The organism is Sedimentitalea sp. (assembly GCF_039973035.1).
Classification (GTDB): Bacteria; Pseudomonadota; Alphaproteobacteria; order Rhodobacterales; family Rhodobacteraceae; genus Sedimentitalea.
In genome coordinates this window covers 54,046-110,388 of sequence record NZ_JBDWLR010000095.1, presented here as the reverse complement: position 1 = coordinate 110,388, position 56,343 = coordinate 54,046, and the positions used below count along the sequence as shown (strand labels likewise).

Here is a 56,343-nt window from a genome sequence, read left to right as displayed (position 1 = left end):
CGCTGGCTGGCAAGCTGTCCGGCGTAGATAATGCCACGGTTGCAGTCAAGGAATGGCAGGGCGAAGTGATCTTTCTGCACGAGGTTCGCAAGGGTGCAGCGGATCGGTCTTATGGCGTGCAGGTCGCACAGCTGGCCGGTCTGCCGCAATCGGTCCTTGATCGGGCTCGCGTGGTGCTCAAGGCGTTGGAAGAAGGCGAGCGCGAAGGTGGCGCGACCCAAAAGGCGCTGATCGACGATTTGCCTCTGTTTTCCGCAGCGCCGCCGCCGTTGCCAGAACCCGTACCATCGCCGGCGCTGGACTTGCTCGAGACCATTCATCCGGACGAACTGTCACCCAAGGCAGCACTTGATCTGATCTATAAATTGAAAGAGGCGGCCAAAACCTGACCGCCTCTGATAGATGGTGATTGTCCTGAGATCAGGAGGCGGGCGTCGATGACACCCCAACCTGAGCCGGGCGCAACAGCCGATCGTGCAACATGAAACCTTCGGCAGATACCTGAATGATGTCGCCAGCTTTGGTTCCGGGCAGTGGTGCTTCGAACATGGCTTCGTGGATCTTTGGGTCGAACCGATCGCCAACTTCGGGCGAAATCACTTCGATGCCATGCTTGCCGAACACATTGATCAATTCGCGCATCGTCAATTCGATGCCTTCGATCATGGCTGCGGACGCAGCGCGTTGTTCGTCGGTAATGGTATCCAGCGCACGTTTCATGTTGTCATAGACCGGCAGAACATCTCTTGCCAAACGCGACCCGCCGTAACGCTCGGCCTCTACGCGTGCCCGCTCTGAGCGCTTGCGGGAGTTTTCCGCCTCGGCCAAAGTCCGCATATAGCGGTCTTTGTATTCATCACGTTCCGCGCGGATCGAATCCAGTTCAATCGCCTCGTCGTCAAGCTCTGCCATTTCTTCGGCGTCTGCCTCGGCTTCCATCGCCGCCAGATCATCCAGAAAATCGTCGTTCTTTGGCTCTGCCATCTTTCACCTCTAACTGCGGTCAGAAATCAACCGACCTACCAGCTGTGCCGTGTAATCCACAATCGGCACGATCCGCCCGTAATTGAGGCGCGTTGGGCCAATCACGCCCACCGCGCCAATGATCTTTCGATCAGAGTTCATATAGGGAGACACCACCAAAGAGGAACCCGAAAGTGAGAAAAGTTTGTTCTCTGACCCGATAAAAATGCGCACGCCTTCGCCTTCTTCGGTGAGTTGGAGAAATTCTTCGATGTCACGCTTGCGTTCGAGGTCATCAAACAGGTTTCGGATGCGCTCCAGTTCTTCGCCATTATCCTCGCCGCCCAACAGATTCGCGCGCCCGCGGACAATCAAACGGTCAGCTTCCTCGCCTTCGCCTTCCCAGACTGCCAGACCGCTTTCGACCATGTCCTGCGCCAGTTTGTCGATTTCCTGGCGTCTGGCGCTGATCTCTGTCTGAATCCGTTTTCGCACATCACTGAGCGTTCGACCTTCGATCAGGGCATTCAGGAAATTCGCGGCCTCGCGCATCGAACTCGGCGTTTGACCGGGCGGCGGGGTGAACAGGCGGTTTTCCACATGGCCATCGGAGAACACAATAACGACAAGGGCGCGATCATGGGCGAGCGACACAAATTCGATATGCCTGATTTCGGCCTCGTGTTTGGGGGTCAGAACCAGTGATGCGCCTTGCGTCACGCCCGACAGTGCCGAACCCAAACGATCCAGCACATTAACGACGTCGTTCGAATTCCGCTTTACCGTGTCATCAAGCATTTGCCGGTCGGTGTCGTGCAGATCACCAACTTCGAGCAAACCGTCGACAAACATCCGCAGTCCGACCTGTGTCGGTATTCGACCGGCGCTGATATGCGGGCTGTCCAGCAGACCAAGATATTCAAGATCCTGCATCACATTGCGTATCGTTGCCGCGCTGACCTTTTCACTTAGGGTGCGTGTCAGGGTGCGGCTGCCAATCGGGTCGCCGGTTTCCAGATACCCCTCGACAACGCGCCGAAACACTTCGCGCGAGCGGTCGTTCAACTCGTCCAGCAGTTTCGTACCATCATTCATGCAATCATCCTTGGCTGGTTGCCATTAAAGTCCCCCAGTTGGAAAGGTCAATCGGGGTTGCACAACCAACAGGTCGGGCTGTATTGCGACGCCAACAAACAAAGGACATATCATGCGCCCTTCTGGTCGAGAACTAAGCGAAATGCGCCCTGTATCCATCGAAACAGGCTTTACCAAACACGCCGAGGGGTCTTGCCTGATCAAGGTCGGCGATACCCACGTGCTGTGCACCGCCACGATCGAGGATCGTGTCCCACCGTTTATCAAGGGTTCGGGGCTTGGCTGGGTCACCGCGGAATATGGCATGTTGCCCCGCGCAACCAACACCCGGATGCGGCGCGAGGCAGCGTCCGGCAAACAAGGTGGGCGTACTGTCGAAATTCAGCGTCTGATTGGCCGCTCCCTGCGCGCCGGTGTGGATCGTGTGGCCCTTGGCGAACGGCAGATCACGATCGACTGCGATGTTCTTCAGGCCGATGGCGGCACGCGTTGTGCCGCAATAACGGGTGGCTGGACGGCGTTGCGACTCGCCGTGAACAAATTGATGAAAGCAGGCGATGTCATCAGCGATCCGCTTGTTGATCCGGTCGCGGCCGTATCCTGCGGCATCTACGCGGGTCAGCCCGTTCTGGACCTTGATTATCCAGAGGACAGCGAAGCGGGCGTTGACGGCAACTTTATCATGACCGGATCGGGCAAGCTGATCGAAGTCCAAATGTCCGCCGAGGGCTCTGTTTTCTCTCGCGATCAAATGAACGACTTGATGGACCTCGCCGAAAAAGGCGTTGGTGAACTCGTCGCCGCGCAAAAGGCCGCCACATGACACGCAAATTTGTCGGTGATCGGCTGTTGGTGGCCACGCATAACGCCGGCAAGCTTGAAGAGATGGGGCATCTGCTGGAGTCCTTTGGGGTATCTGTCGTGGGTGCTGCCGAAATGAACCTGCCAGAACCGGAAGAGACCGAAACAACCTTTGTGGGCAACGCCCGGATCAAGGCCCATGCTGCCGCGCAGGCGACGGGCCTGCCCGCGCTCTCGGACGACTCCGGCATTCAGATTGACGCGCTGAACGGCGCGCCGGGTGTCTACACCGCTGATTGGGCAGAAACGCCGAATGGGCGTGATTTCGTGATGGCGATGGAACGGACTCATCGCGAGCTTGAGGCAGTCGATGCACCCTCTCCGCGCACGGCCCAATTCTGCTGTACACTCGTGCTTGCCTGGCCTGACGGTCATGACGAGGTGTTCGAGGGCGTGATGCCTGGTCAAGTCATCTGGCCCATGCGCGGCGATCAGGGTCACGGTTATGACCCGATCTTTGTGCCAGACGGCTATGACATCACGTTCGGCGAGATGGATCGCTGGGAAAAGAACAAGATCAGCCATCGTGCTAAGGCGACGGCGCAATTTGTTGCCGACTGTTTTGACTGAAGACTGGCGCCACGGCGGTTTCGGCCTTTATGTCCATTGGCCGTTTTGCCAGGCCAAATGCCCCTATTGCGACTTTAACAGCCATGTCTCGCGTCAGATTGATCAGTCTGCGTGGCGCGACGCCTATCTATCCGAACTCGCGAGAACCGCTGCCGAAACACCGGATCGGGTACTGAATTCCATCTTCTTTGGCGGCGGCACACCCAGCCTGATGGACCCCGATACGGTTGCAGAGATCGTCGAAGCGGCCTGTAAGTATTGGACCCCCGCCAACGACATTGAAATCACGCTTGAGGCAAATCCCGGCTCGGTCGAAGCGGGTCGCTTTGCCGGATATCGCGATGGCGGCGTCAATCGTGTGTCGATGGGTGTTCAGGCTCTGAATGACGCTGACCTCAAACGCCTCGGCCGTATTCACACCGCCTCAGAAGCGCGAGCGGCCTTTGACATTGCGCGCAACTGCTTTGACCGGGTGAGTTTTGACCTGATCTATGCCCGCCAGGATCAAACCATCGATCAATGGCAGCGCGAACTGGATACCGCGTTGTCGATGGCCATCGACCATCTGTCGCTCTACCAACTTACAATCGAGACTGGCACCGCGTTTGGCGATCGGTTTTCTGCTGGAAAGCTGCGCGGATTGCCGGATGATGATCGCGCCGCCGATATGTACGAGGTCACGCAAAGCACCTGTGACAAACATGGGCTGCCGATGTACGAAGTTTCAAACCACGCCCGTCCCGGCTCTGAGTCACGGCACAACCTGATCTATTGGACCGGCGGCGATTATGTTGGGATCGGACCGGGCGCGCATGGCCGCGTCACCCTGAACAATATGCGCTATGCAACTGAATCGGCGGTCATGCCGACCGAATGGTTGCAGTCTGTTGATCGGGGAACCGGAGAAACTCTGCGGCGGCCTCTTTCGTCGCTGGAGCAAGCCGAAGAATACCTGATGATGGGGTTGCGCACTAAAACTGGCATAGATGTTGTGCGCTATGAGAGCCTTGCCGGACAACAACTGGACCCAAAAGCCCGAAAATCTCTTTCGGATCTTGGGCTGATTCAGGATCGTGACAGCAATATCATTGTAGAAAAACAAGGATTTATGGTTCTCAACGCCATAATCTCCGAGTTTCTCGTCGGTTAGGTACGACTCAGCAACTGGCAGAGCGTATCCAATTCATCCAGATTACCATACTTGATCGATACCACGCCCGCATCTTGGCCAGGCTTATGGGTGATCTCTATCTTCATCCCCAGATTCGCTGACAAGTCCGCTTCCAGCGCACGCGTATCTGCGTCCTTCTCGACAGGCGCCGCCTGCAATTTTCTTTTAGCCGGTTGGCATCCGGCCCCCTGCTTTTTGACCAGTGCCTCGGTCGCGCGCACCGACAACCCGCCTTTGACGATTGCCCGCGCCAATGTCGATGGTTCTTCTGCGGTAATCAATGCCCGCGCATGTCCGGCGGACAGAGCGCCCTCCTGCAACATGCTCTGAACGTCTGTGGGCAAGGTCAGCAAACGCATCAGGTTTGCGATATGGCTTCGGCTCTTGCCAAGCGCCTCTGCGAGACGCTCCTGCGTGTGGCCGAAGCTTTCCATCAACTGCTTGTATCCGGCTGCTTCTTCGACCGCATTCAAATCGGCGCGCTGAATGTTTTCGATGATCGCAACTTCAAGAACTTCTACATCATCAAAATCTCGGACGAGAACGGGAACTTCGTGCAACTGCGCCTGCTGCGATGCCCGCCAGCGGCGTTCTCCAGCAACAATCTCATAGGTCCCACCCTCTCTGGGTCGCACGATCAGCGGCTGCAGAACCCCCTTTTCCTTGATCGAAGCCGTCAGATCATCCAGATCGTCCTGCGCAAAGCGCCGCCGCGGCTGATTTGGGTTCGCGAACAGCTTTTCGATTGGAACGTGGATATCGGGCCCGGCAGGTCGATCCGGATTCTGACTCTCGGCAGACACATCCGCCATCAGCGCTGAAAGTCCGCGACCCAACCCGCGAGGCTTCACCTTTTTATCCATCTGCTACGCTCCTCGATTCCCTCAGGCGGCCAACAGCCGGTGCTTGTTAATGATCTCTCGCGCCAGCGCGCGATAGGCCACGGCGCCTTGCGAATTACTGTCATAACTCAGCACCGGCATCGCATAAGACGGCGCTTCGCTGACCCTCACGTTTCGCGGGATCAGTGTATCAAAGACCAGATCCCCCAGATTGTCACGCGCGTCTTGCTCTACCTGACGGGACAAGTTGTTGCGTTTGTCATACATGGTCAACACAATACCTGCGATTCTCAGTCTTGGATTTGCTGACTGACGAACTTCGCGGACGGACAACATCAGCTGCGACAAGCCCTCCAGCGCGAAGAATTCACTTTGCAGTGGGACCAGCACAGAATGTGCAGCGACCATGGCGTTCACGGTAAGCAAGTTTAGCGACGGCGGGCAGTCGATAAGAATGTAATCAAAGCCAAAATCCCCCATAGCACTTTGCCGAAGGGCGTCATGCAAAAGGAAGATTCGACGATCATTCGCCATCAAGTCTATATCTGCCGAACTCAAATCGACAGTTGCCGGAATAATACAAAGACCATCAAGCGCCGTCGATTGAATAATCTGGCGCAATGGCTCATCACCGACCAGCAAGTCATAGGTCGTCATTTCGCGCTCTTCCGCGTCGATGCCCAACCCCGTTGACGCATTGCCCTGCGGGTCAAGGTCGACCACAAGAACGCGCTGCCCTGTTTCAGCCAAAGCCGCAGCGAGATTAATGGATGTTGTTGTTTTGCCAACCCCGCCCTTCTGATTGGCGACGGCTACGATTTGCGGACCTGGAGATTGGGAAAAATCAGACACGCGACATTCCTTTGACTTTCAAGATAACGGCTCCGGCCTCGGTACTGCTTTCGATTGGTTCAAACTCGAACCGCCATCTCTGCTGTGCTTCGGCAACTTCCTTTTGCCACGTCACACCCTTGGGGAACAATGCTATTCCACCGGTTGACAGATGCCTTTCGGCGAATTCCAGCAGGCCCGAAAGATTCGTGAGCGCCCGTGCCGACAAAATGTCCGCTTCTTGCGTCTCAACCGCTTCGATCCGCTTTGAGAACACCCGACATTGCACACCAGTTTCGCGAACAGCAGTACGCAGAAAGGCGCATTTCCTTTGATCGCTTTCGATCAATGTGACCTGCATGTCTGGACACTCACCGGCAGCGAGTATTGCTACGACCACTCCGGGGAATCCGCCCCCGCTGCCCAGATCGACCCAATGGCCTGATTTGTTGGATGCTTCGAAAACCTGTATGGAATCAACGATATGACGCGACCAGAGATTGTCTAAGCTACTACGAGAGACAAGATTGATACGCGGATTCCATTTTTGAACAAGATCGGCGAAAGTCTTTAGTCTGTCCAATGTTTCACGTGAAACATTCAAATTCTGCCCGTTGTCGGTCTGTGAGGGCGTCATCCGTTCGCGACTTTTCGCCCGCGGCGTAGTTTGGATAAGACCAACGCCAATCCCGACGGCGTCATGCCATCTATCCGCGCTGCCTGCGCTATGGTTTCAGGTCGTGCAGCACTCAGTTTCTGTTTTAGCTCGTTCGATAACCCACCGACTTCAGAAAAGTCAAAATCAACTGGAATAACATGCGCTTCATCACGCTTCAGCGCATTCACATCACTCTCTTGCCGACTGACGTAGTTCATGTAGAGCGCATCTCGCTCCACCTGCAAACGTGTATCACCATCGATGTCCACGAGATCGGGCATCAAAGAAACAAGATCCTCAACATGAACATTCGGAAACGCAAGAACATCAAAACCTGAACGACGTTTTCCGTCCTGACTGATTTGAATGCCGGCCCCAGAAAGCTCTTTTGGGGTATATGTTGTGTTTGTCAAAAGAGTGCGCGCATAATCCAGCTTTTCCATCTTGTGAAGAAAAGACGACTCTCTCTCCGATCCAACGCACCCAACCTCAATTCCAATGGGCGTCAATCTCTGGTCCGCGTTGTCTGCGCGAAGGGAAAGACGGAACTCTGCACGCGATGTAAACATGCGATACGGCTCGGTAATGCCGCGCGTGGTCAAATCATCAATCATCACGCCGATGTAGCTGTTCGATCGGCTGAACACAATTGGAGGTCTCTCTTGAACAGCCAGCGCTGCATTCAAGCCAGCAACAAGTCCTTGAGCAGCCGCCTCTTCATAACCAGTCGTCCCGTTGATTTGGCCGGCGAGGTATAGGCCGTTGATATCGCGCAACTCCAGCGTACCAGTTAGCGCTCGCGGGTCAACGTAGTCGTATTCGATGGCATACCCCGGCTGTAAGATAACCGCTTGCTCCAACCCCTTGATCGAATGAACATACGCCTCTTGAACATCCTCTGGCAGAGAGGTTGAAATTCCGTTTGGATAGACGGTATGGTCGTCCACCCCTTCTGGTTCAAGGAAGATTTGATGAGAGTCCTTGTCGGCGAACCGAACAATTTTATCCTCGATTGACGGACAGTAGCGTGGACCGACTCCATCGATGTGCCCTCCATACATGGCGGACCGTTCAAGATTCTTTGCAATAATCTCGTGAGTTAGCGGGTTCGTATGCGTAATTCCACAAGAAATCTGACGAGCAGTCGGTCTATCGGACAAAAATGAGAATAGCGTTGGATCATCATCGCCAGGTTGCATTTGAAGATTGGACCAATCGATTGTGCGCCCATCCAGCCGTGGCGGGGTACCTGTCTTTAGTCGGCCAAGTGGCAAACCGCACGATTTCATACGATCCGCAAGGCGAATAGACGGATCATCTCCCATTCTCCCGCCAGGTTTGGCAACATCCCCTACATGGATGACGCCCCTCAAAAATGTGCCAGTTGTCAAAACAACAGCGCCGGTTGAGATTTCAGTGCCATCCGCGAGTAGAATGCCTACTATGCGGCCATCTTCCATCAAGAAATCAACGACTTCGCCTTCAACCACGCAGAGGTATTCTCGCGTCTCTACTTCTTCCAGAATGGATGTACGATAAATCTTTCTGTCCGACTGCGCCCTCGGTCCTTGTACCGCCGGACCTTTTCGGCGGTTCAGCAAACGAAACTGAATACCTGCTTTGTCAGCCACGCGCCCCATAACACCGTCCATGGCATCTATTTCACGCACCAAGTGGCCCTTGCCAAGCCCACCAATAGCTGGATTGCAGGACATTACACCGATGCCGCTGCGCTTTAGCGTAACAAGCGCAGTTTCTGCACCCATTCGTGCCGAAACATGTGCAGCTTCGACGCCCGCGTGTCCGCCACCGATAACGACAACGTCAAAATGTTTCACGTGAAACACTCCTCACTTCCCTAGACAAAAGCTGGCAAAAATCTCGTCCAGTAGGTTTTCGACATCTACCCGGCCAACAAGCGATTCAAGCGAACGAATCGCAGTACGCAGCTCTTCCGCTACCATTTCATACTGGTCAAATTGGTCGGACAAAAGTGCTTGCGCCGCATCAAGCGCGGTTTCTGCGCGTTCCATCGCAATCCGATGCCGTTCTCGCGTCGCTACACCCGCATTCGCCGATCGCGTTTTGAGTATCGACGCAATTTCGGAAATCAGGTTCGATACTCCTTCGCCAGTTAAGCCGGATACGGCTTTAAAGCTGTTCTCGCGCAAGTCCGCCTTGGGCCGCACCAAGATATCGTCATCACGAACCGCAATGTCCAAATCCAAGACGCTCTCCGCAAGAAACACCCTTAGGTCAGCTCGCTCTGCCCGGTTTCTAGCAAGCGAAATCCCCATCTTTTCAACGGCATCGGTCGTTTCTCGTAATCCCGCTGTGTCGAGAAAAGTTACCGCAAGTCCGGACAGATCCATCCGAACTTCGATCACGTCACGCGTGGTCCCAGCAAATTCAGAAGTAATGGCCGCATCTCGCCCAGCCAAAGCGTTAAGAAGCGTCGATTTACCAACATTTGGTGCGCCGACGATTGCAACCTCGAACCCACTTCGGATCCGTTCGGCGATCTGGACCCCATCCGTTTCGTCCCTCAGCTCGCCAATGACCTTTTTGATCAGTGCTGAAACTTCCGGTGTCACATCCGTCGGAATATCTTCGTCAGCAAAATCAATCACCGCCTCAATCAGCGAGGCCGCACGAATGAGATCGACGCGCCAACGCTCCGCAACGTCTCCCAATCGGCCGGAAAGAACTTCCTGTGCTTGACGACGCTGACTCTCTGTTTCTGCGTCGATCAGGTCAGCGAGGCCTTCGACCTGTGAGAGATCGAGCTTTCCATTCTCCATCGCCCGACGCGTGAACTCACCCGGATCCGCCAAGCGCAACCCATCGATTCTTCCTAAGGTTCGCAATACAGCGGTAACAACAGCGACACTGCCATGAAGTTGCAGTTCAACAACATCCTCGCCAGTGAAGCTTGACGGAGCAAAGAAGTTTAGAACCAACGCATCATCTAGATGATGACCCTGCATATCGCGGATCGCGCACATCCGCATACCACGCTTGGTCATATCTCGTTGTGTCAAAACAGAGAGAGCCGCATGGGCCCGTGGACCGGAAATCCGAACCACAGCAACGCCGGCTTTGCCCTGCGCACTTGCGAGCGCAAAGATCGTATCCATCAAAATACCTCCGTGCCGGCGGTCCGGGATCAGGTATTCATTGAGTCAAAGAAATCGCTGTTGCTCTTTGTCTGCTTCAGTTTTGAAATCAGGAACTCAATCGCATCGGTCGTTCCCATCGGATTCAAGATACGACGCAGCACAAATGTCTTCTGCAGGTCCACCTTGTCGACCAGAAGATCCTCTTTCCGGGTGCCCGACTTGAGAATGTCGATTGCCGGGTAAACGCGCTTGTCTGCAATCTTGCGGTCCAGAACGATTTCGCTGTTACCGGTGCCTTTGAATTCTTCAAAGATAACTTCATCCATCCGGCTTCCGGTGTCGATCAACGCAGTCGCGATAATGGTCAACGAACCGCCCTCTTCGATATTCCGTGCTGCACCAAAGAACCGTTTGGGCCGTTGAAGCGCGTTTGCATCAACACCGCCGGTCAGGACCTTACCGGATGAAGGAACAACAGTGTTGAAGGCTCTACCAAGTCTAGTGATCGAGTCCAGAAGGATCACAACATCTCGTTTGTGCTCGACAAGCCGCTTGGCTTTTTCAATCACCATCTCGCTGACAGCTACGTGTCGGGTCGCAGGTTCGTCAAAAGTCGAGGAAACGACCTCGCCTTTAACGGATCGCTGCATGTCGGTAACTTCTTCCGGCCGTTCATCAATCAGCAGAACGATCAGATAGCATTCAGGATGGTTCCGTTCGATCGAATGCGCTATATTTTGCAGGATAACGGTCTTACCTGTCCGCGGCGGCGCAACGATCAGGGATCGCTGTCCTTTACCGATAGGTGAAACAAGATCGATGATCCGGGCGGTACGATCCTTGATCGTCGGATCTTCGATTTCCATGTTCAAACGCTCGTCAGGATAAAGCGGCGTCAGGTTGTCAAACGCGATCTTGTGGCGAGCCTTTTCCGGCTCTTCGAAATTGATCGACGCAACATTGGTCAGCGCAAAATAACGTTCGTTGTCGTTGGGCGACTCGATCACACCATCGATGGTATCCCCGGTGCGCAGCGAGTATTTGCGGATCATCTCGGGCGAAACATAGATGTCATCCGGACCCGGAAGATAGTTTGCCTCGGGGGAACGCAGGAATCCAAAACCATCCTGAAGAACCTCGAGCACGCCGTCACCAGAAACTTCCCAGCTTTCATCCGCGCGTTCACGCAGGATCTGGAACATCATCTCGCCTTTGCGCATTGTCGACGCATTTTCGATCTCAAGCTCTTCGGCCATCGCCAAAAGGTCCTTGGGACTATTGGCTTTCAAGTCGGCAAGACTCAGTTTTTCAACGCTCATGGATATGTAGCCTGTCTGCAGCGGTTCATTACCGGCCGCGTTCTGTCAAATTCGGGAAACACCATGCCCGGACGGGCTGGTCCCGGGTTCATAGCCAAAGCGGTGATCGGAGTCAAACTGGATTAGAAACGAACGACCACTGACAGCACGATGATCACCATCAGCACGGTTGGCAGTTCGTTCATCATCCGGAACTGCCGACCCGTCCAGGTGTTGGTACCGTTCAACAGATCTCTGCGCCGCCAGCCAAGCCAATGGTGAAACCAAGTCATGACAAGCACAGCTCCAGCCTTGGTCCAGGGCCAGATTTCCGTCCAGTCGACAATTCCCGGCGTAAAGACAAGGCAAAGACCAAACACCCAGGTCGCGATGAAGGCAGGGTTCATGATGGCGCGCAGCAGTTTCACTTCCATCATCTCAAAGACACTTGCCATGGCTTGGTTGACACTGGCTTGTTCGACGTGGTGCACAAATAATCTTGGGAGATAAAACAGCCCGGCCATCCAGCTGATGACCGACATGATATGAAAGGCCTTTGTCCACGGATAGATTACAATCAGGAAATCGGTCATGCGGTCCTCGGCTTGTTTCCGGCGCCTCCTTATAAATATAAAAGAAAAGAAGAAAGATAGATGATTTTGTAGGGAACCAAGGCCCTGTGGATCAAACGATCATCCCCGCAGTTTTACACAGCCTTAACCTTTGTTAAGAAGTTTTGAGTCCGGAGCAAGCGGTACTAGTAAAATTATTATTTTACAACACTCTAGACAGAAAATACCAATTACCAACCTGTGGATATCTTGCGAATAACCTTGCCAGACATGCCTTTCCCACAGCACGGGAATTATCCTTATCCAGCTGGTATGAAAGCGAGATGAAATCTCGTTAGATCTGGATTAGTCCAAGGGTTGCATGCCAAGTCGAAAACAGATCAACTCTATCCCGACCCATCCTCAACATTGTGCACCTGGTTTTCCACATGACTGTCCCCATCATACTGGCTTCCGGATCTACCGTTCGGGCGCAGCTGTTGAAGAATGCTGGTCTGGATGTTCAGATCAAAGTGCCGCGGATTGATGAAGAATCCATCAAATCAGCCTTGCTCGCCGAAAATGCGTCGCCAAGAGACATTGCCGACGCGCTGGCAGAGATGAAGGCGCGCAAGATAAGCGACAAAAATCCCGGGGCCATGGTGATAGGGTGTGATCAGGTTCTTGATTTCAACCAAACCCTGATGTCCAAGCCAACGACACCCGACGACGCCCGAGAACAGCTGACAGCGTTGCGGGGAAACCGGCACAGTTTGTTATCGGCGGCCGTCATCTATCAGGACGGCACACCGGTCTGGCGGCATGTGGGTCAGGTCAGGCTGCGTATGCGGGCCTTTTCAGATGACTACCTCTCAGCGTATATCTCTCGGAACTGGGACAGCATTCGACATTCGGTCGGAGCCTACAAGCTCGAAGAAGAAGGTGTTCGCCTGTTCAGCAGCATTGACGGAGACTATTTTAACGTTTTGGGTATGCCCTTGTTAGAACTTCTGAATTTTCTCGCCTTACGTGGAGTGATCGAGCAATGAGCAAAGCGCGCATTCCATTGGCGGGTGTGATCGGATCGCCGATCGCCCATTCTCGATCCCCATTACTGCACGCCCATTGGCTTAAGACCTATGGCATTCGCGGCCACTATATTCCGATGGATGTGGAGGAAAGAGATCTGGAGCGGGTTCTGCGCACGTTGCCTGCGATGGGTTTTGTCGGCGTCAATGTGACCGTCCCGCACAAGGAAAAGGTGATGGCCATTGCGGATCAGATCACTGATCGCGCGTCGTTGATTGGCGCGGCCAATACACTGATCTTTCGCAACGCGGATTCAATTTTAGCAGACAACACAGATGGTTATGGATTCATAGAAAATCTGAAAAGCGGTGCGCCTAGCTGGCGGGCCGATGCTGGGCCGGCGTTGGTACTCGGGGCGGGTGGTGCTGCCCGTGCAGTCATCAGCGCGCTTGTCGATGCTGGAGTGCCCGAGGTTGTCCTGTCCAATCGTACACGCCTTCGGGCGGAACGGCTGAAGGAAGACTTTGGCCATCGCATCCGCGTGATTGATTGGGTTCAGGCCGGGAGCGCGGTTAAAGAGGCGGCGTTGCTGGTCAACACGACATCCTTGGGGATGACCGGGCAACCGGAACTCACCGTGCAGTTGGACGGGCTGCATTCGGGTACCGTGGTTACAGACCTGGTCTATACACCGCTGCAGACCAACCTGCTCAACGCGGCGCGCAACGCCGGTTGTGTTACGGTGGATGGTCTTGGCATGCTGCTGTTTCAGGCCATACCCGGTTTTGAACGTTGGTTTGGTCAGCGTCCTGAAATTGACGAGGCGACGCGCGCCGCTGCCTTGAAATGAGGTTTCTGCTGGGGCTGACCGGATCCATCGGCATGGGCAAGAGCACGACAGCCGCGATGTTTGTCGATGAAGGTTGCGAAGTATGGGATGCGGACGCAGCCGTGCACCGGATCTATGCAGTGAACGGACCAGCCGTAGCGCCGCTTGGGGAAATCTATCCGCAATCCATCCGCGACGGTGCAGTTGATCGCATGGCATTAAAGGCGATCATCGCCGAAGATTCGGATGCGTTGAAACAGATCGAAGCCGTCGTTCATCCCCTGGTCGCTAAAGACCGGAATACATTCAAGGAAAGCGCCACGGCTGATGTTCTGGTCTTTGATATTCCGCTGCTGTTTGAAACCGGCGGCGATGCAGCGATGGATGCGGTTGCCTGTGTTTCGGTTGCGCCAGACATTCAGGAACAACGGGTTCTTGCACGTGGAACGATGACGCGTGAACAGTTTGAAATGATCCGGGCAAAACAGATGCCCGATACCGAAAAACGTGCGCGGTCTGACTATGTGATCATCACGGATACGCTGGACCACGCGCGGGCGCAGGTTCATAATATCGTCAAAGAAATCAGGGAACAGCAGTCAAATGCGTGAAATCGTGCTCGATACGGAAACCACCGGGTTCGAACCGGGATCCGGAGACAGGATCGTCGAGATTGGCGCCGTGGAATTGCATAATCATGTCGCCACCGGGCGGACATATCATCAGTACATCAACCCCGAACGAAGCATGCCGCAAGAAGCGTTCGAAGTTCACGGTCTGGGCGATGATTTTCTGCGTGACAAACCCAAGTTTGCCGAAATCGGGCAGGCATTTCTGGATTTTGTCGGTGACGCCAAAATGGTGATCCACAACGCGGCGTTCGACATGAAATTTCTTAATGCCGAACTTGGCTGGATGAACCTTCCGACGTTACCATGGGAACAGGCGATCGATACGCTTGAGATCGCGCGTAAGCGCTTTCCCGGCTCACCGGCGTCGCTAGACGCGCTGTGTCGTCGCTTTGGTATCGACAATACCGCACGCACGCTCCACGGAGCCTTGCTTGACTCGGAAATTCTCGCGGAAGTCTATCTTGAGCTGATCGGAGGCCGGCAACCTGATTTTGCTCTGGCGTCCACGTCGCGGCAGAACAACGGTGCCGCAGGAGACAACTGGCGTCCGTCGCCACGTCCGGATCCCCTGCCCCCACGCGTTACTTCACAAGAGCACGAAGCGCATGATGCGTTTGTCGCAAAGCTGGGTGATGATGCGCTTTGGTCGCGCGCCTGAATTGTCGCGATCGTGACAGAGACAGGCGCGCAAATGTCTTAAGCGTTGGTCGGTTGAGCCGCTTGTTCTTGTTGCCGACGCGCGATCTCGGCGCGATATAGCTGAACAAAATCAATGTTTTCCAGGTTCAGCGGCGGATAGCCACCGTCACGGGTCACATCACTGACGATCCGGCGCAGGAAGGGGAACAACATGCGCGGGCATTCAATCATCAGGAACGGATGCAACTGCTCATCCGGGACACCTTCGATGTGGAAGACACCGGCATAGTCGAGCTCAAGCAGAAACAGCGGATCGCCGCTTTCCTTCACTTTGGATTCAACGTTCAGCTTGATCGAAACTTCGTATTGGTGATCAGCCGACCGTTTCTTCGCATCCAGATTAACCTGAACGCTGACATCGGGTTTTACTTCGCCGGTGGCACCTTTTTGGGCCATGACATTCTCAAATGACAGATCACGAATGAACTGTCCAAGAATGTTCATTTTTACCTGCGGCTGCTGTTGGCCGCCATTTGCAGTGGCAGCGCCGTTGTCAGACATCGAAAAGCTCCTCGAAACATGATTTGCGGTTGCTTAGCAGCTTGGGTGGGGCACCTCAATGCTACTTGCCATCCTCAACCCAGCCAGATGGCCCGGTGCGCGGCTTGCGGTTTGGGGTAACGTCTTCAAAATCGCCATCGATCACGTCGCCGGGTGTATGGCGCTGTGCGGCCTGCCCCGGCCCCATCTGAAATTGATGCACTTCGACACGCGAGCGGACATACCGGAACACCGCACGCCGTACCGGCGGCATCAACAAGGCAAAACCGACTGCATCTGTAAAGAAACCCGGCGTCAGCAACAGGACACCCGACACGAGAATCATCGCACCATGGGCAAGCGGTTCGGTCGGGTCATTCAAATCGGCAAAGGAACTGCGCAACTCTCCCATGGCGACTCGCCCTTGCGACCGCACCAAAGACGTCCCTAGGATCGCGGTCAGGACAACGATCGCCAATGTCGGCCAAAGACCGATCAGACCACCGACTTGAATAAACAGGCCGATTTCGATCAGTGGTACCAGCAAAAACGCCAGAAATAGATACATTGCGCGTTTCCTTTCCTTAATGTGGCGAGGTAGACTTGACCCTGCCCGTCACCTACATAAGTGCGACAGGCAAGGCTTACAAAGCCCAACACAAACAAGAGGTCCAAATGAATTCGTCCATCATACAGCTTTTGGTGCTCGCTGGCATAGCCATCTTCCTGATTTTGCGCCTGAAGAACGTGCTGGGCACCCGCGAGGGATTTGAAAAGCCGCCTGTGCCAAAAACCGACGAGCCCGTCGCGCGCAAGGGGTTTGAGGTCATCGAGGGCGGGCCCGACCGCGATATTACCGACCATGTCGAAGAAGATGGGCAGCAGGCACAGGATCTCGCCGCGATGAAGCGCATTGAACCTGCATTCTCGGTGAGCGAGTTTGTTCAGGGCGCACGTGGTGCCTATGAGATGATCGTCATGGGGTTCGAGCGTGGCAATCTTGACGACATCCAGCCGTTCCTGGCTCAAGACGTCTTTGATACGTTTGTCGATGTGGTCGCCGACCGCGAAGACAAGGGGCTGACCATCGAGGCTGAATTCATAGGCGTTCGTGAAACAGGTATTCAGGATGTCAAATTCGACAAGGATACAAACAAGGCCGAAATCACCATGCGGTTTGTCGCCGAGTTGACCTCGGTCGTGCGCGACAAAGGCGGTGATGTCATCGAGGGCAGCCCGACCGCCGTAAAGCGGCAAAAAGATACCTGGACCTTTGCGCGGACCATGGGATCAAACGATCCCAACTGGTTGCTGGTGGCGACAGACGGGTAATGGCAACGTTTCGGGCGCGGGGCAGTGACGATGGTCGAGAGAACCTGTACCGACACTGCTGACCTGTTGCCGGATGCTGTCTGATGGTTCGTCGCAAACTGACCGACGAAGAAATCAACCTGTGGCATCGTGTTGTTGAGCGCGCCGAACGGTTGCACGTGAATGGCAACCCAACGCGACCGTTACCCAAACCAAAACCGAACCGGGCTCCCGCGGGGCAAGACGCCCCGCAAGCACCCCGGCCCAACCCGGCCGCACCGCCCAGCCCAAGCCTGACGGTAAAACCGCAATCCGTTCAAATGGATCGCAAAGCGTTTGGCCGGATGAAGCGTGGCAAACTCGTTCCCGAAGGTCGAATTGATCTGCATGGCATGACGCTGGACCGTGCGCATCCGGTTTTGACGCGCTTCATTCTGTCATCTCAGGCGTCGGGGCGGCGTTTGGTTCTGGTGATCACCGGCAAAGGCAAAGAGTCAAAAGATCAGGGCCCGATCCCTGTTCCGCGCGGCATCTTGCGACGCAATGTACCGCTGTGGCTTTCAATGCCGCCACTTGCGCAGGCAGTTTTGCAGGTGGAAAGCGCCCATATCAGTCATGGTGGCGAAGGCGCGTTTTATGTCTACCTTCGCAAGGTGCGTTAAGGAACAAGGTCACGCCTTGCGCGACGAATGCCCAAGTAGGACATCATGGTCGTGAACAGAAAATAGCAGGCAATCCCAAGAAATTGTCGTTCCAGCCCGACACCGGCATCAATCAGAAACCCAGTGATGCCGGGACCGATCGCGGAACCAAACACCATCACCGCCGCCACCATCGCTTTGATCGCACCGATATGTGCGGTCCCGTAGAATTCGGCCCAGAAGGCATTGGGAAGAGTCGAATTCGCCCCGGTTGTCAGCGCCAGAAAAAGAAACCCGACAAAAGCACCCACAGGTCCGGCGGCATATGAAAACGCGATAAAGCTCACCACCATCGGCAACTGATAGAATGGCATCAAACGCGCCGTCCCCCACCGATCTAGTGCCCAGCCTGATCCGACCATCGAGACTATTCCGATCATCGTATAGACCGGAAAGAACGCCACCAGTTCTACGTGCTCCCATCCCTTGATCTCGGAAAAATGCACCTGATGGAAAAAGAATGCGGTGTTAAAGGCCGCAGGGCCAAGCATGGCAGGGACCATCATCCAGAACAGTGGATGCGATAATGCCTGACGACGGGTCCAGTTTCGCCCTTGCATGCCGGTGCCAGAGAATTCTTGCGCCATGCTTTGCGGGGTTCGTTCCTGTCGCAGTAAAGCGATCAGAACCGGCACACCCAGCACACAGATGCCAGCGGCGATGAACCATAGGAAATGCCAGTTGATAAAGCTCATCAAAGCGACAAAAATGATCGGTAGCGAGGCTTCGCCGACCGCAAATCCCAGCGTCGCAATGGACAACGCTCTGCCGCGCATGGCCTGAAACCAGCGCGCCATCGCAACCACGGCCAGATGGCTGCACATCCCCTGACCAAAAAGACGAAGCGAAAAGATGATTACCGGCAGCAGCCACACGGTTTGGTTTAGCGCCATTGCAGAACAGGCCGCTGCCAGACCGAACAGAACCAGCGGCCCCAACACCCGCACGCGGAACACATCGGTGAGACCACCGGCCCACACCATCACGACCGCAGAAATTGCCGTTCCGAGGGAATAGATGCCGCCCCAATGTCCGTGGCTCAACCCGAATTCTGACCGGATTTCCCCGGCAAAAATCGAGATGAAAAAGGTTTGACCAAAGCTCGACAAAAAGGTGAGCAACCCTCCGGCGGCGAGCCAGGGCGCATTGCGATGCAGAAATCCAAGCAAGGTCATGAATCGCATTTGCCCGCGCAAACGGACTTAGGCAAGCGCTATCTCGGCGAGTCGCTCAGCGGCCGCAGAATAATTTCGCTGTCAGGCCCTCGTTCGACACTGACACCCACAATCATGCTTTCAAACGAGGTTTCATCTTGTCGAAAGGTCCTGTTCATTTGCCTCGCGCCTTGCAGCATTGCAAGCAAGGCGGGTGATGTCGCAGGAACAAAATGCGCTGACCCGGCGGTGTCGGAAAACTCAGTGGTGTCTACGATTTCTATAGGAAGGTCGCTGACCAGCTGTGCGCTCGAGCGATTGCCGAGGCGCGGCGTGTTATGCGTCCCACGCAGCCTTGCGGACAGGTTCAGAATCTTGTCCTTGGCAGAGACGAAAACAACAAAAGGTCTGGGCGGATTGGATATGAGAGACATCTGCTTGCGAAAGACATCGACGTCCAGATCAGGAGAGATCAGGATAACACCGCCCAAGTTGCGCCCTGCCCATCCCGGATCCTTGATATCAAGCTGGCGCAGCGTTTCCATGGTCAGCAAACTGCCCATGGAGTGGGCCACCAGAAGGATCCGTCTCGCCCCGGCCGCCTTGACCTCGCGTAGGGTCTGCTCCAGCCCGTCACGTGCAAAAAGCGCACTGTCGCTATCATAGGCATACGCGAGCGGATTGCCTCGGCTGGGCCAAGAATACACCATCATCTCGCCGGGCATGTCGATGTCATGCGCTAGCTGCGCGGCGCGAAATGCGGTTTCCGACTGTGTTGCGTTAAAGCCGTGAACAAAAATCGTGACTTCTTTGTTCTTCAACGGGTGCGCGTTCATGGTGTGGCGAAGGTCCGCACGAAACGCGGCGGCGTCCGGAAAAATCTCGCGGTTCGCCATGGTAAAATTTCTTCGCGGGTTCGGATTGCCATACCCGAACCTCAGAGTTCCGGGTTCCCGGTTGGGCGGAATGGAGACGGTAAGGTTCAGGTATCGCAACTGATCAGACCGGCGATAGCCAAAGCTGTCAGGACCTTCTGGCAAACGTGTAGAGGCGGCGAAAACCCTATAGTTAGACCCTATTTCAAGCGCTTCAGGGACTGTTGGGCTGGCGCTGCGATCAACACAACTTGCCAGAGCAAGAAATGCCAGTACCAGCCCTATATGTTTCATGCCAAAATTACCCCTGCACGCTCCCGTCGGTCAGAGGACGTATTGGCTGACATCTGTGGAGCGCGATAGAGCCCCAAGATTGGCTTCGACAAAGGCGGCATCGACGACAATCTGGTCGCCAGACTGATCCGGCGCATTAAAGGAAAGTTCCTCAAACACACGCTCCATCACGGTATAGAGCCGCCGCGCGCCGATGTTTTCGACGGCGTGATTCACATCTGCGGCAATCTTGGCAAGCGCGGCGATGCCCTCGTCGGTAAAGCTCACCTCGACCTGTTCGGTGCCCATCAACGCGGTGTACTGGAGCGTCAAGGCGTTGTCAGTTTCGGTCAGGATGCGCACAAAGTCTTCTTCGGTTAGAGCGCGCAGCTCTACACGGATCGGCAGACGCCCCTGAAGCTCGGGCAACAGATCGGACGGCTTGGCGATGTGGAATGCGCCCGAGGCAATGAACAGGATATGGTCGGTCTTGACCGGTCCATGTTTGGTGCTGACGGTTGTGCCTTCGATCAGAGGCAGTAGGTCACGTTGCACACCTTCGCGGCTGACATCACCCCCACGGGCCTCTTGCCGTGCGCAGACCTTGTCGATTTCATCCAGAAACACGATGCCGTTCTGTTCAACCGATTCCAGCGCAGCACGGGTCACGGTCTCATCATCCAGCAGCTTGTCGGCTTCTTCGCCGATCAATACCTCGTAACTCTCGGCAACGGACATCTTGCGACGCACGGTTCGCCCGCCAAAGGCTTTGCCGAACATGTCGCCCAGGTTCATCATGCCCATGTTGCCGCCCGGCTGGCCGGGAACCTCGAACATCGACATCGGGTTTGAGGTGTCGGCCATGTCAAGTTCGATGACCGTATCGTCCAACTCTCCGGCCTTCAGTTTCTTGCGAAACATCTCGCGCGTGGTCTCGCGGGCATCTTCACCGGCAATCGCGGACACGACACGCTCCTCGGCGGCCTTGTGCGCGGCGGCCTTGACGTCCTCGCGCATATGCTCGCGTGTTTGGGCGATTGCACTGTCCACCAGATCGCGAACGATCTGTTCAACGTCCCGGCCGACATAGCCCACTTCGGTAAACTTGGTTGCTTCGACCTTGATGAACGGCGCGCGGGCAAGTTTTGCCAATCGGCGGCTGATCTCGGTCTTGCCGACGCCGGTGGGGCCGATCATCAGGATGTTCTTGGGATATACCTCGTCGCGCAAATCGTCTGACAGTTGCTTGCGCCGCCACCGGTTGCGCAAAGCCACGGCAACCGCGCGTTTGGCATCCTTCTGGCCGATGATGAACCGGTCCAGTTCGCTGACGATTTCGCGAGGGGTGAGGTCTGTCATTTCGAGTCCTTCCAGGCCGGGGTCCCGGCGAGTGTTGATACAGACTTGCTGAGTGAAGTCAGCCGCCGATCTTTTCGACAGTCAGGTTTCCGTTGGTATAGACGCATATATCCGACGCGATCGCCATGGCCTGACGGGCCACGTCTTCTGCAGATTTGTCGCTGTCCATCATCGCCCGTGCCGCTGCCAGCGCAAAATTGCCACCGGATCCGATCGCGGCGACATCATGTTCCGGTTCAAGAACATCACCGGCACCGGTGATCACCAGAATATCCTTGCCGTCCGAAACAATCAGCATCGCTTCGAGTTTCTGCAGGTATTTGTCGGTGCGCCAGTCCTTGGCAAGCTCAACGCTTGCCCGCGCCAACTGTCCCGGCGTCGCTTCGAGTTTTTTCTCAAGCCGTTCAAGCAGCGTAAACGCGTCAGCAGTGGATCCGGCAAAACCGGCGACCACGTCAAAGCCACCGGGCGACAGGCGGCGCACCTTGCGTGCGGTCCCTTTGATCACCGTCTGGCCGAGCGACACTTGGCCATCACCGGCAATCACCACTTCGCCGCCCTTTTTGACGCCGATGATCGTCGTCCCGTGCCAGCCGGGGAATTGGTCGTCTGCCATGCGCGTCTCCTGTATGCGAAGCCAATCTGGGCGTTTTGCATCAGATTTCAAGCGGACTACCCTTGGCGGCACCCGGTGATCAAGCCGGATATGTGTACTTTTTTGGCAGAACGCATCTGGCACGGTCCCCAATTCATGCAATCCGTGCATTGCGGGAATGCAAAAACATCATTTGTGCCGAATTATTCAGCTACTTATGTACGCTCTGCAACCGACATGGAGTCGGCTGTTTCAATCTTGATAGGCGCAAAAAAATGACGACACTAACACACAACGCGCCACACGGAGCAGTCACAATTCTCCGCGTGGTGAATTTCTTCTACGCCCTGACCGCAAACCTGAAAGCACGCCGCGATGCGCGGATCACGCGCAAGGTTCTTGCCCGGCTGTCAGAGCATCAGCTTAACGATATCGGGCTGACCCGCGAGTACGTCGACACCCTCTGATCGGAAACCCCATCAGAACAGACCCCAAGAAACAGCCGCCCAAATTGGGCGGCTTTAGTTTTTCCAGGCAAGAAAAAAGGCGTCCCAACCGGGACGCCTTTGAATCATTCACCGTCTGACGCTCAGATCGATTCGTCGATCCAGCTTTGCAGAGCGGCCTTTGGCTTGGCTCCGGCCATGTTCGAAACAACCTGACCGTCCTTGAAGATGAACAGCGCGGGGATGCCGCGTACACCCATCGCTGCGGCAGCGTTCGGGTTGCTGTCGACATCGACCTTTGCAACCTTGATCCGGCCTTCGTATTCGGCGGACAATTCTTCCAGCGCCGGGCCGATCTGTTTACAGGGGCCACACCATTCGGCCCAAAAATCGACAACGACGGGAATGTCGGAATTCTTGACTTCGGCGTCAAATGTGGCGTCGGTGACAGCGACAGTGGACATGATCTGGCTCCTGGATCATTGCGAGGTTGGGTTGGAACCTATGAACGCAGCGCCGTATCGTCAAGGGATGGTGCGCGTCCGAGGGCATCAGACACAAGATCGTGTGGAAACGACATAAGTGTCGCGGTGCGGGTCCAGAGGATGGCGGTTTCTATCCGGTGGTCCGGGTAAATCTGTCCCAACATCTCAGCATAGGCGCCCATCTGCCGCAACAGGCCTTCGGGGCAACTTTCCGGCGTATCGGGCACAGTCGCGTTGGTTTTGAAATCAATCGCACGCACGGTATCTGGCCCAACAATCAGACGGTCGATTGTCCCATGAAACCGCCGCCTCCGTATTTCAGCCGTGACCGGAACTTCGGCCAGCGTGTCGTGCGCAAAGACGTCGCTCAGTTCTGGAGCCTTCAAAACGGTGCGCGCCTCGGCAAGCAGCGGAGCGATTTCCTGACTGTCCAGCCCGCGCAGAATAGCGAAGGCTGCTTCGTTCCAACCCGGTTGCGGCACCTCCGGCAGGTGTTCAAGCAGAAGATGGACCTGCGCGCCACGCAGTTTTGCCGCGTCTTCGTCGAGTCCTGCGTCCCCTGGCAATGCCTTTGCTCCCCCGAGATCGGAGGGGCTCAGCGTTTTTGCCTGTGATTGGGGCGGTGTTGCGGCCGTGCTGAAAATTTCCGGGGCAGGGACCGCATGTCGAACAATCCGCTCAGTCGTGTGTAGTTCTGGCGCATTCCAGTCGAGATGTGCCAGCCGCAATCCCATACCCGAGTCAAAGGGGTGCGTTGCTGCTCCAGCCTCGGTCAGACCGGCCTCGACCATTTGGTACCAACTGTCACCCGTTTTGCTCAAGTCGCCCGCAGCGGCGACAATCAACCACTTTTCGGCCCGTGTTAGAGCCACATATAAGAGCCTAAGCCGCTCATTCAGCTGCTTATGCTGGGCCCCTGCATGCGCCAAGATCATCGCGTCCGGCATTTCATCTGCATTCATGCGCCACAGCGGGAGCTCATCAACGGTCATGATCTCACCACCCTTTGGCGGTCGCCGTGGCCCGGTGTCGGGCAGGATCACGATGGGTGATTCCAGACCCTTGGCCCCATGTACGGTCATCACCCGCACCATGTTGCCTGCCGTACCCATCTGTCGCTTGATCTCAAGATCATCGGTTTCCATCCAGACAAGAAAACCAGTCAGGCTGGGAATGTCCGCACGTTCATAGGAGAGCGCCTGTGACAGCAGCGCATTGATCCCGTCCTCGGCTTCTGTCCCCAGCCGAGCCAATAATTTGCGCCGCCCATCATGGCGGGTCAAAATGCGTTCGATCAGATCATAAGGGCGGAGAAAATCCGTCTGGCCGCGCAGGTCATTCAGGATCGCCATGGTTTCGGGGTATTCATCCGCGCGCTTGCGCAGGGCTGTCCACAAGAATTTGCTGTCCCGCCGATGTGCCAGATCAAACAGCGCCTGTTCATCCCAGCCAAACAACGGAGATTTCAAAGCCGTGGCCAGCGACAGACTGTCTTCCGGCGTCGCGAGAAAGCTCAGCAGCGCGGCCAAATCCTTGACCGCCAGCTCAGCGCCCACCTTGAGCCGGTCGGCGCCGGCAATCGGCAGGCCCGCCGCCTTGCACGCCCGGATGATCTCGGCAAACAGGTCAGACCGCCGCTGAACGAGGATGAGAAAGTCTCCGGCCTGTACTTTTCGTCGTCGCAGGTCGCCCGGGACATCGCCGTCAACCGGTATGGTTTCGCCATCCGCGATCATCCGGTCGATCGAGGTCGCGATCTGTTCGGCAAGAATCACGTTGTGGTGGCGCGGAGTGGGCCGGTCAATGGGATCGGTCCAGACCCTATCGTCGCCGTCACTTACTTTTTCGACGACCGGCCACAAATCAATCCGGCCCGGAAGATTGGATTTGAACGCCAGATGATGTGATCCGGATCGAAATCCCGCCTCTTCGTGATCGGCAAAGACAAGATCGACCAATCGCAGGATCGCCTGAGACGACCTGAATGAATAGTCCAGCGTCAAATCCTGCAAGCCCTCGTCAGAGCCCGCAAGGCGCTGGGCGAACTCCGCCTGCATTCTGTCGAATTCATCCGGGTCAGCGCCCTGAAAAGAATAGATCGACTGTTTCTTGTCTCCGACGACAAAGATGGTTCGTGGTTTGTCATCCCGCGCGCCCACGCCGCTGGTGAATTCCTGCGCCAGCTTTTCGATCACGTCCCATTGCACGGGGCTGGTGTCTTGCGCTTCGTCCACGAGGATGTGGTCGATACCGCCATCCAGCCGATAGAGGACCCATTGCGCCACAGCCGGGTCGTTCAGCAATTGCCGCGCCTTGAGGATCAGATCGTCAAAATCAAGCCAGCCGCGCAATTGTTTGCGACGCGCATATTCCGGAAGAAACGCAGCGGCAAATTCGTGGAGCGCAGCCGATTTTCGTGCGCAGGCAAGCCCCAGCCGCAACGGGCGCGCGGCTTCGATGCGCAACATCAACGATTCGAGCTCAGTCATCAGATCCGGATTGGCGGTTCGTGTCGCTTTGGTGGGAATCGTCCCGATCTTGGCCGAAAACGGGGATTTAGCGCTTTTTCCCGTCAGGAACACGGATTCGAGCAGCGGCAGGTCGGTCAGGTTTGGTGTTCTGATCCTTGCCAACTTTGCCGCCAGCGCCTCTTCGGTCGTGGTGCCGCCGCGTACGACGGAGCGCAGACGGTTCAGTAACCCGGCCTCGTCTCCCAGAAATACTTCGGCGCTCAGGCGGTCTTCGTCAAACCCTTTTGGCAAATCCAGACAGTGCCACATGGCGATCTGGTCCAAGGGCTGTTCAAACATATCGCGCCGCTGCACCAGCGCTTTGGTCAACCCATCAAAGGTGGTGTCGTTCAGGAACCGCGCGATCCCATCCACCAGATGCGCTTGCGGACCATCGGCAAAGTCCTCGACGATTTCGGCCTGAAGCAATTCCGCCGCGCGGTCTTCCATTTCAGCGAACTGCGGGCTGACGCCAGCCTCCAACGGAAACCGCCGCAGAAGCGATGCGCAGAAGGAGTGGATGGTCTGAATCTTCAGCCCGCCCGGCGTTTCGATGGCCCGTGCAAAAAGCGTGCGCGCATGGGCCAGCTGTTTTGGCGAAACCGACCGGGACACGCCAAGTTCTACCAGTGTCGCGGTGAGGTCCGCATCCCCTCGCATCGCCCAATCACCGAGACGGCGGAACAACCGGTTCTGCATCTCGCTGGCTGCGGCCTTGGTGTAGGTCAGGCACAGGATGTGTTCGGGCCTGACATCATCTAGCAGCAGACGTGCAACCCGGTCGGTCAGAACCCGTGTCTTGCCTGACCCGGCGTTCGCCGCGAGCCATGTCGACGCGTCCGGGCGTGCCGCTTGAACCTGTCGTTCAGTTGCGTCGTCACGGGCCATCACGTCAGGTCCTCCGGCATCGGGGTTGCCGACCGATCCCATTCTCCGAACCGTGCCAATTGGTCAAAATACCCGACGTCGGTGTCTTTTTCCAACATCCGGCGGGCTGTGTATCCCTGTGTTTCATCAAGATAGGCCATGATCAGTTCACGTAGATCAGCCAAGACCTTGGGCGCTGGTTCATCCGCCAATGGGGCAGGGACGTTTGCGCCGGGGCTGCCGACACGCAGGAATACGGCCTCGGCAACGTGGGCGGGGGCGAGATCTTCAAACCCACCTTGCTCGGCAATCGCGGCCTCGATCAGCAGTTGCTTGTCAAACTTTGCCTGCTGACTTTTGGTCGGCGGCGCGCCGGTCTTGTAGTCATAGATATGCAGCGCGCCCGTCTCATCCAGATCAATCCGGTCCGCGCGTCCGACCAGCGTAAACCCGATGTCGGTCAAAAGGTATTTCAGTTTCGCCTCGTATTTGGCGGGCCAGGCGATTTGGCGGCGTGATCTTTCCTCTGAGAGAAAAGAGTCTGCGGTGCGCGCCAGCCGGGCGAGCCACAATCGACGCGCGGCTGGCCACGATACATCGGCGTCTAACTGTTCCCGTGCAAACTCGAGAAATACATCTCGCGTCAGATCGCCGGTCAGATCCGCCGTATGTCTGATAAACGTTTCGAGAAATTCGTGCACCGCAATGCCGCGCAACAGGGCGTCCGGCTCTTTGACCAGCGGATCAAGCGGCTTCAGCCGCAGCACGTGTTTTGCATAGATCGCATAGGGGTCGCGGATCAGTGTCTTGATCTCGGTCACTGACAACTGAAGCGGGCGCGCCGCGATCGGAGGCCGCGGTGAGGGTCGCGGGGCCGCGTCAACGCGAGGCGCACGATCAAGCTCTGCGGCCCAGTCAAGCCACGTTTGTCCCCGCGCCGTCATGTCCCGCACCGCCTTTGGCCCGCCCTGTTCGGCCAGGCCGTTCAGCAGGTTTATCACCCGGTTGAGCCAACGGGATGAAACAGTTTCCGCGTCGTCGGAACGCAAGGACCGTGTCAGCCAGACTTCCGGCGCACAGGCTGCTTGTTGAAAATCATGCGCAGACAGTCCGATGCGCCGTTCTGGCAATAATAACCCAGCCTCGTTCCGCAAGGCTCGGTTCAGCCAGGGATCAGGGTTAGGTGCTTCGGGCCAACTGCCTTCGTTCAGCCCGCCAAGGATAAGCAGATCGGCGCCCTGCACGCGCGCTTCGAGGGTGCCCCAGATCATGATGCGCTCGTGTGGCGCATTGGGGTCGCGCACTTCGCCGCCAGCCAGCAATGCCCCCAGAAGGTCGCCAAATTCGCGCGCGGTCATGTCGCCACCATGCTCGGCCTCAGCCTCCAGCGTGGTCAGAATGGCCAACGCCTCGGCGCCTGCGAACCCGGTCCAAAGGGTGCCGCTTCCTGCCTCGTGACTGCCGTGGGCAATTGCTTCGGCCATTTGGCGAAGGTGCTCTGTCCAGTCCGCGAGGGGTCTTGTCCCGACGATGTCCTGACCGGCGAACCACTTGGTCAGCCAGTCGACCCAACCCGTTGGCGGCGGGTTCTTTTGTTTTTGACAGATTGCGGACAACGTTTGGGCGGTGGGAAAGGGTGGGCCGTTGCGGCGTAGATACAATTCCAGATCGCGGCTGAACAACAGATGCTCGCCGCGCATGGTCGCACTGTGACACAACGGATGTTTGAGCAGCGTCAACAGCGTCTCGCCATTCAATGGCTTCGCGAACAACGCCGCAACATGGCGCAGAAAGCGGCCCGGCGGCGACAACTGCAACGGAAGACCGGCGCTGTCATCAGGAAGAATGTTCCAGCGATCAAGCGCTGCGGATACCTGTCGGGTCAGCATTCGGTCCGGGGTAATCAGCGCGGCGGTTTGTCCGGTCTCTGCGGCCTGACGCAATCGCAGGGCAATCGCCAGAGCCTCGGCGCGCGGCTCTGGCGCCTGTATCAGAGTCACATCAGACGCCGCCGTTGCCAGATCGGTCAAGGTTGGGCCTTCGGTCAGCCATGCGTCCGTCACCGGGGCAGGGCGCAATGCTAGCGAAATCAGCCTGTTACGTTCGGGTGAAGGGGGCCGCGCATCGGTCCACGGTGCGATATCGCTGGGCGCCAAATCAAGCATCTGCATAAGGTGACGAAACCGATATTGTGGATGATCTTCGGATTGAAGGGGCTCATCAAGCCGGGACCAGACGGCATCCGGCTGATCAAAATCATAGCCCGGCAAGACCACCGCTCCTTGCGGCAGGCGCGCAATTGCACCCATCAACAGCGCCGTTGTCCCACGTGACCCGGTCGAACCTGCAAGGATAATCGGATGTTGCGGTGGCGCTTCTTGCCAGTGCTCTATGAGGGCTTCGACCACGCGGCGCTGGCGTGTCTGTGGGTCCATCATCAACCCGTCCTGCGCCGAAAGATATTGTTCTGCGATCGCAAAGAACTGTTGTGCGCGGGCCCAATGGCTCGACATGTCGCTGGCATCGAGTTCGCTGATCTTGCTTGGCGGAACGCCTTCGCCCTGCATCTCGTCCATCAACTCGGCAAGGCTGTCGGCGAGCGAATATACGGATGATCTGGCCGCGAGGTCCGGTTGTTGATCCAGCAAGCGGCTGATCAGTTGGGCCAGTTCCAGTCGTCTTCGCAAAGAGGACGCCAGCGGTGGAAGCTTGACCGCATTTGTGCCGATCTCGGTCAGCAATGAGACCTTTGGCAACAAGCGAGCGGGACCTGCATCAAACAGATCTCGCATTCGCCGCGCCATACGCCGTGTATTCACGAGGATCTGCACCCGTGCGAGCGCGGTTGGATCGCGAGTATCACAGCGGTCAAGGACGCCATCGATCAGCGCATCCGGGAAATCAACGCCCGGTGGCAAGGCAAACACGCGCGGTTTGTCGGTTGGGTCAAACATTGGATTGCCGGAGCATGTCTTCGGCCAGTCCGATCCCGGCTGGGTGGCCAACATCGCACCAACGCCCGGGATATCGCAGCGCAAAGAGCTTGCCGGCCTTCAGCATCTTGTCCCAAATCAGGTTAAGCGAAAACGCCTTGTCGGGGATCCCATGCAGCAAGTCCGTCTTGATGATTTGCGCCCCACCATAGACGAATTCTGTTCCACGGCTGATCCTGCTTGAGTCATCGACATCAAAATCGCCATTGCCTACGCGACCGACTGTCCGGCCGATTGGGACACAAACCAGCAACCCGTCCATCTGTTCCGGAGACCAGGCATCCCGCAACAGAGCCAGCGGATTTGGACCTGCCCAGATGGCATCGGTATTCAGTGTATAAATCGGGCCATCACCTAACAGTGGCAGTGCAGCACGCACGCCGCCGCCAGTGTCCAGAATATCGGGCTGTTCGGGCGACAGCGTCACACCCAGCGGGCGCAGGTGATCGGCCATCTGATCCGGCAGGTAATGAGTGTTGGCGACAATACGGGTCGGGTTGATCGGGCTGGCCAGTGCCAGCGCATGATCTATCAATGGTTTTCCGGATACGGGGATGAGGGGTTTGGGGCAATGATCCGTCAGCGGAGCCATCCGGGTTCCGAACCCGGCAGCAAACAGCATGACGGCGTCGGGACTCTGCTTCATGTCGATTTAAGCCGTTCCAGATTACTTGGCGTTGGCGACGGCAGTGTGTTTCGCAACAGATCCGCGACCGGTTCCAGCGCGGGATGGTCCAGATCGCGCATCAGTAGGTTCCAGACACGTGGGATCAGGTCGACGTAATGCGGTTTGCCGTACTCACGGCCAAGTCGGGCAAATACACCTAGAATGCGCAGATTGCGCTGGGTGCCGAGAACGGCATAGGCCGCCCTGAACTCGTCGGAGTTCGCGCCTGATCCTGCGAGGTAGCAATTGATCATCTCGTCCTCTAAATCCGGATGCACATCCCGTCGCGCATCTTGCAGAAGCGACACAAGATCATAGGCCGGGTGACCCAGCATAGCGTCTTGAAAGTCAAGCAAGCCGACCCGCGCCGCGCCTGCTCGGTCTGGTAGCCAGAGCAGGTTTTCGGCGTGGTAATCGCGCTGGATCAGGACAGGTTTGGCGGGTTCATGCTCCAAACAGAGTTCACGAAAGGCTGTGCGGAAACCTGATTCACCTTCCGCATCACCAAATATTCCAGTCCTGTATTTTGAATAGGCCAGTGCCGCGAGATCGGTCATCACCTCGGGACCGTAGGGGTCGAGTTTGGGGAGATCTGCGGTGTGCAACTTCAACAGAACGTCGATTGCCGCCTCGTAGAGTGTCGTTTCAAGTTCCGGTTCGGTCTGGACGACGCGCGCGAATAACGCGTCTCCCAGATCTTCAATCAGCAGAAATCCGTTCTCGGCGTCCTGCGCGAGAATGCGGGGCGCGCTCAACCCGATGCCAGACAGATGCTGGGCGATCCGAACAAACGGGCGAACGTCTTCGCCTTTTTCAGGCGGCGCATCCATCAACACGGCTGTTTCACCGGTATCGGGATGGATCAGTCGTTCATACCGTCGGTTCGAAGCATCACCGGCGAGTGGTCCGCGCTTGGCATTGGCCCAGTCGGTGCCGTTCAGGAAAGACACGGCAAGCGCATCGCGGTTAGACATTCTCTATTTGCTCCAATTTGGAAGACCACTTTGGGTCAGACCAGGCACAGGACAATGTCCGCTTGGTTTCAGATGTTGGATCGGATTCAAAGGTCAGACGCAGCGCTGTCGATGGTGCCAGATCGGCCAGCCGGTCGGGCCATTCCACGAGGCATATCGCGGTCTCGAATGCATCCGCAAGACCGAGTTCTTCGATTTCATCGAGGGTTGTCAACCGATAGAGATCTGCGTGCCAAAGCTCTCCGACTGTCGTTTCATAGGTCTGGACAAGCGTGAATGTGGGTGAGGGCACGTCTTCGGGCGGATTCTGAAGAGATTGAATCAAATGTCGCGCGAAATGGGTCTTGCCTGCTCCGATCGGTCCTTCGAGCAGCAGACAATCACCTGGCACCAGTGTTTCACCGATCATTTCCGCGAATTGCGCGGTTTCTTCGGGGTTCTGCAGGTGTATGACTTTTTGCGCGACGCTCATTGCGCCACAATGCCGGGCCGCGATTCCGGTCGCAAGCGGCTTTGTCAGCCAGCCGTCAATTCCGGTTGTTTTTGCGTGGTCGCGCGGGGCTTTGCAGTCGCGCGACTAAAGCTGATCATGGTCGACCCGCGTTGAATGGGGTGCACGCTGCAGACCAATGAGTCACCGGATTTCAGTACGACCCTAGCCCACCATTCTGCGCGGTCGTCCTGCATCGTGACAAAGTCGCGAATGTCGCCCCAAATTGGGCTGGCCATGCTTTGATCCTGCCAAATCCGACCGGAATCCAGGATTGAGGTCTGTGCAAAGGAGCTTTCAGGATCGACGCTCCAAAGGGTATGGTAGGCCGCATTGGAAAAGATCAGATCGCCGGTCAGGGAAAAGACGGCGATGGCATCGTCAATCTGATCGAATACCGCCTGCCACATTTCAAGATCCGAGCGAAAACGGCGCGTCAGTGTAATTTCCGCGGTGATGTCTTCGATCAAGAATGCGACCGCTCCGTCAGGATGAGGTCGCCCGCTTACCGAATAGACCGATCCGGATGGCAGCGACCAGGTTTCCTGATACCTGCCATCGGTTGCGGCCTCGACCAGCTCGGCCATCTGGTCGCGCCAACTGTTGTAGTTCTTTGGTTCGGGCATCATCCTGCTGTCTCGCAGGCGATCAAAAAAGGACAGGATGGTGGGGCGCGCACTGAGAAAATCGGCGGGCAGCGCCGTGAGGTCGATAAGCGCCGGATTGAACAGCACAAGTTGTCGGTTTCGATCAAAAATCGCCAGCCCGATGGAAAGCTGGGCAAAGGTTTTTGCGAGGGTCTGGACAAAGTTGCGCTGCGCCACTTCGGCTTCAACAATCGCGTTCACGTCGATTGCATAGATCAGCGTACCAGCGTCGCACTGCACAACAGAAACATCAAACCAGAGCTTCTTGCCTGTTTTAGAAATCGTAAGACTGCGCCGGGTTCTCTTGGTCGGTATCGGCACTTCGCCCGAGGGACCAAAGAGGGCAGCGTCTTTTCGTGCCGGTTTACCCAATACCGTCTGGCAGAGCGTATCAAACGCCGTATTGAACCAGATGACATCGCCAGCGCCGTCAACACACCACACCGGATAATGCGCGCTGTTGACGGCAAAGCGCAGTGTTTCCAACTCTTTTGCCGCGCCGGACAGTACATCGACCAATTCGCTTGATTGCGCGCTGTCCTTTTGGCGTTTGCGCATTGAAACCCGCGTGATCCCGTCGATCCATTCGCAGTAGATTTCGCTCGGGTTCTTGCGATCTGGAGGTTGAGAGACCAATTGCCCACTGATTTTTACGATATCTTCGGTCTTGGGAAAGGTAGGGTAAAGGGAGGAAAGCCCCTTGTGCAGATCGCTCCAGAAACATGGGCCTTCGGGCATGTCGATAACCTGACGCGCACGGGTCGTGGCGTCGACTAGATCGGGGCCGTCAAATATCCACACAATGTCATCGGCAGATTGGGGTCCGACATTGCGGGCAGACGGGCGCGAGGCCAAAAACCTTGATGCCGCATAAGCGACGAGAATGCATGTTGTGGCGAGAATGAAGAGTTCGATGATCGGTAACTCCCGGAACAATCTAACCGGCAATATTGGCAACTGTCCTAATTTGCCCGGAGAATGGTTAACGGGGTGTTAAGGGACGCTGTGAGGTCTGCGTCAGACCAGAAACAATCTGAGGCCGATCAAAGCCCTGCGGCTTTCGTCAGATTCACACGAAAACGGTCGCGTCGGCGTTGGTATCTGCGGGTCATTTCAGCCGAGGCATGGCCGAGATGCTTTTGCACATACCGTTCGTCGACTTCAGCGCTCGAGGCGAGACCTGCACGTAAGGAGTGGCCAGAGAACAAGGCAAGCCGTTCTTCTTCGGGCAATTCCGGGCGTAAACCTGCGGCCAACACGGTCTTTTTGATCAGGCGGGCAACGTGCCGATCGTTCAGCCGGGCGTCGAGGGTGCGCTTGCCATCACGTGACGTGCGTACAAAAATCGGGCCAAAATCGATCTTGGCATAGTGCAGCCATTGTTCCAGCGCATGAACGGGGCAGGTTTGCTCGGACGATCCCCGGCCAATCTCGACCTCGCGCCAACCGGTCTTGGCATTGAGCCTCAGCAAAGCACCACCTTCAAGAAGTTCGACCCACCCCTTGCTGTCTGGCGTGTCGTCCTTGCCAACATCCAACGATACGATCTCGGATCGGCGAAGCCCGCCAGCATATCCCAAAAGCAGGATTACCCGGTCGCGCAATCCACGCAGATCAAAAGACAGTGTCGCGACCATGGCCAGAATATCCTCGGGCAGGATCGCTTCCTTCTGCACAGGGGGGCGGGCGTGTTTGCGTTTGATCCCGGCCAGCACCGTGGCGATATGACGATCCTTGCGATCAAGCACCATTCCGCGTTGGGCATAATTCCACGTCAGTCCAGACAGACGCCGATCGATGGTGGATACAGTAAGGGCAGGGGAGCCGTCCGATGGCGCGGCAAGGTCGGCAAGGTAAAGTCCGACAATCTCTGCTGAAGGAGGCAGGATCTCTGCCCCTCTCATCCGACACCATCGGGCGAAATGGGCCCAGTCCTTTGAATAGGCCTTTAGAGTGTTTTCCGAGGCTGCTTGCTTTGCATAGGCCCGCGCGGTTTTGACAATGCGGTCAAGCCTGCCCGAGCCTGCGACCTCGGACGGCAAAGCGATCGAATTGCGTTCGTCATGATCGCTTCCACTCTGAACAGCCAAGCTGTCATTCGGGTTCGGTTTGTCTGTGCCTTCGGCCATATGTCCGGCAGATCCGCCATTGAGATGAATTCACGTTGGATCCTAACCGCAATATGTGCGTCGGGCAATTGCTCTGGGTACAAGACATAGAGAACGGATTGCGGAAGGCTTCACCACCCGCGGAACCAGCCTTTCAGCGGAGTATTGTCGAATCAGCGATCTCTTCAAGCGAGCGGTTCAACCTGACGTTGATGGGGTCTGACCTTATTTACATGACGTAACGGCGCTCCGGCAGGCCATTACAAAACTGTCACATAAGTTTTGCATAAGCATCACAGAATCTCACTAGCACGCAGCAGAGATCGACCGAACCGATCCGAAATGACAATCAGGAGATATTATGTCTTTCACCAAGTTTTCTGTGTCGACACTGGCACTGTTCGCCGTGTCCGCCACAGCCGCTGCTGCGCGTGACGAAATCCGTATTGTCGGCTCGTCCACCGTGTTCCCTTACACACAGGCTGTGGCCGAGCAATTCGCTAACAATACCGGTGCTGCTTCGCCAATCGTCGAATCCACCGGCACCGGCGGCGGCATGAAAATCTTCTGCGGCGGCATCGGTGAACAGCATCCCGACATCACCGGCGCCTCGCGCGCCATGAAAGCTTCGGAATACGAACTGTGCCAGTCGAACGGCGTGACCGAAGTTTCCGAAGCCCTGATCGGTTTTGACGGTCTGTCCATGGCCGTTTCGCGCAGCAACGAATTTGCCTGGGACCTGACACTGGGTGAAATCTACCGCGCGCTTGGTGCACAGGTTCCGGTTGACGGCGAGTGGGCCGACAATCCTTACACCACATGGGACCAGATCAACCCTGACCTGCCCGCCGTCGAAATCCTCGCTTACGGCCCTCCGCCAACTTCGGGCACCCGTGACGCATTCGTTGAACTGGCCATGCACGCTGGTTGTGAAGAGCTGTCCTATGTCCACGACGGTGGCTTTGATGGCGACTGGGTCAAAGAAAACTGCTCGCGTATGCGCACCGACGGACCCTTTGTCGAAGCTGGCGAAAACGACAACCTGATCGTTCAGCGTCTCGAAGCAGACCCGAACGCATTGGGCATCTTTGGCTATTCGTTCCTCTACGAAAACCTCGACAAGCTGAAAGGCGTCATGATCGAAGGCGTCGAGCCCAGCACAGACAGCATCGCCGACAAATCCTACCCGGTTTCGCGCCCGCTGTTCTTTTACGTCAAGAACGCGCATCGTGGTGTGATCCCGAACCTCAACGAATTCATCGAAGAATACATGTCGGATGATGCGCTGGAGGCCGGTGGTTACCTGTCCGAGCGTGGCTTGGTGGCGCTTTCCGATGACAACCGCGCTGACCTTCAGGACGCAGTTCTGGGCGGCAAAGCGATGAGCGCGCCGGAATAAATTCCGAAGACAATCGCATAACCCGGGGCGCAGTGACGCGCCCTGGGTACTATTTGGAAAGAACAGGCATATGACAGCTCTTCCGTTCCTCCTGCTTATCGCCGCCGTAGTTGCCGGTTACCTGATCAACCGAATTGCGGCCAAGTCGATCCGCGACGGCGGCGGCAGGTTGCATTCTCTGACCTCATATCATGGGTTGTTCTCGGCACTCCTGATCCTTGTGCCGGTGCTGACTTTCATTCTTCTCTGGCTGGTGGTTCAGGGTCCGATCATCGATGGAATGATTATGGGCGGGCTGCCAAATGGCGTTCTTGAGGGGCTTGATGGCGGGGGCACACAACTGGTGCTCGCCGAGATCAAGTCGCTGGCAAACGGGCAGGTATTCGGAACGCCCGAAGACTGGAAGATTGCGGCGTCTGAACGTTATGCCCAGCTGCATACCAATGCAGGTTGGTTGCTGGTTGTCGTTGTTGCGATGTTGTCACTTGCCCTGCTTGTCTTTGCCCGGTCTCGCGTTGCTGCTGATTTCCGCGCGCGTCAAGGTGTCGAGCGTATCGTATCCGGGCTCATGATCTTTTGTTCGACCGTGGCGATTTTCACCACGATCGGGATCATCGTTTCGCTGACCTACGAAACCATTCGGTTCCTTGACGCCGTGCCGCTGACAGATTTTCTGTTCGGAACCAACTGGGAGCCTCAGATCCCGTTGCGTGAAGACCAGATTGCGGCAGAGGGGGCATTCGGTTGGTTGCCGGTGTTCGTCGGAACAATCGTGATCACCGTTGTTGCCTTGGTGGTCGCCGTGCCGATTGGCCTGTTCTCGGCCATCTACCTCAATGAATTCGCGCCGCGAAAATTCCGCTCGATCGTAAAGCCATTTCTTGAAATTCTCGCCGGCGTTCCAACGGTTGTGTATGGCTTCTTTGCCATTCTCGTCGTCGCACCCGCCATCCGGAATTTTGGACAGTCCATTGGACTGGACGTTGCCCCCAACACCGCGCTTGCAGCGGGCGGGGTCATGGGGATCATGTTGATCCCCTTCATTTCCTCCTTTGCGGATGACGCATTGTCTGCGGTTCCGCGGTCATTGCGGGACGGGGCGCTTGGCCTTGGGTCGACGCGCGCTGAAATGATGACGACGGTTCTGTTCCCGGCGGCCCTGCCGGGCATCGTTGGCGGTGTTCTTCTGGCGGTCAGCCGTGCAATCGGCGAAACGATGATCGTGGTGATGGCGGCCGGTCTCATCGCCAAGATGACGATCAATCCGCTCGACAGCGTCACCACCGTGACGGTTCAGATCGTGACGCTGCTGATTGGCGACACTTCGTTTGACAACCCCAAGACACTGGCCGCGTTTGCCCTTGGCATGATGCTGTTCCTTGTCACCCTGATCATCAACATTTTCGCGCTGCGCATCGTGCGCAAGTACCGCGAAGCTTACGATTGAGGCCCTGGACATGACCGATATCACAAACGCACCCGGCGTTCCCCAACGGGTCAGCTCGACGGACCTTGTCGCGGCTTCGCTCAAAGGACGTCGCCGCAGGCAAATGCGCCTGCAATGGATCGGCCTGGGCGCGATTTCTATTGCCTTCCTGATGCTCTTCATCCTCGTTGGATCGCTTCTTTCGACGGGCTGGCAGGCGTTTACCCAGACGCACATCACGCTTGATGTCTATGTCGATCCCGAGGAAATCCCCGAGGATAGGCTGCCGCGCGGTGGCTTTGATGACGCACTTGGCGCGTCGCTAGGCAAGATGTTGCCCGGCGTTGACATGAGCGACCGCAAGACTTCTCGCGCAGTCGAAGGCATCCTCTCCAATGGTGCACAGTTTGAACTGCGCGATCTGGTCGTGGCTGATCCGAATTTGATCGGTCAGACGATCACGATGACCGTGCCTGTGTCTGACCCCTTCGATCAATTGAACAAGGGCTTGATTGAGCGGGACACGCCGGAAGAACATCGGCGGGTGAAGAACAACGAAATCCAGTGGTTCGATGACCTGAAGGCCGAAGGTGCAATTTCCAAACCCTTCAATTGGGCGCTGTTCACCAATGCAGACTCGCGCTTTCCGGAACTGGCGGGCCTCAAGGGCGCTCTTGTCGGCTCCTTCTGGGCGCTGCTGACCTGCTTTCTGATCTCGTTCCCGCTGGGAATTGGCTCTGCGATTTACCTTGAAGAGTTTGCGCCCAAGAACAAGCTGAGCGATTTCATCGAGGTCAACATCAACAACCTCGCGGCGGTCCCTTCGGTCGTGTTTGGTTTGCTGGCTTTGGCGGTGTTTATCGGCTGGTTTGGCCTGCCGCGCTCTGCGCCGTTTGTCGGCGGTCTGACACTGGCGTTGATGACAATGCCAACGATCATCATCGCCACCCGCGCAGCACTCAAGGCGGTTCCGCCGTCGATCCGCGAGGCCGCACTTGGTCTGGGCGCATCCAAACAGCAGGTTGTCTTTCAGCACGTCCTGCCGCTGGCCATGCCGGGCGTCTTGACAGGCACCATCATCGGACTTGCACAGGCCCTCGGCGAGACGGCACCGCTTCTGCTCATCGGGATGAACGCGTTCATCACGTCGGCAGCAAGCAGCCCGTTTGACAGTGCCACCGCACTTCCCACACAAATCTTCATCTGGGCCGATAGTCCCGAACGCGGCTTCGTTTCGCGAACGTCGGCTGCTATCCTCGTACTGCTCGGGTTCCTCGTCATGATGAACATGGTCGCGATCTATCTGCGGCAGAAATTCGAACGCAAATGGTAAGCGCTCCGGAAAAGGACTTCGAAATGAACGACATGAGAACAATTGAGCGCGGCGTCGAGTCCGCCGAGACAAAGGTCACCGCGCGCGGCGTCAATGTCTATTACGGCGATACCCATGCCATCAACGACGTGAATGTGGACATTGCCAACAACAACGTGACGGCCTTTATCGGCCCGTCAGGTTGTGGGAAATCGACATTCTTGCGCTGTCTGAACCGGATGAACGACACCATCGACATCTGTCGCGTGACCGGGAACATCGAATTGGATGGCCAGGACATCTACGCCAAGAGTGTCGATCCGGTGCAACTGCGCGCCAAGGTCGGAATGGTGTTTCAAAAGCCCAACCCGTTTCCCAAATCCATCTATGACAACGTCGCATACGGGCCGCGCATCCATGGTCTGGCCAGCTCCAAGTCCGATCTGGATGACATCGTCGAACGCGCCCTGCGTCGCGGCGCCATCTGGAACGAGGTCAAGGACCGACTTGATGCGCCGGGCACTGGCCTTTCGGGCGGACAGCAGCAACGCCTGTGCATCGCCCGCGCGGTCGCCACCGAACCAGAAGTTTTGCTGATGGATGAGCCCTGCTCGGCGCTTGACCCGATTGCGACTGCACAGGTCGAGGAATTGATCGATGAACTGCGGCAGAACTTTACGGTTGTCATCGTAACCCACTCGATGCAGCAGGCCGCCCGTGTCAGCCAGAAAACCGCCTTCTTTCATTTGGGTGAATTGGTAGAGTTCGGTGAAACCGGCGATATCTTTACCAACCCCGTAGACCCGCGCACTGAAAGCTACATCACTGGCCGTATCGGCTAAAGGATATCCCATGTCTGATCAAAATCACATTGCCTCGGCGTTTGACCGTGATCTCGAAACCATCCAGGCCCAGATCATGAAAATGGGCGGGCTGGTCGAAGCGGCAATCAACGATTCCGCCCGATCGCTGGAAAACCGCGACGAAGAACTGGCCACCAAGGTGCGCGAAAACGACAAGGCGATCGATGGCCTTGAAGAACTGATCAACGAAGAGACCGCGCGTGTCATTGCCACCCGTGCGCCTACTGCGTCGGATCTGCGCCTGATCCTGTCCGTGACCAAGATCAGCGGCAATCTGGAGCGGATCGGCGACTACGCCAAGAATATCGGCAAGCGGACCACGGTCCTGTCCCAGATCCCTCCGGTCAACGACAGCGCGGCGGCCCTTCGCCGTATGGCGCGTGAAGTCGAGGAAATGCTCGAGGATGCGCTGGACGCCTATGTTCAGCGTGACGTGGATCTTGCCAAGCATGTGATTGTGCGCGACCGCGAGGTCGACCAGATGTATAATGCCCTGTTCCGCGAGTTTCTGACTTTCATGCTCGAGGACGCGCGCAACATCACCCCCTGCATGCATTTGCATTTCATTGCCAAGAATATTGAGCGTATGGGTGATCATGTGACGTCTATCGCAGAGCAGGTGATTTATCTGGTCACCGGCGAACGCCCCGACGAAGACCGGCCCAAGGCCGATACGACTTCTCTGACTGCATAAGGTTCGTTTGATCATGTCCGCTGACAAACCCACCGTTCTCGTTGTCGAAGATGAACCTGCCCAGCGCGAAGTGCTGAGCTATAACCTCGCCTCAGAGGGTTTTCGCGTCTGTCAGGCCGAGAACGGCGAAGAGGCGTTGTTGGTGGTCGACGAAGACACGCCCGATGTGATCGTGCTCGACTGGATGATGCCCAATCTCAGCGGGATCGAGGTCTGTCGACGGCTCAAGACCCGTCAGGTGACGCGGGGAATCCCAATCATCATGTTGTCTGCTCGCTCTGAAGAAGTCGACAAGGTGCGGGGGCTGGAAACCGGTGCGGATGACTATGTGATCAAGCCGTATTCAGTGGTTGAACTGATGGCACGCGTGCGGGCACAATTACGCCGCACGCGTCCCTCCGCTGTCGGAGTTCAACTTGAATTCGACGACATTCTGCTGGATGGCGAGACCCACAAGGTCAGCCGTGACGGCAAACCGATCAAACTCGGCCCGACCGAGTTTCGCCTGCTGCGCAACTTTATGGAAAAGCCCGCCCGTGTCTGGAGTCGCGAGCAGCTTTTGGACCGTGTTTGGGGCCGCGACATCTATGTCGACACAAGAACAGTTGACGTTCACGTCGGTCGGTTGCGCAAGGCGTTGATGCAGCATGGTGGCGATGATCCGGTGCGCACCGTTCGTGGCGCGGGATACGCCCTGGGTTGATTGCGGTCTGAGCAACCAAGGCATAGATATTCGCCTAAGTATGCTGGTTATTGATGTAAATTGCGCTGTGGTTGACGGCAGCCGACCGATTCCTTTGCGGTTTTCCAAAGCGGCGGGAAAGCCACGCGCAGCGCCTAAAAGGGCATGGTGTCGGATTCGACGACACCATGGCGCGTTGATACTCTTCTTCGCTTCACGGTGAAGGGCACATCCCGATAGACGGTTGAATTTGTTCTCTTGTTCTTCTCGATACCGAGTTGTCACATATCAGTTTCAAAAGCTGACTAGGTACCCCCAAGCAACAAAACCTGGAGCCAGAAAAATGCAAGATTCAGACACGAGCGCAATGAGCTGGGACGATTGGGACGAAACCAACGACCCGCGCCCCGAAGCCACCGAGTTCGACCGGGTTGTCGAAGCAAGCCTTTCGCGCCGTGGCTTCCTGTCGGGTCTCGTTGCCATCGGTTCGGGCGCGGCTGCGCTGGGAACCGGACTGTTGAGCAGCACTTCGGCCCAGGCACAGGGCGCGGGACGTTTCGCCTTTAAGCCGATCCCGATTTCAACCGATGCCACTGTGCATGTGCCAGAAGGGTACAACTGGCAATCTATGATCAGCTGGGGTGATCCGCTGTTTTCGGATGCCGAGGCTTTTGATCCAGAGAATGGCGTAACGCTGGCCTCTTCCGACCGTGTATTTGGTGAAAACACCGACGGCATGGAGCTTTTCGTCGTAGGTAATCACCAAGTGATCGCGGTGAACCACGAATATGCCAACACCAAGACCAACCTGCCCAAGACCCACGCTGATGGCAAAGCCGGTTCCGCGGACGACGCGCAACTGTTGCGCAATCTGCAGGGCGTGGCCGTGATCGAAGTCACCGAAGGCGAAGACGGTTGGGGTGTCGTCGTCGACAGCCCGTTCAATCGCCGCATCACCCACGACACGGTAATCAACATCACTGGTCCCGCCGCCGGTTCCGATCTGCTCAAGACTGTTTCCGACGCAACTGGCGTGACCGCACGCGGAACGATGAACAACTGCGGCGCGGGCAGGACACCCTGGGGCACCTATCTGACCTGCGAAGAGAACTTTAACGGTTACTTCGGCTCCACCGACGAAGCACTGGAACGGACGCCAGAGCAGGTGCGCTACGGTGTAAATCTCAAAGGCCGTTATGGGTATGAGAATTTCGACGAGCGCTTTGACATCTCCAAGGATCCGAACGAGCCCAACACTCAGGGTTGGGTCGTTGAAATCGATCCAGCCAACCCGGATTCAGTGCCCAACAAACGCACAGCACTTGGCCGGTTCAAACACGAGAATGCCGCCTGCGCGATTGCGCCCGATGGCCGTGTGGTTGTCTATATGGGCGACGACGAACGAGGCGAATTCCTCTACAAGTTCGTTTCCGACGGCGTGTATGTCCCCGGTGGGGACACGTCGTCTTTGCTCGACAACGGTACGCTCTATGTCGCCAAGTTCCTTGAGAATGGTTCGGGCCAGTGGCTTGCGCTTACGCCCGAGACAACCGGTATGGCACAGGATGAACTCCTCGTCTTTGCACGCGTTGCCGCGTCCAAGGTTGGCGCCACGACCATGGATCGCCCCGAATGGGTCGCCGTCAGCCCGAACGAAATCGCAGCCTATTGCGCGCTTACCAACAACAAGAACCGCGGCATCAAGGCCAATGCGGGCGGAGACGAAACACCGGTTGGTGGCGTAAATCCGCGTGCCGAGAACAAGTATGGGCAAATCGTTCGTTGGTACCCGGCGAACGAAAATCATGCTGATCTGGCCTTTACCTGGGACCTCTATGTGATGGCTGGCAACCCGGAGAAACATGACGATATCTATGCGGGGTCGCGGAACGTCACCGCCGGAAACATGTTCAACTCACCTGACGGCATGATGATCGACTCCACCGGGTTGATCTGGATCCAGACTGATGGTGATTACAAGAACGAGGGCGATTTCGAGGGCATGGGCAACAACCAGATGCTCGCGGGCGATCCGGCGACCGGTGAAATCAACCGCTTCCTGACCGGCCCGTTTGGGTGCGAAGTTACCGGCCTTTGCTGGTCGGCAGACAAGCGCACGATGTTCGTCGGAATACAGCACCCTGCCGCTGGATTCCCGGGCGAAGGGCTCCCGCGTTCGACAATCGTCGCGATCAAACGGGACGACAACGCGCGCGTTGGCTAGGCGTTTCGCTGACTGTTCGTTTAGGTATGGCCGCCGGGTTTTCCGGCGGCCTATTTATGTGCAGTCGTGTCGTGGTGCTGCCGGCTTTCTGGCATTTCAGCAGTCAAAAGGATTTGGACGAGGCGGCAACGCCAGCTACTACGCTTTCAGACTTTCGAAATACGTCTGCCAGCCTATGTGCGGACGACCCGCTGCCTGTTCGAACTGGCTGGGGTTGTCGACGGCACCCTTGCGGATGCCCTCATAGATGCCTGCGATCACGGTGCCGATAAAGTCGCCGAGTTCAGCCACACGGTTGGCGCGATAGTCTTCGACGCTCATCGGGCGAAACACCATATCGGTGCCAAACGCTTGGTTCATGTATTCCGCCAACTCGGCTTGGGTGATCGGAGTGCCGTGCAGATTGTAGGTCTGTCCAACATGCTGCGGTTCGGTCAGCATATGGGCATAGGCCACCGCCAGTTCGCCGCGCGTGGTATAGCCACAGCGCCCTTTGCCCGCGCAATTGGCGATCTCACCGGCCTTGCGATAGCTGTCGATGTATTCGATGTCGGGTTCGATATAGATGCCGTTGCGTCCGATCACCCAATCCATCCCGCTGTTACGGATATCAGCTTCGGTTTGGCGATTGCTGTCGACCACGGGGGAAAAGGCGGTGCCGGTTTCCGCGCCCTGAACGCTGGTATAGACGATTCGTTGCACACCCGCAGCGCGGGCAGCTTCGATCACAGTGCGATGCTGATCGATACGGGCGGCCGGATCTCCGTTGCCTGAAACCAGCAACAGTCTGTCCACTCCGGCCAGCGATACTTCAAGCTGCGCGAGGTTGGCGTAATCGCCGGGGCGGATCTCGATCTTCAGATCGGTAACCTTTTCCGGCGTTCGTGCCAGCCCGATCACGGTTTCGCCACGTGCGACAAGCACGCGAGCGATTGCCGCGCCGAGCTGGCCGGATACGGCCGTGACTTCGATTGTCATGTCTTGTCCCTCCTATTCAAAGCGGGCCTTGGGTGGCCTGCTTCGGGATGTTGTCACCTGTCAGACCATATCAGCCGTGATATGCTTGGCTCACAGCAACGCTGTCTTCGAACCAGTGCCATAGGACCACCTGACCGTCGCGCACCTTGGCGCGCAGAGAAAATGTATGTCTAACGCCAGCGCTTATGGGTTCAAATAGGGCAATTTGATAAGAGAGTGTTCTTGGTTCATCGTAACCACAGAGAAGTGGAAGATGAGACTCCCCATGGAACACGCGAAAGCGCTGGCGATAAGATCGTCAAAGACATCAAGCGCGCAGCACGCAAACATTATTCATCTGAAGAGAAGATCAGGATCCGTCCTGGATAGCTTGCGTGGTGAGGACAGCATTGCTGAACTAAGCCGCCGTAAGGGCATTTCCCAAGGTATCTATAACAAGTGGTAAAAGGACTTCATGGAAGCTGGGAAACGACGGCTTTCTGGCGACGCGGCCCTTGCTGCCACAACAGATGAAGTCCAGGATCTGCGCCGTGAAGCACGTGACCTGCGGGAGGTCGTGGCTGAGCAAACGCTGCAGTTCCGCTTGCTTAAAAAAAACCCTGACGACGGCCACGACGGTGACGGGAAGGAGATGCTGATCAAAGCAGCCCTGAAACCGTCATTCCTCAATGCCCGGGGTTTTCGGGATCAGCATCGGCCTCGCCGCGATCAAAGGCGCGTGCCCATTCAACCACTAGATCACTGTCACCCCGTTGCCGGCGCCATTGTCGGATCGCATTGCGCAGCCCGGCTCGGGCCACGCGTGTTCTCGGTTCCTCCCACGTTTCTGGGGTTTGACCGGCATCGAGCGCACACCAGCCACCGCGTTTCTGTTCGGTGTATTCATTGATGCCCCAATCGGCGAGAAGTGTTTGGAACCGATCGAAAGCCTCGGGATCAAACGTCTTGTCTTCGCCCAACTGTCCGCTCACCGGGCTCTTTGGGTGAAACCCGCAGCAGGGCACCCAGCCCTTGGGAATGGGCGCATTGGCGGAATGAGTGCGATTTGCCCGGAGAAGCTTTGGCAGGACATGGGTATGCGGTCCTTCGGGAGAGGTGCCGCCAGTGTCGGGCCCGCCGATCATCTGGTAGACCTCGACGCGTCCCAGCGGGGTCAACGCCACCCGATGTGGGTGCGCCCTGAGAATCGCACCCATCGCTGGGTTGTCATGATCAAAAAGCGAGCGACCCTCCTGCGGCTGCAGGACCTCGATCAGCGCAGGATCCGACGTGCGGATGCAGAAATCCACCTGTGATTGGGCGAGTCCCATGTCGAACAAGACGGCATCATGATCCTCGGATCGGATCGCGTCGGTGTCTGGCCCAAGCGCTGTCAACACATCCCGCCGGTTCATCCGCGCGTCCTTCTCGGGCAGACACAATGAAACCGTCTGGGACCAGCGATGAGGTTTCGGGCTGAGTGTTTCATAGGCGACAGGTCGCACGCCTTGGAGCGTGTCGATCCGGATCGCGCCGCGCGAAGTGGTCTGTTCCAGCGCCTCGGCAATGGGCGCAGGCGGGTCGCCGGCCACGTGATGAAACTCGGCAATCGCCCCAAACGATCCCATGTGCCAACCGGCATCGGGGTCGTTCATCCCATCCCGCAGAATAGTCTCAAGATCCAGCATTTTCGGCCTTTCTGTTGTTGGCGATCCACTGGCGCGCGCCGTCCAGTACGGCGGTATATACGGCGCGCCCGGTGGCTTCTCCGATTTCGGTGTGCAGCCCGGCATAGCGGGCTTTCCCGGTTGGGCTGGCGACCGCAACACAGTCGGTGCCGGTCCCCGTCGCAATTCCGGACGTCAGTGCAAGGTTCACATCCATCACAGCCGCCGTGCGGGCCTGTACGACGACGCTCATGGCCTCCAGCAAGGCAGTTTCCGTCAACCCGCAGTTCAGGCACAGCGCCACGTTGATCGTGCCCCAATCCTTGTCGGATCGGTCAATCCGGTGTCCAACCCGCTCGGCGTTGGAAAACCCGACCGTGGACACAGCATGGGCCATGACGTCACCGGCTGATGCCCTGCATTCGGTAAAAAATCGAATGTCGCGCGATGTCAGCAGGGTGACTGCGTCACCGGCTCCGCGTAGGTGCAATTCTCGTGTCAGCCAGTCGTCGACATCCAGTTCGGCGGGCAAATCGGAATTGCGCACTTCGCGCCAAAGGATACGGCGCGCGCGCACGATGCCCGGACGGTTGACCGACCAACTCAACACCTGCATGTCTGCGCAAAGGTCAAACTCCAACCACGGACGGTCCAGTGTTACGCGGCTCATCGGATGACCTGCAAAGGCTGATAGACCGGACCTTGTTCGGTGCGCTGATACCAGGCAGAGATTCCGAACACTTGTGCCAGACGTTCGGGGGTCAGAACCTCTTCGGGCGGGCCGTCAGCCACCAGATGGCCATCACCAAGCAGGATCAGGCGCGTACAGTGTCGCACCGCGAGCCCAAGATCATGCAGCGACACCAGTGACGATTTTCCAGCAGTGGCCTGTGTGGCGAAGGTTTCCATCGTTGCGATCTGATGTGCAGGGTCCAGCCCTGCGATGGGCTCGTCGGCCAACAATAGCGGCGTATCCTGCGCCAGGGCGCGTGCAATCAGGACACGCGCCTGCTCTCCGCCCGATAACCGGGTGGCGGCACGGTGGCGCATCTCGGTCAATTCCATCTGTGCCAGCGCGGCCTCGACCCGATTGTGATCTTCTTTGCTGGCGCTTTGCATCGCGGTCTGATGTGGCAAGCGGCCCAGCATGACTACGGATTCAACTGTGACAGGCCAGGCGATTTCCCGAGACTGGGGCATCCAGGCGGCGTGTTTGGCGCGTGCAGTTTCCGGCAGGGCGGCAAGCGAGCTGTGACCTCCAAAGGGCAGCAGGCCTAGGGCGGCGCGCATCAGAGTGGTTTTGCCGCTCCCGTTGGGTCCGATCAGGCCGACAAACTCTCCGGCGCCGATACTGAAGGAGATATCGCGAAACACGGTGCGCCCACGCAACGCAACCGAAAGATCGGTAAGGCTCAGCAGGCTCATATCCGTTCCTTTCGCAGTTTCAGGATCAGATGCAGAAAGAGCGGCGCACCAACCAGCGCGGTCAGAACACCCAACTTTAGATCGCGTGCAGGCAGCACAACCCGCACCGCGATATCCGCCGCAAGCAGCATGATCGCGCCGCCAAGCGCCGAGGCCCAAAGCAGCCGCGAGGGATGTGCGCCCACTAACGGGCGCAGGATGTGGGGTACGACAAGACCGACAAACCCGATGGCACCGGCAACGGCGGTCCCGGCCCCCAGGACACAGGCTGTGCCCACGACAAGCTGCAATCGCAAACGGGTGATTTGAACGCCCATGGCGCGCGCAGCGTCCTCGCCCAGTGTCAGGGCATCAAGCCCGCGACCAAGCGTGCCCAGAAGAACCCATCCAACCAAAGTGAAGGGCAGTGCCAACCAGACATGGGCCATGGACCGATCGGCCAGAGACCCCATCATCCAGAACACGATTTCATTTGCGGCAAACGGGTTGGGTGACAAGTTCAACACCAGTGACGTGAGTGCCGCCGCAAGCGCCGAGACGGCAATTCCCGCCAGGATCAAGGTCAGCGATGTGCCCCGTGGTCCGGCCAACGCCATCACCAGCAACACCCCCAATAGTGCGCCGGTCAATGCCGCCAGCGGCAAGCCAAAGGCGAAGGCAGTCGAAAGGCCGGTATGAATGGCAAGGACCGCGCCAAGCGCCGCAGTCCCCGACACGCCAATAAGTCCGGGCTCAGCCAGTGGATTGCGCAGATACCCCTGCATCGCGGCCCCGGCCAGCCCGAGACTGGCGCCAATGAACGAAGCGAGCAAGGCGCGCGGCAGACGAATTTCCCGCATGACCAGCGTCAGCGGCCCACCGTCGCCGACAAAGAGCGCGGTCAGGCTTTCGCCTATGCCGATATCGGCCGGCCCCGTCAGCAGGGACGTTACAAACAACCCCACCAAGGTCATAACAAGAAGAAGGGTTAGACGGCTCACGGCTTTGCTCCGCTCAGGGTTTCGCGGGCCGCCACGAGGTTTTCAATCGCGCGCAGCACATAAGGTGTGCCGCAGACCCAGTCATGGTCGGTCATGGTGGCCCCGGCATGGTTGACGCGCAGCTTTTGTACCACCGGATGATCCAGAATGCCCTCGGATCGCGACGCACCCGGATATGGGCGTGCGGCAATCACGATCTCCGGTTCGGTCAGTGCCAGCACCTCAAGGGGAAGTTTCTCACCTGCCTCATACCCGGCTTCGCTGGCAGCGTTTGAAAACCCGGCCGCGAGCAGGATTTGACCTGCAAGCGTGTTGTCGCCGGACGTATAGCCGTTGGCGTAGTAAAGGATCGCGCGGGGATTGTGTTCGACCTCGGCGGTCAACACTTTGAGCCATGCATCAAAATCCGCCAACATGATCGCCGCGGCGCCTTGACGTTGCAGGACTTCACCCATCTGCGTAATCCGCGCGCCCACATCGTCCAGTGAGTAGGTCGGTTCGAACACGGCAACCGGAACGCCAAGCCGCCGCAACATATCCACCGTTGCGCGTGTCGAATAGGCTCCCGCAATCACCAGATCAGGCTGCATGAGATAAATCTCTTCGGCCAGCCCGTGATTGATCACATACTGCTCGGCCTCAACTGTCATTGCAGACGCGCGTGGATCCTTGGCGAGATAGGACACTGAATAAAGCTGATCCGGCCCCGCCAGAAGCATGGCGAGCTGGTCGGTGCAGAGGTTTATCGACACCACGCGAACCGGTTGAGCCACGGCAAACCCGACCCAACCGATCAAAGCGCAGAGTGCGAAGACCCCCACTCGCATCCTCAGAACGCCGCCCGCAGCCCGACATAGGCCGTGCGGCCCCGCGTGGCATAGCCCCAGGTATCGGAATACTCTTCGTCAAACAGGTTGGTGATACGACCGGTCAATTGCACCGTGTCAGTCAGATCGTATTGTGCGGCGACGTCCACCGTCACATAATCCGGCAACTCGGCAAGTTCGTAGCTGCTGAAAAACTGAGTGTCATAGTTCCCCGCGATATAGCGCAGATCCGCAGTGACGCTGCCACGACCCTGCATGAATTGCTGAGTCGCGCCCAACCACAACTCGTGTCGCGGGCGACGGACTTCGACCGTGCCATCCGCATTCTTCGCGTGCAGATAGGTATAGCTCAACTGCAGCTCAAGCGTATCGGTGGCCTGCAGATTGCCGCTGATTTCGATACCTTGCCGGCGGCTCTTTTCGCTTTCATTGATAAAGACAGAATTGCCAGTGGTAGGGTCAAATATTGATACGATTTCATCTGTGAGATTCGCGTGGAAATAAGTGACATCCACCAGCCCGCGATCTCCCCAGAATGGGACTTCGACACCAAAATCGATGCTTTGGTTCTTTTCCGGCTTTAGACTGGTGTTGCCGACAAAACCAAAGGTATCCGCGAAGAGTTCAAAATAGGTGGGATTGACTGACCCCGTCCCGGCCGACGCATGCAACCGCACACCGCTGCCGACAAAGGTGTAGGACCCGGCCAGAATCCACAACAGGTCATCCTCAAAGACCTTGTTGTCGTCATAGCGCAGCCCTGCCTGCAGGTTCAGGCCATTGTCCAATGTTCCGCGATACTCCATCGCCACCGAATTGGTCTCGCGCTCGTATTCCGGGTTGCTCGAGGAACTGTCTTGTTCCCATTCGGCCATGATATTCAGCAGGTGATTGGTAGAGGCGACTGCATAGCCGTCCAGCCCATAGCTCAGCAGGTATTTCGCGGCTGAACGATCCGCTTTGGTGGGCGTGGCACCATTTGTGCTTTGTTCGTATTCCGACCCTTCAAAGGTCAGCCGATGCACCAATCGTCCGTCCAAGGCTTCGTATTCCGCAAACAGGCTGCCAGACCGTTCCTTGCGTTCCGAGGTCTGGTTGGGATCGTCGATCACATATTCGTCTGCCGTGCTGGCGACATAGCTTGTCGTGTCAAACGCAAACTTCTCGTTTGACGCACGCAAGGTGAATCCCAACGTCAACCGATCCGTCACGTTGTAGTCGCCGGTCAAGTTCAGGGTGGATCGCCGTGTTCCGTCAAGTTCACCGTCGCTGCCAGAAAAATCATATCCGTCGTCGTCCAGACGCGACACGCCAAAGGCCAGGCCGCCCCGGTCAGACCGGACCGAAAACCGTGCCGAGGCGGCATAGCCGTCGCCGATTTCAACCGACCCGCCGTATTCAGTGCCTGTTGCACCCCGTTTGGTGATGATGTTGACCACACCGGCCGAGGCATTGCTGCCATAGAACACGGATTGCGGCCCGCGCAGAACTTCTATCCGTTCGATATTTGCGGTGTCCAGACCGGAGAGGATATATTCGCTGTCGCCAGCAGAGAGTTGCACCCCATCAACCATGATCAGCGTGTGATTGGCCTCAGCGCCGCGGATACGGACCTGCGTGAAGTTGTTTCCCGTCCCGCTGACCGCAAGGCCGGGAACCGCGCGAAGCGCATCCTGAACCGTCAGGATACCACGATCTTCGATGTCTTGGGCGGTCAGCACCGAGGCCGATTGCCCATAGCGTCGCTCTTCGATCGGGCTGAAACCGCCGGACACTATGATCTCGTCAAGCTCATATGGTGTCTGAGCCAGCGCCGGGCCTGCAGATACGGCGGAAATGGCTACGCAAGCCATGCGGATGGTACGGGTCATTCTTTCCCCTCTCGTTCAACCGGGAAACCGGTTGCACTACGTCAATATGTCGTATGAGGGATGGTTAACCCCCGCAGACGGTGAAGCCACCACAGCGGAAGAACCGCAGCCGAAACGCCCCTCGCGTTCAGACAGGGTGATCACCTCGGCAGGTTTCCTGACTCGCGGGTCAATGCTCAGCCGGACCTTCCCATCACGCAAAGCGTAACAGTGGTGTATACCGGCTTCGCTCACCGCTCACAGTTGCGGGGGCAGTCACGGATTTGGTGCCAATGTCGGCGGCACCGCACCGTGTTCCCTATTATCCGGACAACAGGTTGCCCGGACCGAAGCATCGAAACGGTTAACGCGATTTTAATATCTTGTGAAGAGCGTAATTCAGGGAACCTGATCGGTTTGACCATGCGCATCGAAACTGGCTTTGTTTGGCTCGAACCTGGCGTCCGGTGGCGAGGTAGCCATCTTGGCGACGTCATGGCGGGTTCGAATTTACCGGAATCCGACCCGCCGGATGCCGGGAGTGACGACAAGCGGGAATGGTCTAGCCAGAAATGAACGCGGTTTCAGCAGGCGCAACAATCACTGGCTCTTTCCGAATCTTGCAGGAAGGCTATATAAGCCATGAACATTGAGACAAATTCACGAAAACCGGACCCTCTGCCGCAATGACACAAGTGCCCGTAACGCTGTCGGACAAGACGGATGACGATTCAGACACGTCAATCCTTCTTGAAACGCGCCCAAAGACCAAGCGCCCTCCGCTGTACAAGGTGCTCTTGCTGAACGACGATTATACTCCGATGGAGTTTGTCGTGCATGTGCTCGAGCGGTTTTTCGGGCTTAACCATGCGCAGGCTTTTGAAATCATGCTGACGGTGCACAAGAAAGGTGTCGCCGTTGTTGGTGTGTTCAGCCACGAAATCGCAGAAACCAAGGTAGGTCAGGTCATGGACTTTGCCCGCCGCCATCAGCACCCTTTGCAGTGCACGATGGAAAAGGAAGACTAGGCCGCATCAATGTCCGCCCGGCTGCCTCTGGCGATTGATTCAGGTGGACTTGATCTGCCTGCGACCGGCGTGGTGTCGGTCTTGCATCCGGTTGCGATGACGGATTTGTCTGCGCTGCCTGCTGACCGGATCAAAGTCGTTCAGCCGTTCAAACCGGATTTCGACCATTTCCAGTCTTTGGGGTATTCCTGCGCTGCGTTCAGCGATGCGCCATGCGGGGCCGCACTCGTATGCCTGCCTCGCGCCAAGGCGCTGGCCCGTTCCCTGATCGCAAGCGCCTGCCAGCGCAACACCGGGCCTGTCATCATCGACGGAACCAAAACCGACGGTATCGACAGCATGCTCAAAGAGTGTCGCAAGCGCGTGGATGTATTCGGACCGGTGGCCAAATCACATGGCAAACTCTTTTGGTTTGATGCCAATCCGGAGGCATTTGCAGACTGGCAAGCCAGCCCGCAAACCATCGGTGATTTTGTCACTGCACCGGGTGTGTTCTCTGCCGACGGAGTCGATCCGGCGTCGGAGCTTCTTGGGCGCGCATTGCCAGAAAAGATGGGAAAACACGTCGCCGATCTGGGCGCCGGCTGGGGGTATCTTGCGGCACAGGTTCTGACGAGGAACGGGGTAGAACGGCTGGATCTTGTTGAGGCAGATGCCATTGCCCTGGAGTGCGCCCGCCAGAATGTTTCCGACCCCCGTGCCCGATTTCATTGGGCAGATGCCACCCGTTGGGCACCAGAAGAGCGTGTCGATACAATCATCATGAATCCGCCCTTTCACATGGGCCGCACCGCCGATCCGTCGCTGGGGCGCGCCTTTGTTACGGCTGCTGCGCGGATGCTGAAGCCGTCGGGGCATCTCTGGATGGTGGCCAATCGGCACCTACCCTATGAACGCACACTGGACGAGTGTTTCGCCAAGGTCGAGGACGCGGGTGGTGACAACCGGTTCAAGATCTTCCACGCCGTCCGCCCAAAGCCCACTGGTAAACCTACGCCCAACCGCACACGGCGCTGATCCGCGCCATTTCCATGCACGAGGAGTGTTTCCATGTCCTTTTCCATCGCCGGCAAGACCGCCATTGTCACCGGAGCGGCCAATGGCATCGGTCTGGCCATAGGACGTCAGTTTGTCGAAAAGGGCGCAAACGTCATGTTCGCCGACATGGACGAAAAGCGGCTCAAGAACGAATTGGGGGAACAGGTTGACGATAGTAATGTCCGGTATTTCGCCGGAGATTTGCGCGAACGCCTGACCATTGCCAACCTAGTTTCGGCAACTCTGGACGCGTTCGATGAAATCGACATCTTGGTCAATGGATCACGGCAGGTTGTTCCTTCGAATCCGCTGGATCCGGATGATGATTCAGTCATCAGCCTGCTCAACCAGAACCTGATGCCAGCCTTTCGACTGACCCAATTGGTGGCGCGCAGAATGATCAAGCAATCCGATTCTGAAAGTGAGAAACAAGCAGGTTCGATCATCAACCTCAGTTCGATTGCCGCCCGTCGCACCCACCCCGATCTGCTGGCTTATTCGGTCAGTTCTGCCGCGTTGGACCAGATGACACGATCTATGGCGGTGGCGCTGGCCCCAAACCGGATACGGGTCAACGCGGTGGCCTTTGGATCGGTGATGAGCGCATCGCTGAAATCGATCCTAAAGGAACATCGTGACTATCGACAGGACATCGAATCCCATACGCCACTGGCACGGGTTGCGGCCCCCGGTGAAGTCGCCGACGCGGTGCAATTCCTGGCCTCGGACGGGTCCGGTTTTATGACCGGTCAGGTGATCACTGTGGACGGCGGGCGAACCCTTCTTGATCCGGTCGCGGCCCCCGCCCATTGAGCGTAGGTAAGGATGCGAGGGGCCAGCCCCTCGCGCTCCCCGGGATATTTTCAGCAAGAAAAAGGCAGGACATAGGATGAGTGAGGACATGTTGGCGCAAAAGTCAGAGGCCGCAGCCTGGTTCCGCCAACTGCGCGACAAAATTGTCGCCGCGTTTGAAGCCTTGGAAGACAGTCCTGTTCAGGGGCCGTTGACCGACACAGACGCAGGCCGATTTGAAGTCAAGGAAACAACGCGCGCCTCTGACGATGGATCGGATGCCGGTGGCGGATTGATGAGCGTGATGCGAGGTGGGCGCGTATTCGAGAAGGTCGGCGTTAACGTGTCCACGGTCTATGGCACGCTGGGTGCGCGCGCGCAGGCGGCGATGGCCGCGCGCAAGGGGTTGCCCGGTATGGCCGACGACCCGCGTTTCTGGGCATCTGGAATCTCGCTGGTCGCGCATATGCAGAACCCGCATGTGCCTGCGGTCCACATGAACACGCGCATGTTCTGGACCCCGCACGGGTGGTGGTTCGGTGGCGGGTCCGATTTGAACCCGTGTATTGAATACGACGAAGATACAGCACATTTTCACGCCACCCAAAAGGAACATCTCGATCCGCATGGGTTGGCCCATTACCCGAGGCTCAAAGAGTGGGCGGACAGTTACTTTTATATTCCGCACCGGGGACGTGCACGAGGTGTTGGTGGGATCTTTATGGATGACTATTGCACCGGCGACTGGGCTGCAGATTTTGCGCTGACCCAGGATATTGGGCGCGCGTTCCTGCTCGCCTATGTGCCGCTGGTCGAAAGGCGCAAGGACCAGGCGTGGGACGAGACCGACAAGGACGCCCAGCTCATTCACCGTGGGCTCTATGCAGAATACAATCTCGTTTATGACAGAGGCACAAAATTCGGATTGGAAACCGGGCATGATGCCAATGCGGTATTGATGAGCTTGCCGCCGCTGGCAAAGTGGGTTTGACGCGATTTTACGCATCATAGGGTTGAAATCTGCTGCGGATCATCTTTGATATTGAGTAACCCCAAAGCAATAGCCCGCGCGCCACTGCGCCGGTTCATATTGAATGTAGATAAATGAGCACTGACCCCTATGCCGCACTTGGCCTGACCAAGTCGGCAACTACTGACGAGATCAAGAAAGCGTATCGCAAGATCGCGCGGGATCATCATCCGGATCTCAACCCGGACGATGCGGCCTCCGAAGCCAAATTCAAGGCGGCCTCGGCGGCATATGATCTGTTGAAAGACTCCGAAACCCGCGCCCGGTTCGACCGGGGGGAAATCGACGCAAGCGGTCAGGAACAGCAACAGCGCCAGTATTACAGGGATTTTGCCGACAGTGGTGACAACCGATACCGACGCGGGCCGAACCCCGGTGATTTCGGCGACGCATCGGATATTTTCTCTGAGTTCATGCGCGCACGCGGACACCCCGGTGGCGGGTTTGGTGATTTCAATGCGCGTGGACAAGATGCTCGCTATGCCCTTGAGGTTGATTTCCTCACTGCGGTGAATGGCGGCAAGACCCGGATCACGCTGCCTGACGGTCAGGGCCTTGGGGTCGCGATTCCGCAAGGCACGCAAGACGGCCAAACCATCCGCTTGCGCGGCAAGGGCAGCCCTGGGTTCGGGGATGGACCGGCGGGGGATGCGCTGGTGACGTTGTCGGTGCGCGAACATCGGCTCTTTCGGCGCGATGGCAATGACATTGTACTGACGCTGCCGATTACGGTGGACGAGGCCGTTCTGGGTGCCAAGGTTGCGACACCTACGATTGACGGGTCGGTGAACCTGAGCATCCCCAAGGGTGCCAGCAGCGGTCAGGTGCTTCGGCTGCGCGGCCGTGGCGTCAAGCCGGTCAAAGGCACAGCGGGTGATCAACGTGTGGAACTTTCGATCGTGATGCCGCCAGAGATTGACGACGAACTTGCACGCTTCATGGAAACCTGGCGCGATACGCACCGCTATGATCCACGAAAAGGGATGAGTTCATGACCATCCATTATAGCGAAACCGAAGTCATCACGGCTATTGGCAATCTGACCCAATCGCGGCTGACGCGGTTTGTTCAGGCGGAGATCGTTGTGCCGGTGCAATCAAGTTCTGGCCCGGTGTTTGGTGAGATTGATCTCGCACGGTTGAATCTGCTGTGCGAACTGACTGACGATTTTGATCTCGACGAAGACTCTCTGGCAGTGATCATTTCACTGATCGACCAGTTGCACACGACCCGCAGTGATCTGCGCAGCTTGCTGGCTGCTTTGGAGAACGAGGCCCAGGACGTACGCGAACGGGTCGCGGCGGCCTGGACGTCGGGACGCGACGATCAGGCCTGACCCGATCTGTTGCCCAAGGGTGCCCGTATCAAGAATGCGCTGCTCGGCCATGCGCAATCCGGACACGGGCGACACCGGTGTGTTCGAAAAATACTCTAACTTTTGAGTTTCCAACCGGATTGTGGCGGCAGGAACGCTTCGACCGCTGCGGATGCAATGACGATTGTGTTCCCTGCCGGGTTCTCGACATTCAGCCCACCTTTGACCGCGCGAACTTCGGCGTGGCCTCTTGGCAGTTTGGCTGCAAGGATGGCGACGTCGACCTTGTCGGGATCCTGTACGCCCACGGTCACCTGAACCCGCATCGCGTCGGTGCTCAGATCCAGAGAGGCAAAAATCGGCAAGGCGGAATGGCGAACGGCGTCGTCGATCGCACGGGCGGCGGCCTTGGTATAGTCCATCCCGTATTGATCGTTGCCCATGCCCATTTCAATGATCATCCGTTGCTCAGCCATCGGCGCGCTCCATGTCAAAGGCGACGGAAATGGCGGCATTGGCGATGACCGTCGGGTTGCCATCGTTGTCAGGGCGCACAATATCGAGACCACCCTGGCCTACCGTGACCGTTGGCTGCCCATAGGGGAACACGGCAAGGATGGAGTCGGCATCAACCTCATCCGGTTTCTGAACGCCGATCTCGACTGTGATCTTCATCGCTTCCTTGGGAAAGCCGAACAACTCGGCCATGTTGATCGAGTTGTGCCAAAGGGCATCCTTAACCGCCCGTCGT

Annotated in this window: 56 protein-coding genes, 1 pseudogene and 1 riboswitch (2 of these 58 cut by a window edge); of the genes and pseudogenes, 25 read left to right on the top strand and 32 right to left on the bottom strand. The window is 57.1% G+C overall.

Annotation, left to right across the window (positions count from 1 at the left end):
* On the top strand, positions 1-389 hold the end of the coding sequence (gene mutS / locus ABJO75_RS27510) for a DNA mismatch repair protein MutS (RefSeq protein WP_348128171.1). The gene continues 2,227 nt to the left of window position 1, outside the view; 389 of the gene's 2,616 nt are visible here — the last part of the coding sequence; the start codon falls outside the window, past its left edge; it ends in the stop codon at positions 387-389.
* A gap of 31 nt (positions 390-420) precedes the next feature.
* On the opposite strand, the gene ABJO75_RS27505 is transcribed toward mutS, so the two are convergent.
* The gene (locus tag ABJO75_RS27505) at positions 421-984 is read right to left on the bottom strand and encodes a nucleotide exchange factor GrpE (protein ID WP_348128107.1); all 564 of its coding nucleotides are present in this window, start codon (positions 982-984) and stop codon (positions 421-423) included.
* A gap of 9 nt (positions 985-993) precedes the next feature.
* Complete coding sequence (gene hrcA / locus ABJO75_RS27500) at positions 994-2,058, bottom strand: heat-inducible transcriptional repressor HrcA (protein ID WP_348128104.1); 1,065 nt, start codon at positions 2,056-2,058, stop codon at positions 994-996.
* Positions 2,059-2,170: 112 nt separating this feature from the next.
* Between hrcA and rph the strand changes: the two genes are divergently transcribed.
* The 3 genes from rph to hemW are packed head-to-tail and all read left to right on the top strand — an operon-like array spanning position 2,171 to position 4,639.
* Entirely contained in the window at positions 2,171-2,881 is a 711-nt protein-coding gene (gene rph / locus ABJO75_RS27495; protein WP_348128101.1) for a ribonuclease PH, read from the top strand.
* The gene (gene rdgB / locus ABJO75_RS27490; RefSeq protein ID WP_348128098.1) at positions 2,878-3,489 is read left to right on the top strand and encodes an RdgB/HAM1 family non-canonical purine NTP pyrophosphatase; all 612 of its coding nucleotides are present in this window, start codon (positions 2,878-2,880) and stop codon (positions 3,487-3,489) included. Before rph ends, rdgB begins: the two co-directional genes overlap by 4 nt.
* Positions 3,482-4,639 (top strand): radical SAM family heme chaperone HemW, encoded by a 1,158-nt coding sequence (gene hemW / locus ABJO75_RS27485; RefSeq protein ID WP_348128168.1) that lies wholly within the window; start codon positions 3,482-3,484, stop codon positions 4,637-4,639. The genes rdgB and hemW overlap by 8 nt, the downstream gene beginning before the upstream one ends.
* On the opposite strand, the gene ABJO75_RS27480 is transcribed toward hemW, so the two are convergent.
* From ABJO75_RS27480 to ABJO75_RS27450, 7 genes are all read right to left on the bottom strand, one after another.
* Positions 4,636-5,523 (bottom strand): ParB/RepB/Spo0J family partition protein, encoded by an 888-nt coding sequence (locus ABJO75_RS27480; RefSeq protein ID WP_348128095.1) that lies wholly within the window; start codon positions 5,521-5,523, stop codon positions 4,636-4,638. The genes hemW and ABJO75_RS27480 overlap by 4 nt on opposite strands.
* A 21-nt stretch (positions 5,524-5,544) precedes the next feature.
* Positions 5,545-6,354, bottom strand: a complete 810-nt coding sequence (locus ABJO75_RS27475; protein WP_348128092.1) for a ParA family protein — start codon at positions 6,352-6,354, stop codon at positions 5,545-5,547.
* Positions 6,347-6,970 carry a 16S rRNA (guanine(527)-N(7))-methyltransferase RsmG gene (gene rsmG / locus ABJO75_RS27470; RefSeq protein ID WP_348128089.1) on the bottom strand — a complete coding sequence of 208 codons (624 nt, stop codon included), beginning with the start codon at positions 6,968-6,970 and terminating at the stop codon, positions 6,347-6,349. The genes ABJO75_RS27475 and rsmG overlap by 8 nt, the downstream gene beginning before the upstream one ends.
* Positions 6,967-8,829: a tRNA uridine-5-carboxymethylaminomethyl(34) synthesis enzyme MnmG gene (gene mnmG, locus ABJO75_RS27465; protein WP_348128086.1), complete on the bottom strand. Its 1,863-nt coding sequence runs from the start codon at positions 8,827-8,829 to the stop codon at positions 6,967-6,969. The genes rsmG and mnmG overlap by 4 nt, the downstream gene beginning before the upstream one ends.
* Before the next feature lie 12 nt (positions 8,830-8,841).
* Entirely contained in the window at positions 8,842-10,128 is a 1,287-nt protein-coding gene (gene mnmE / locus ABJO75_RS27460) for a tRNA uridine-5-carboxymethylaminomethyl(34) synthesis GTPase MnmE (RefSeq protein WP_348128083.1), read from the bottom strand.
* A gap of 29 nt (positions 10,129-10,157) precedes the next feature.
* Entirely contained in the window at positions 10,158-11,429 is a 1,272-nt protein-coding gene (gene rho, locus ABJO75_RS27455; protein ID WP_348128080.1) for a transcription termination factor Rho, read from the bottom strand.
* Positions 11,430-11,551: 122 nt separating this feature from the next.
* Positions 11,552-12,001 (bottom strand): CopD family protein, encoded by a 450-nt coding sequence (locus ABJO75_RS27450; protein ID WP_348128077.1) that lies wholly within the window; start codon positions 11,999-12,001, stop codon positions 11,552-11,554.
* Between the two features lie 407 nt (positions 12,002-12,408).
* On the opposite strand from ABJO75_RS27450, the gene ABJO75_RS27445 reads away from it, so the two are divergent.
* From ABJO75_RS27445 to dnaQ, 4 genes are read left to right on the top strand one after another with little or no spacing between them, the layout of a single operon-like run.
* Complete coding sequence (locus ABJO75_RS27445) at positions 12,409-13,008, top strand: Maf family nucleotide pyrophosphatase (RefSeq protein ID WP_348128075.1); 600 nt, start codon at positions 12,409-12,411, stop codon at positions 13,006-13,008.
* The gene (locus tag ABJO75_RS27440; protein ID WP_348128072.1) at positions 13,005-13,838 is read left to right on the top strand and encodes a shikimate dehydrogenase; all 834 of its coding nucleotides are present in this window, start codon (positions 13,005-13,007) and stop codon (positions 13,836-13,838) included. The genes ABJO75_RS27445 and ABJO75_RS27440 overlap by 4 nt, the downstream gene beginning before the upstream one ends.
* Entirely contained in the window at positions 13,835-14,428 is a 594-nt protein-coding gene (coaE, locus tag ABJO75_RS27435; protein ID WP_348128069.1) for a dephospho-CoA kinase, read from the top strand. Before ABJO75_RS27440 ends, coaE begins: the two co-directional genes overlap by 4 nt.
* Positions 14,421-15,107, top strand: coding sequence for a DNA polymerase III subunit epsilon (gene dnaQ / locus ABJO75_RS27430; protein ID WP_348128066.1), 687 nt, complete (start codon positions 14,421-14,423; stop codon positions 15,105-15,107). Before coaE ends, dnaQ begins: the two co-directional genes overlap by 8 nt.
* A 38-nt stretch (positions 15,108-15,145) precedes the next feature.
* On the opposite strand, the gene secB is transcribed toward dnaQ, so the two are convergent.
* Positions 15,146-15,649: a protein-export chaperone SecB gene (secB, locus tag ABJO75_RS27425; protein WP_348128063.1), complete on the bottom strand. Its 504-nt coding sequence runs from the start codon at positions 15,647-15,649 to the stop codon at positions 15,146-15,148.
* 61 nt (positions 15,650-15,710) lie between these two features.
* Positions 15,711-16,196 (bottom strand): FxsA family protein, encoded by a 486-nt coding sequence (locus ABJO75_RS27420; protein ID WP_348128060.1) that lies wholly within the window; start codon positions 16,194-16,196, stop codon positions 15,711-15,713.
* Between the two features lie 107 nt (positions 16,197-16,303).
* Here ABJO75_RS27420 and ABJO75_RS27415 point away from each other — a divergent pair, with 107 nt between their 5' ends.
* Positions 16,304-16,960 carry a Tim44/TimA family putative adaptor protein gene (locus ABJO75_RS27415; protein WP_348128057.1) on the top strand — a complete coding sequence of 219 codons (657 nt, stop codon included), beginning with the start codon at positions 16,304-16,306 and terminating at the stop codon, positions 16,958-16,960.
* A gap of 83 nt (positions 16,961-17,043) precedes the next feature.
* A complete protein-coding gene (locus ABJO75_RS27410; protein WP_348128054.1) occupies positions 17,044-17,601 on the top strand; it encodes a Smr/MutS family protein in 558 nt (185 codons plus the stop codon).
* On the opposite strand, the gene ABJO75_RS27405 is transcribed toward ABJO75_RS27410, so the two are convergent.
* Genes ABJO75_RS27405 through hslV form a run of 4 tightly spaced genes read right to left on the bottom strand, consistent with a single transcriptional unit; the run spans position 17,598 to position 21,917 of the window.
* Entirely contained in the window at positions 17,598-18,815 is a 1,218-nt protein-coding gene (locus ABJO75_RS27405) for an MFS transporter (RefSeq protein ID WP_348128052.1), read from the bottom strand. The genes ABJO75_RS27410 and ABJO75_RS27405 overlap by 4 nt on opposite strands.
* Positions 18,816-18,853: 38 nt before the next feature.
* Positions 18,854-19,963, bottom strand: a complete 1,110-nt coding sequence (locus tag ABJO75_RS27400) for an alpha/beta fold hydrolase (RefSeq protein WP_348128049.1) — start codon at positions 19,961-19,963, stop codon at positions 18,854-18,856.
* 30 nt (positions 19,964-19,993) lie between these two features.
* On the bottom strand, positions 19,994-21,301 hold the full coding sequence (gene hslU, locus ABJO75_RS27395; RefSeq protein WP_348128047.1) for an ATP-dependent protease ATPase subunit HslU: 1,308 nt from the start codon (positions 21,299-21,301) through the stop codon (positions 19,994-19,996).
* 58 nt (positions 21,302-21,359) lie between these two features.
* On the bottom strand, positions 21,360-21,917 hold the full coding sequence (gene hslV / locus ABJO75_RS27390) for an ATP-dependent protease subunit HslV (RefSeq protein WP_348128044.1): 558 nt from the start codon (positions 21,915-21,917) through the stop codon (positions 21,360-21,362).
* 254 nt (positions 21,918-22,171) lie between these two features.
* Between hslV and ABJO75_RS27385 the strand changes: the two genes are divergently transcribed.
* The gene (locus ABJO75_RS27385; protein ID WP_348128041.1) at positions 22,172-22,363 is read left to right on the top strand and encodes a DUF1127 domain-containing protein; all 192 of its coding nucleotides are present in this window, start codon (positions 22,172-22,174) and stop codon (positions 22,361-22,363) included.
* Between the two features lie 122 nt (positions 22,364-22,485).
* Here ABJO75_RS27385 and trxA read toward each other — a convergent pair whose 3' ends face one another.
* The 8 genes from trxA to ABJO75_RS27345 all read right to left on the bottom strand — a co-directional run bounded on the left by trxA (position 22,486) and on the right by ABJO75_RS27345 (position 34,104).
* Positions 22,486-22,806 (bottom strand): thioredoxin, encoded by a 321-nt coding sequence (gene trxA / locus ABJO75_RS27380; RefSeq protein ID WP_348128038.1) that lies wholly within the window; start codon positions 22,804-22,806, stop codon positions 22,486-22,488.
* Positions 22,807-22,844: 38 nt separating this feature from the next.
* Positions 22,845-26,267 (bottom strand): double-strand break repair helicase AddA, encoded by a 3,423-nt coding sequence (gene addA / locus ABJO75_RS27375; RefSeq protein ID WP_348128035.1) that lies wholly within the window; start codon positions 26,265-26,267, stop codon positions 22,845-22,847.
* Positions 26,225-29,158 (bottom strand): double-strand break repair protein AddB, encoded by a 2,934-nt coding sequence (addB, locus tag ABJO75_RS27370; RefSeq protein WP_348128032.1) that lies wholly within the window; start codon positions 29,156-29,158, stop codon positions 26,225-26,227. Before addB ends, addA begins: the two co-directional genes overlap by 43 nt.
* Positions 29,151-29,843, bottom strand: coding sequence for a nucleotidyltransferase family protein (locus tag ABJO75_RS27365; RefSeq protein ID WP_348128029.1), 693 nt, complete (start codon positions 29,841-29,843; stop codon positions 29,151-29,153). The genes addB and ABJO75_RS27365 overlap by 8 nt, the downstream gene beginning before the upstream one ends.
* Complete coding sequence (locus tag ABJO75_RS27360) at positions 29,840-30,838, bottom strand: phosphotransferase (RefSeq protein WP_348128026.1); 999 nt, start codon at positions 30,836-30,838, stop codon at positions 29,840-29,842. The genes ABJO75_RS27365 and ABJO75_RS27360 overlap by 4 nt, the downstream gene beginning before the upstream one ends.
* Positions 30,831-31,310 carry a tRNA (adenosine(37)-N6)-threonylcarbamoyltransferase complex ATPase subunit type 1 TsaE gene (gene tsaE, locus ABJO75_RS27355; RefSeq protein WP_348128024.1) on the bottom strand — a complete coding sequence of 160 codons (480 nt, stop codon included), beginning with the start codon at positions 31,308-31,310 and terminating at the stop codon, positions 30,831-30,833. The genes ABJO75_RS27360 and tsaE overlap by 8 nt, the downstream gene beginning before the upstream one ends.
* Before the next feature lie 44 nt (positions 31,311-31,354).
* Positions 31,355-32,923, bottom strand: a complete 1,569-nt coding sequence (locus tag ABJO75_RS27350) for a PAS-domain containing protein (RefSeq protein ID WP_348128021.1) — start codon at positions 32,921-32,923, stop codon at positions 31,355-31,357.
* A 95-nt stretch (positions 32,924-33,018) separates the two neighbouring features.
* Entirely contained in the window at positions 33,019-34,104 is a 1,086-nt protein-coding gene (locus tag ABJO75_RS27345; protein ID WP_348128019.1) for a tyrosine-type recombinase/integrase, read from the bottom strand.
* A 340-nt stretch (positions 34,105-34,444) separates the two neighbouring features.
* On the opposite strand from ABJO75_RS27345, the gene ABJO75_RS27340 reads away from it, so the two are divergent.
* The 7 genes from ABJO75_RS27340 (at position 34,445) to ABJO75_RS27310 (ending at position 42,683) form a co-directional block, all read left to right on the top strand.
* Positions 34,445-35,482, top strand: coding sequence for a PstS family phosphate ABC transporter substrate-binding protein (locus tag ABJO75_RS27340; RefSeq protein WP_348128016.1), 1,038 nt, complete (start codon positions 34,445-34,447; stop codon positions 35,480-35,482).
* A 70-nt stretch (positions 35,483-35,552) separates the two neighbouring features.
* Positions 35,553-36,929: a phosphate ABC transporter permease subunit PstC gene (gene pstC, locus ABJO75_RS27335; RefSeq protein ID WP_348128014.1), complete on the top strand. Its 1,377-nt coding sequence runs from the start codon at positions 35,553-35,555 to the stop codon at positions 36,927-36,929.
* A 10-nt stretch (positions 36,930-36,939) separates the two neighbouring features.
* On the top strand, positions 36,940-38,241 hold the full coding sequence (gene pstA / locus ABJO75_RS27330) for a phosphate ABC transporter permease PstA (RefSeq protein ID WP_348128012.1): 1,302 nt from the start codon (positions 36,940-36,942) through the stop codon (positions 38,239-38,241).
* 23 nt (positions 38,242-38,264) lie between these two features.
* Positions 38,265-39,062, top strand: a complete 798-nt coding sequence (gene pstB, locus ABJO75_RS27325; RefSeq protein ID WP_348128009.1) for a phosphate ABC transporter ATP-binding protein PstB — start codon at positions 38,265-38,267, stop codon at positions 39,060-39,062.
* A gap of 10 nt (positions 39,063-39,072) precedes the next feature.
* The gene (gene phoU / locus ABJO75_RS27320; RefSeq protein ID WP_348128007.1) at positions 39,073-39,777 is read left to right on the top strand and encodes a phosphate signaling complex protein PhoU; all 705 of its coding nucleotides are present in this window, start codon (positions 39,073-39,075) and stop codon (positions 39,775-39,777) included.
* Positions 39,778-39,790: 13 nt separating this feature from the next.
* Positions 39,791-40,480: a phosphate regulon transcriptional regulator PhoB gene (gene phoB, locus ABJO75_RS27315; RefSeq protein ID WP_348128004.1), complete on the top strand. Its 690-nt coding sequence runs from the start codon at positions 39,791-39,793 to the stop codon at positions 40,478-40,480.
* Positions 40,481-40,802: 322 nt separating this feature from the next.
* A complete protein-coding gene (locus ABJO75_RS27310; RefSeq protein ID WP_348128001.1) occupies positions 40,803-42,683 on the top strand; it encodes a PhoX family phosphatase in 1,881 nt (626 codons plus the stop codon).
* Positions 42,684-42,821: 138 nt separating this feature from the next.
* On the opposite strand, the gene ABJO75_RS27305 is transcribed toward ABJO75_RS27310, so the two are convergent.
* On the bottom strand, positions 42,822-43,661 hold the full coding sequence (locus ABJO75_RS27305; RefSeq protein ID WP_348128000.1) for an SDR family oxidoreductase: 840 nt from the start codon (positions 43,659-43,661) through the stop codon (positions 42,822-42,824).
* A 246-nt stretch (positions 43,662-43,907) separates the two neighbouring features.
* On the opposite strand from ABJO75_RS27305, the pseudogene ABJO75_RS27300 reads away from it, so the two are divergent.
* Positions 43,908-44,256, top strand: a pseudogene (locus ABJO75_RS27300) (transposase); the annotation flags it as partial.
* Positions 44,257-44,326: 70 nt separating this feature from the next.
* On the opposite strand, the gene ABJO75_RS27295 reads toward ABJO75_RS27300, so the two are convergent.
* Genes ABJO75_RS27295 through ABJO75_RS27270 form a run of 6 tightly spaced genes read right to left on the bottom strand, consistent with a single transcriptional unit; the run spans position 44,327 to position 50,410 of the window.
* A complete protein-coding gene (locus ABJO75_RS27295) occupies positions 44,327-45,328 on the bottom strand; it encodes a hypothetical protein (protein WP_348127997.1) in 1,002 nt (333 codons plus the stop codon).
* Entirely contained in the window at positions 45,315-45,977 is a 663-nt protein-coding gene (locus ABJO75_RS27290) for an adenosylcobinamide amidohydrolase (protein WP_348127995.1), read from the bottom strand. Before ABJO75_RS27290 ends, ABJO75_RS27295 begins: the two co-directional genes overlap by 14 nt.
* A complete protein-coding gene (locus ABJO75_RS27285; RefSeq protein ID WP_348127992.1) occupies positions 45,974-46,732 on the bottom strand; it encodes an ABC transporter ATP-binding protein in 759 nt (252 codons plus the stop codon). The genes ABJO75_RS27290 and ABJO75_RS27285 overlap by 4 nt, the downstream gene beginning before the upstream one ends.
* Positions 46,729-47,685, bottom strand: a complete 957-nt coding sequence (locus ABJO75_RS27280) for an iron ABC transporter permease (protein WP_348128166.1) — start codon at positions 47,683-47,685, stop codon at positions 46,729-46,731. Before ABJO75_RS27280 ends, ABJO75_RS27285 begins: the two co-directional genes overlap by 4 nt.
* A gap of 23 nt (positions 47,686-47,708) precedes the next feature.
* On the bottom strand, positions 47,709-48,539 hold the full coding sequence (locus ABJO75_RS27275) for an ABC transporter substrate-binding protein (protein WP_348127989.1): 831 nt from the start codon (positions 48,537-48,539) through the stop codon (positions 47,709-47,711).
* A 2-nt stretch (positions 48,540-48,541) separates the two neighbouring features.
* Positions 48,542-50,410 (bottom strand): TonB-dependent receptor, encoded by a 1,869-nt coding sequence (locus ABJO75_RS27270; protein ID WP_348127986.1) that lies wholly within the window; start codon positions 50,408-50,410, stop codon positions 48,542-48,544.
* A gap of 129 nt (positions 50,411-50,539) precedes the next feature.
* Positions 50,540-50,756: riboswitch (cobalamin riboswitch) on the bottom strand.
* Between the two features lie 319 nt (positions 50,757-51,075).
* Between ABJO75_RS27270 and clpS the strand changes: the two genes are divergently transcribed.
* The 6 genes from clpS to ABJO75_RS27240 all read left to right on the top strand — a co-directional run bounded on the left by clpS (position 51,076) and on the right by ABJO75_RS27240 (position 55,613).
* Positions 51,076-51,417, top strand: coding sequence for an ATP-dependent Clp protease adapter ClpS (clpS, locus tag ABJO75_RS27265; RefSeq protein WP_348127983.1), 342 nt, complete (start codon positions 51,076-51,078; stop codon positions 51,415-51,417).
* A gap of 9 nt (positions 51,418-51,426) precedes the next feature.
* Complete coding sequence (locus ABJO75_RS27260; RefSeq protein ID WP_348127980.1) at positions 51,427-52,434, top strand: class I SAM-dependent methyltransferase; 1,008 nt, start codon at positions 51,427-51,429, stop codon at positions 52,432-52,434.
* A gap of 33 nt (positions 52,435-52,467) precedes the next feature.
* Positions 52,468-53,268, top strand: coding sequence for an SDR family oxidoreductase (locus tag ABJO75_RS27255; RefSeq protein WP_348127977.1), 801 nt, complete (start codon positions 52,468-52,470; stop codon positions 53,266-53,268).
* Between the two features lie 76 nt (positions 53,269-53,344).
* The gene (gene hemF, locus ABJO75_RS27250) at positions 53,345-54,238 is read left to right on the top strand and encodes an oxygen-dependent coproporphyrinogen oxidase (RefSeq protein WP_348127974.1); all 894 of its coding nucleotides are present in this window, start codon (positions 53,345-53,347) and stop codon (positions 54,236-54,238) included.
* Between the two features lie 113 nt (positions 54,239-54,351).
* Positions 54,352-55,272, top strand: a complete 921-nt coding sequence (locus ABJO75_RS27245) for a J domain-containing protein (RefSeq protein ID WP_348127972.1) — start codon at positions 54,352-54,354, stop codon at positions 55,270-55,272.
* Positions 55,269-55,613 (top strand): hypothetical protein, encoded by a 345-nt coding sequence (locus ABJO75_RS27240; protein WP_348127969.1) that lies wholly within the window; start codon positions 55,269-55,271, stop codon positions 55,611-55,613. Before ABJO75_RS27245 ends, ABJO75_RS27240 begins: the two co-directional genes overlap by 4 nt.
* 95 nt (positions 55,614-55,708) lie before the next feature.
* On the opposite strand, the gene ABJO75_RS27235 is transcribed toward ABJO75_RS27240, so the two are convergent.
* Positions 55,709-56,068, bottom strand: a complete 360-nt coding sequence (locus tag ABJO75_RS27235) for a Lin0512 family protein (protein ID WP_348127967.1) — start codon at positions 56,066-56,068, stop codon at positions 55,709-55,711.
* A protein-coding gene (locus ABJO75_RS27230; RefSeq protein ID WP_348127965.1) for a Lin0512 family protein crosses the window boundary here: on the bottom strand, positions 56,061-56,343 show its 3' portion. 68 nt of this gene lie beyond the right edge of the window; the window shows 283 of its 351 coding nt (coding positions 69-351); its start codon lies beyond the right edge, outside the window; the stop codon is at positions 56,061-56,063. The genes ABJO75_RS27235 and ABJO75_RS27230 overlap by 8 nt, the downstream gene beginning before the upstream one ends.

Bases quoted from the DNA above. Each gene is read 5' to 3' on its own strand.
- pstB (WP_348128009.1), top strand. From the start codon at position 38,265: ATGAACGACATGAGAACAATTGAGCGCGGCGTCGAGTCCGCCGAGACA.
- ABJO75_RS27505 (WP_348128107.1), bottom strand. From the start codon at position 984: ATGGCAGAGCCAAAGAACGACGATTTTCTGGATGATCTGGCGGCGATG.
- dnaQ (WP_348128066.1), top strand. From the start codon at position 14,421: ATGCGTGAAATCGTGCTCGATACGGAAACCACCGGGTTCGAACCGGGA.
- ABJO75_RS27410 (WP_348128054.1), top strand. From the start codon at position 17,044: ATGGTTCGTCGCAAACTGACCGACGAAGAAATCAACCTGTGGCATCGT.
- ABJO75_RS27420 (WP_348128060.1), bottom strand. From the start codon at position 16,196: ATGTATCTATTTCTGGCGTTTTTGCTGGTACCACTGATCGAAATCGGC.
- ABJO75_RS27480 (WP_348128095.1), bottom strand. From the start codon at position 5,523: ATGGATAAAAAGGTGAAGCCTCGCGGGTTGGGTCGCGGACTTTCAGCG.
- rdgB (WP_348128098.1), top strand. From the start codon at position 2,878: ATGACACGCAAATTTGTCGGTGATCGGCTGTTGGTGGCCACGCATAAC.
- addA (WP_348128035.1), bottom strand. From the start codon at position 26,267: ATGGGATCGGTCGGCAACCCCGATGCCGGAGGACCTGACGTGATGGCC.
- ABJO75_RS27440 (WP_348128072.1), top strand. From the start codon at position 13,005: ATGAGCAAAGCGCGCATTCCATTGGCGGGTGTGATCGGATCGCCGATC.
- ABJO75_RS27280 (WP_348128166.1), bottom strand. From the start codon at position 47,685: ATGACCTTGGTGGGGTTGTTTGTAACGTCCCTGCTGACGGGGCCGGCC.
- hemF (WP_348127974.1), top strand. From the start codon at position 53,345: ATGAGTGAGGACATGTTGGCGCAAAAGTCAGAGGCCGCAGCCTGGTTC.
- ABJO75_RS27365 (WP_348128029.1), bottom strand. From the start codon at position 29,843: ATGAAGCAGAGTCCCGACGCCGTCATGCTGTTTGCTGCCGGGTTCGGA.
- ABJO75_RS27290 (WP_348127995.1), bottom strand. From the start codon at position 45,977: ATGAGCCGCGTAACACTGGACCGTCCGTGGTTGGAGTTTGACCTTTGC.
- pstC (WP_348128014.1), top strand. From the start codon at position 35,553: ATGACAGCTCTTCCGTTCCTCCTGCTTATCGCCGCCGTAGTTGCCGGT.
- trxA (WP_348128038.1), bottom strand. From the start codon at position 22,806: ATGTCCACTGTCGCTGTCACCGACGCCACATTTGACGCCGAAGTCAAG.
- tsaE (WP_348128024.1), bottom strand. From the start codon at position 31,310: ATGAGCGTCGCGCAAAAAGTCATACACCTGCAGAACCCCGAAGAAACC.
- phoU (WP_348128007.1), top strand. From the start codon at position 39,073: ATGTCTGATCAAAATCACATTGCCTCGGCGTTTGACCGTGATCTCGAA.
- ABJO75_RS27285 (WP_348127992.1), bottom strand. From the start codon at position 46,732: ATGAGCCTGCTGAGCCTTACCGATCTTTCGGTTGCGTTGCGTGGGCGC.
- clpS (WP_348127983.1), top strand. From the start codon at position 51,076: ATGACACAAGTGCCCGTAACGCTGTCGGACAAGACGGATGACGATTCA.
- ABJO75_RS27260 (WP_348127980.1), top strand. From the start codon at position 51,427: ATGTCCGCCCGGCTGCCTCTGGCGATTGATTCAGGTGGACTTGATCTG.
- secB (WP_348128063.1), bottom strand. From the start codon at position 15,649: ATGTCTGACAACGGCGCTGCCACTGCAAATGGCGGCCAACAGCAGCCG.
- ABJO75_RS27400 (WP_348128049.1), bottom strand. From the start codon at position 19,963: ATGAAACATATAGGGCTGGTACTGGCATTTCTTGCTCTGGCAAGTTGT.
- coaE (WP_348128069.1), top strand. From the start codon at position 13,835: ATGAGGTTTCTGCTGGGGCTGACCGGATCCATCGGCATGGGCAAGAGC.
- ABJO75_RS27240 (WP_348127969.1), top strand. From the start codon at position 55,269: ATGACCATCCATTATAGCGAAACCGAAGTCATCACGGCTATTGGCAAT.
- ABJO75_RS27385 (WP_348128041.1), top strand. From the start codon at position 22,172: ATGACGACACTAACACACAACGCGCCACACGGAGCAGTCACAATTCTC.
- ABJO75_RS27270 (WP_348127986.1), bottom strand. From the start codon at position 50,410: ATGACCCGTACCATCCGCATGGCTTGCGTAGCCATTTCCGCCGTATCT.
- ABJO75_RS27415 (WP_348128057.1), top strand. From the start codon at position 16,304: ATGAATTCGTCCATCATACAGCTTTTGGTGCTCGCTGGCATAGCCATC.
- ABJO75_RS27345 (WP_348128019.1), bottom strand. From the start codon at position 34,104: ATGGCCGAAGGCACAGACAAACCGAACCCGAATGACAGCTTGGCTGTT.
- mnmE (WP_348128083.1), bottom strand. From the start codon at position 10,128: ATGGATACGATCTTTGCGCTCGCAAGTGCGCAGGGCAAAGCCGGCGTT.
- ABJO75_RS27305 (WP_348128000.1), bottom strand. From the start codon at position 43,661: ATGACAATCGAAGTCACGGCCGTATCCGGCCAGCTCGGCGCGGCAATC.
- ABJO75_RS27450 (WP_348128077.1), bottom strand. From the start codon at position 12,001: ATGACCGATTTCCTGATTGTAATCTATCCGTGGACAAAGGCCTTTCAT.
- hrcA (WP_348128104.1), bottom strand. From the start codon at position 2,058: ATGAATGATGGTACGAAACTGCTGGACGAGTTGAACGACCGCTCGCGC.
- ABJO75_RS27310 (WP_348128001.1), top strand. From the start codon at position 40,803: ATGCAAGATTCAGACACGAGCGCAATGAGCTGGGACGATTGGGACGAA.
- ABJO75_RS27405 (WP_348128052.1), bottom strand. From the start codon at position 18,815: ATGACCTTGCTTGGATTTCTGCATCGCAATGCGCCCTGGCTCGCCGCC.
- ABJO75_RS27295 (WP_348127997.1), bottom strand. From the start codon at position 45,328: ATGCTGGATCTTGAGACTATTCTGCGGGATGGGATGAACGACCCCGAT.
- hslU (WP_348128047.1), bottom strand. From the start codon at position 21,301: ATGACAGACCTCACCCCTCGCGAAATCGTCAGCGAACTGGACCGGTTC.
- hslV (WP_348128044.1), bottom strand. From the start codon at position 21,917: ATGGCAGACGACCAATTCCCCGGCTGGCACGGGACGACGATCATCGGC.
- ABJO75_RS27245 (WP_348127972.1), top strand. From the start codon at position 54,352: ATGAGCACTGACCCCTATGCCGCACTTGGCCTGACCAAGTCGGCAACT.
- addB (WP_348128032.1), bottom strand. From the start codon at position 29,158: ATGTTTGACCCAACCGACAAACCGCGCGTGTTTGCCTTGCCACCGGGC.
- rph (WP_348128101.1), top strand. From the start codon at position 2,171: ATGCGCCCTTCTGGTCGAGAACTAAGCGAAATGCGCCCTGTATCCATC.
- pstA (WP_348128012.1), top strand. From the start codon at position 36,940: ATGACCGATATCACAAACGCACCCGGCGTTCCCCAACGGGTCAGCTCG.
- ABJO75_RS27360 (WP_348128026.1), bottom strand. From the start codon at position 30,838: ATGTCTAACCGCGATGCGCTTGCCGTGTCTTTCCTGAACGGCACCGAC.
- rho (WP_348128080.1), bottom strand. From the start codon at position 11,429: ATGAGCGTTGAAAAACTGAGTCTTGCCGACTTGAAAGCCAATAGTCCC.
- ABJO75_RS27340 (WP_348128016.1), top strand. From the start codon at position 34,445: ATGTCTTTCACCAAGTTTTCTGTGTCGACACTGGCACTGTTCGCCGTG.
- ABJO75_RS27255 (WP_348127977.1), top strand. From the start codon at position 52,468: ATGTCCTTTTCCATCGCCGGCAAGACCGCCATTGTCACCGGAGCGGCC.
- ABJO75_RS27235 (WP_348127967.1), bottom strand. From the start codon at position 56,068: ATGGCTGAGCAACGGATGATCATTGAAATGGGCATGGGCAACGATCAA.
- rsmG (WP_348128089.1), bottom strand. From the start codon at position 6,970: ATGACGCCCTCACAGACCGACAACGGGCAGAATTTGAATGTTTCACGT.
- phoB (WP_348128004.1), top strand. From the start codon at position 39,791: ATGTCCGCTGACAAACCCACCGTTCTCGTTGTCGAAGATGAACCTGCC.
- ABJO75_RS27445 (WP_348128075.1), top strand. From the start codon at position 12,409: ATGACTGTCCCCATCATACTGGCTTCCGGATCTACCGTTCGGGCGCAG.
- ABJO75_RS27275 (WP_348127989.1), bottom strand. From the start codon at position 48,539: ATGCGAGTGGGGGTCTTCGCACTCTGCGCTTTGATCGGTTGGGTCGGG.